Annotated in this window: 60 protein-coding genes and 1 rRNA gene (1 of these 61 only partly in view); 34 read left to right on the forward strand and 27 right to left on the reverse strand. The window is 63.1% G+C overall.

Features of this window, described 5'->3' with window-relative positions; genetic code table 11:
* The 7 genes from ABD884_RS24375 to ABD884_RS24405 form a co-directional block, all read left to right on the forward strand.
* A protein-coding gene (locus ABD884_RS24375; RefSeq protein ID WP_345053709.1) for an NAD(P)-dependent malic enzyme crosses the window boundary here: on the forward strand, positions 1–130 show its final stretch. Its footprint begins 1064 nt before the window's first position; only the last 130 of its 1194 coding nucleotides appear in the window; the start codon falls outside the window, past its left edge; its stop codon occupies positions 128–130.
* A gap of 90 nt (positions 131–220) precedes the next feature.
* A complete protein-coding gene (locus tag ABD884_RS24380) occupies positions 221–523 on the forward strand; it encodes a hypothetical protein (protein WP_345053716.1) in 303 nt (100 codons plus the stop codon).
* A 97-nt stretch (positions 524–620) separates the two neighbouring features.
* Positions 621–1220 carry a hypothetical protein gene (locus tag ABD884_RS24385; RefSeq protein ID WP_345053721.1) on the forward strand — a complete coding sequence of 200 codons (600 nt, stop codon included), beginning with the start codon at positions 621–623 and terminating at the stop codon, positions 1218–1220.
* Complete coding sequence (locus ABD884_RS24390) at positions 1217–2293, forward strand: efflux RND transporter periplasmic adaptor subunit (protein ID WP_345053729.1); 1077 nt, start codon at positions 1217–1219, stop codon at positions 2291–2293. The genes ABD884_RS24385 and ABD884_RS24390 overlap by 4 nt, the downstream gene beginning before the upstream one ends.
* Positions 2290–2982: an ABC transporter ATP-binding protein gene (locus ABD884_RS24395; RefSeq protein ID WP_345053734.1), complete on the forward strand. Its 693-nt coding sequence runs from the start codon at positions 2290–2292 to the stop codon at positions 2980–2982. The genes ABD884_RS24390 and ABD884_RS24395 overlap by 4 nt, the downstream gene beginning before the upstream one ends.
* Positions 2979–4190: an ABC transporter permease gene (locus tag ABD884_RS24400; RefSeq protein ID WP_345053741.1), complete on the forward strand. Its 1212-nt coding sequence runs from the start codon at positions 2979–2981 to the stop codon at positions 4188–4190. The genes ABD884_RS24395 and ABD884_RS24400 overlap by 4 nt, the downstream gene beginning before the upstream one ends.
* A gap of 55 nt (positions 4191–4245) precedes the next feature.
* Positions 4246–4614, forward strand: coding sequence for a response regulator transcription factor (locus ABD884_RS24405; RefSeq protein WP_345053746.1), 369 nt, complete (start codon positions 4246–4248; stop codon positions 4612–4614).
* A gap of 269 nt (positions 4615–4883) precedes the next feature.
* On the opposite strand, the gene ABD884_RS24410 is transcribed toward ABD884_RS24405, so the two are convergent.
* The gene (locus ABD884_RS24410; RefSeq protein WP_028267701.1) at positions 4884–5357 is read right to left on the reverse strand and encodes a DUF4383 domain-containing protein; all 474 of its coding nucleotides are present in this window, start codon (positions 5355–5357) and stop codon (positions 4884–4886) included.
* Between the two features lie 198 nt (positions 5358–5555).
* Here ABD884_RS24410 and ABD884_RS24415 point away from each other — a divergent pair, with 198 nt between their 5' ends.
* Complete coding sequence (locus ABD884_RS24415; RefSeq protein WP_345053756.1) at positions 5556–6572, forward strand: CD20-like domain-containing protein; 1017 nt, start codon at positions 5556–5558, stop codon at positions 6570–6572.
* Between the two features lie 21 nt (positions 6573–6593).
* Here ABD884_RS24415 and ABD884_RS24420 read toward each other — a convergent pair whose 3' ends face one another.
* Both ABD884_RS24420 and ABD884_RS24425 read right to left on the reverse strand, forming a co-directional pair.
* Positions 6594–6917, reverse strand: coding sequence for a hypothetical protein (locus ABD884_RS24420; protein WP_345053760.1), 324 nt, complete (start codon positions 6915–6917; stop codon positions 6594–6596).
* A gap of 106 nt (positions 6918–7023) precedes the next feature.
* A complete protein-coding gene (locus tag ABD884_RS24425) occupies positions 7024–7659 on the reverse strand; it encodes a LysE family translocator (protein WP_345053762.1) in 636 nt (211 codons plus the stop codon).
* 103 nt (positions 7660–7762) lie between these two features.
* Between ABD884_RS24425 and ABD884_RS24430 the strand changes: the two genes are divergently transcribed.
* Positions 7763–8218 (forward strand): Lrp/AsnC family transcriptional regulator, encoded by a 456-nt coding sequence (locus ABD884_RS24430; RefSeq protein WP_081736948.1) that lies wholly within the window; start codon positions 7763–7765, stop codon positions 8216–8218.
* 9 nt (positions 8219–8227) lie between these two features.
* Here ABD884_RS24430 and ABD884_RS24435 read toward each other — a convergent pair whose 3' ends face one another.
* Positions 8228–8686, reverse strand: a complete 459-nt coding sequence (locus ABD884_RS24435; RefSeq protein ID WP_345055285.1) for an Lrp/AsnC family transcriptional regulator — start codon at positions 8684–8686, stop codon at positions 8228–8230.
* Between the two features lie 412 nt (positions 8687–9098).
* Between ABD884_RS24435 and gluQRS the strand changes: the two genes are divergently transcribed.
* From gluQRS to ABD884_RS24460, 5 genes are all read left to right on the forward strand, one after another.
* Positions 9099–10007: a tRNA glutamyl-Q(34) synthetase GluQRS gene (gene gluQRS / locus ABD884_RS24440; RefSeq protein WP_345053767.1), complete on the forward strand. Its 909-nt coding sequence runs from the start codon at positions 9099–9101 to the stop codon at positions 10005–10007.
* Positions 10008–11024 (forward strand): NADP-dependent oxidoreductase, encoded by a 1017-nt coding sequence (locus ABD884_RS24445; RefSeq protein ID WP_345053770.1) that lies wholly within the window; start codon positions 10008–10010, stop codon positions 11022–11024.
* 59 nt (positions 11025–11083) lie between these two features.
* Positions 11084–12211 (forward strand): serine hydrolase domain-containing protein, encoded by a 1128-nt coding sequence (locus ABD884_RS24450; protein ID WP_345053774.1) that lies wholly within the window; start codon positions 11084–11086, stop codon positions 12209–12211.
* Between the two features lie 9 nt (positions 12212–12220).
* Positions 12221–12754, forward strand: a complete 534-nt coding sequence (locus ABD884_RS24455; RefSeq protein WP_345053777.1) for a phosphohydrolase — start codon at positions 12221–12223, stop codon at positions 12752–12754.
* Between the two features lie 160 nt (positions 12755–12914).
* Positions 12915–13046 (forward strand): hypothetical protein, encoded by a 132-nt coding sequence (locus ABD884_RS24460; RefSeq protein WP_345053782.1) that lies wholly within the window; start codon positions 12915–12917, stop codon positions 13044–13046.
* Between the two features lie 43 nt (positions 13047–13089).
* On the opposite strand, the gene ABD884_RS24465 is transcribed toward ABD884_RS24460, so the two are convergent.
* The 10 genes from ABD884_RS24465 to ABD884_RS24510 form a co-directional block, all read right to left on the reverse strand.
* On the reverse strand, positions 13090–14283 hold the full coding sequence (locus ABD884_RS24465; protein WP_345053787.1) for a type II toxin-antitoxin system HipA family toxin: 1194 nt from the start codon (positions 14281–14283) through the stop codon (positions 13090–13092).
* Complete coding sequence (locus ABD884_RS24470) at positions 14280–14519, reverse strand: helix-turn-helix transcriptional regulator (RefSeq protein WP_345053791.1); 240 nt, start codon at positions 14517–14519, stop codon at positions 14280–14282. Before ABD884_RS24470 ends, ABD884_RS24465 begins: the two co-directional genes overlap by 4 nt.
* Positions 14520–14733: 214 nt before the next feature.
* A complete protein-coding gene (locus ABD884_RS24475; protein ID WP_345053794.1) occupies positions 14734–15363 on the reverse strand; it encodes a transmembrane-type terpene cyclase in 630 nt (209 codons plus the stop codon).
* Between the two features lie 159 nt (positions 15364–15522).
* On the reverse strand, positions 15523–16845 hold the full coding sequence (locus tag ABD884_RS24480) for an ATP-binding protein (RefSeq protein WP_345053798.1): 1323 nt from the start codon (positions 16843–16845) through the stop codon (positions 15523–15525).
* Positions 16846–16931: 86 nt separating this feature from the next.
* Positions 16932–17801 carry a fumarylacetoacetate hydrolase family protein gene (locus tag ABD884_RS24485; RefSeq protein ID WP_345053801.1) on the reverse strand — a complete coding sequence of 290 codons (870 nt, stop codon included), beginning with the start codon at positions 17799–17801 and terminating at the stop codon, positions 16932–16934.
* A 153-nt stretch (positions 17802–17954) separates the two neighbouring features.
* The gene (locus tag ABD884_RS24490; protein ID WP_345053805.1) at positions 17955–19439 is read right to left on the reverse strand and encodes an amino acid permease; all 1485 of its coding nucleotides are present in this window, start codon (positions 19437–19439) and stop codon (positions 17955–17957) included.
* A 137-nt stretch (positions 19440–19576) separates the two neighbouring features.
* The gene (locus ABD884_RS24495) at positions 19577–21001 is read right to left on the reverse strand and encodes an aspartate ammonia-lyase (RefSeq protein ID WP_345053809.1); all 1425 of its coding nucleotides are present in this window, start codon (positions 20999–21001) and stop codon (positions 19577–19579) included.
* Positions 21002–21050: 49 nt separating this feature from the next.
* The gene (locus ABD884_RS24500; RefSeq protein WP_345055288.1) at positions 21051–22052 is read right to left on the reverse strand and encodes an asparaginase; all 1002 of its coding nucleotides are present in this window, start codon (positions 22050–22052) and stop codon (positions 21051–21053) included.
* A gap of 80 nt (positions 22053–22132) precedes the next feature.
* A complete protein-coding gene (locus ABD884_RS24505; RefSeq protein ID WP_345053813.1) occupies positions 22133–22939 on the reverse strand; it encodes a FadR/GntR family transcriptional regulator in 807 nt (268 codons plus the stop codon).
* Positions 22940–23028: 89 nt separating this feature from the next.
* Positions 23029–23175, reverse strand: coding sequence for a hypothetical protein (locus ABD884_RS24510; protein ID WP_345053816.1), 147 nt, complete (start codon positions 23173–23175; stop codon positions 23029–23031).
* Between ABD884_RS24510 and ABD884_RS24515 the strand changes: the two genes are divergently transcribed.
* Complete coding sequence (locus ABD884_RS24515) at positions 23174–23788, forward strand: hypothetical protein (protein ID WP_345053819.1); 615 nt, start codon at positions 23174–23176, stop codon at positions 23786–23788. The genes ABD884_RS24510 and ABD884_RS24515 overlap by 2 nt on opposite strands.
* Here ABD884_RS24515 and ABD884_RS24520 read toward each other — a convergent pair.
* Complete coding sequence (locus tag ABD884_RS24520; RefSeq protein WP_345053824.1) at positions 23774–24151, reverse strand: hypothetical protein; 378 nt, start codon at positions 24149–24151, stop codon at positions 23774–23776. The genes ABD884_RS24515 and ABD884_RS24520 overlap by 15 nt on opposite strands.
* A 107-nt stretch (positions 24152–24258) precedes the next feature.
* Here ABD884_RS24520 and ABD884_RS24525 point away from each other — a divergent pair, with 107 nt between their 5' ends.
* A complete protein-coding gene (locus ABD884_RS24525) occupies positions 24259–25299 on the forward strand; it encodes a glycosyltransferase family 4 protein (protein ID WP_345055291.1) in 1041 nt (346 codons plus the stop codon).
* Between the two features lie 33 nt (positions 25300–25332).
* Here ABD884_RS24525 and ABD884_RS24530 read toward each other — a convergent pair whose 3' ends face one another.
* The 3 genes from ABD884_RS24530 to ABD884_RS24540 all read right to left on the reverse strand — a co-directional run bounded on the left by ABD884_RS24530 (position 25333) and on the right by ABD884_RS24540 (position 27568).
* On the reverse strand, positions 25333–25950 hold the full coding sequence (locus tag ABD884_RS24530; protein ID WP_345053827.1) for a uracil-DNA glycosylase family protein: 618 nt from the start codon (positions 25948–25950) through the stop codon (positions 25333–25335).
* 133 nt (positions 25951–26083) lie between these two features.
* Positions 26084–26479, reverse strand: a complete 396-nt coding sequence (locus ABD884_RS24535; RefSeq protein ID WP_345053831.1) for an RNA-binding S4 domain-containing protein — start codon at positions 26477–26479, stop codon at positions 26084–26086.
* A 54-nt stretch (positions 26480–26533) separates the two neighbouring features.
* A complete protein-coding gene (locus tag ABD884_RS24540; protein WP_345053834.1) occupies positions 26534–27568 on the reverse strand; it encodes an aldo/keto reductase in 1035 nt (344 codons plus the stop codon).
* 243 nt (positions 27569–27811) lie between these two features.
* Here ABD884_RS24540 and ABD884_RS24545 point away from each other — a divergent pair, with 243 nt between their 5' ends.
* The gene (locus ABD884_RS24545) at positions 27812–28303 is read left to right on the forward strand and encodes a flavin reductase family protein (RefSeq protein ID WP_345053837.1); all 492 of its coding nucleotides are present in this window, start codon (positions 27812–27814) and stop codon (positions 28301–28303) included.
* An 89-nt stretch (positions 28304–28392) separates the two neighbouring features.
* Here ABD884_RS24545 and ABD884_RS24550 read toward each other — a convergent pair whose 3' ends face one another.
* The gene (locus ABD884_RS24550; protein WP_345053841.1) at positions 28393–29220 is read right to left on the reverse strand and encodes a hypothetical protein; all 828 of its coding nucleotides are present in this window, start codon (positions 29218–29220) and stop codon (positions 28393–28395) included.
* Positions 29221–29318: 98 nt separating this feature from the next.
* Here ABD884_RS24550 and ABD884_RS24555 point away from each other — a divergent pair, with 98 nt between their 5' ends.
* Complete coding sequence (locus tag ABD884_RS24555; protein ID WP_345053844.1) at positions 29319–29723, forward strand: YchJ family protein; 405 nt, start codon at positions 29319–29321, stop codon at positions 29721–29723.
* Positions 29724–29738: 15 nt separating this feature from the next.
* Here the strand turns inward: ABD884_RS24555 and ABD884_RS24560 are convergent, their stop codons facing one another.
* A complete protein-coding gene (locus ABD884_RS24560) occupies positions 29739–31691 on the reverse strand; it encodes an acyl-CoA dehydrogenase family protein (RefSeq protein WP_345053851.1) in 1953 nt (650 codons plus the stop codon).
* A gap of 64 nt (positions 31692–31755) precedes the next feature.
* Positions 31756–32058, reverse strand: coding sequence for a hypothetical protein (locus tag ABD884_RS24565; RefSeq protein WP_345053854.1), 303 nt, complete (start codon positions 32056–32058; stop codon positions 31756–31758).
* 245 nt (positions 32059–32303) lie between these two features.
* Between ABD884_RS24565 and ABD884_RS24570 the strand changes: the two genes are divergently transcribed.
* Genes ABD884_RS24570 through ABD884_RS24580 form a run of 3 tightly spaced genes read left to right on the forward strand, consistent with a single transcriptional unit; the run spans position 32304 to position 38258 of the window.
* A complete protein-coding gene (locus tag ABD884_RS24570) occupies positions 32304–33761 on the forward strand; it encodes a DUF3375 family protein (RefSeq protein WP_345053859.1) in 1458 nt (485 codons plus the stop codon).
* Positions 33754–34797: a DUF4194 domain-containing protein gene (locus ABD884_RS24575; RefSeq protein ID WP_345053862.1), complete on the forward strand. Its 1044-nt coding sequence runs from the start codon at positions 33754–33756 to the stop codon at positions 34795–34797. Before ABD884_RS24570 ends, ABD884_RS24575 begins: the two co-directional genes overlap by 8 nt.
* Positions 34794–38258: an ATP-binding protein gene (locus tag ABD884_RS24580; protein ID WP_345053866.1), complete on the forward strand. Its 3465-nt coding sequence runs from the start codon at positions 34794–34796 to the stop codon at positions 38256–38258. The genes ABD884_RS24575 and ABD884_RS24580 overlap by 4 nt, the downstream gene beginning before the upstream one ends.
* A 123-nt stretch (positions 38259–38381) precedes the next feature.
* Here the strand turns inward: ABD884_RS24580 and ABD884_RS24585 are convergent, their stop codons facing one another.
* The gene (locus ABD884_RS24585) at positions 38382–38876 is read right to left on the reverse strand and encodes an FBP domain-containing protein (protein ID WP_345053869.1); all 495 of its coding nucleotides are present in this window, start codon (positions 38874–38876) and stop codon (positions 38382–38384) included.
* A gap of 521 nt (positions 38877–39397) precedes the next feature.
* Here ABD884_RS24585 and ABD884_RS24590 point away from each other — a divergent pair.
* From ABD884_RS24590 to ABD884_RS24620, 7 genes are all read left to right on the forward strand, one after another.
* Positions 39398–40468, forward strand: coding sequence for an iron-siderophore ABC transporter substrate-binding protein (locus ABD884_RS24590; RefSeq protein WP_345053873.1), 1071 nt, complete (start codon positions 39398–39400; stop codon positions 40466–40468).
* 110 nt (positions 40469–40578) lie between these two features.
* Entirely contained in the window at positions 40579–41574 is a 996-nt protein-coding gene (locus ABD884_RS24595; protein ID WP_345055296.1) for a FecCD family ABC transporter permease, read from the forward strand.
* A gap of 68 nt (positions 41575–41642) precedes the next feature.
* Complete coding sequence (locus ABD884_RS24600; RefSeq protein WP_345053876.1) at positions 41643–42707, forward strand: FecCD family ABC transporter permease; 1065 nt, start codon at positions 41643–41645, stop codon at positions 42705–42707.
* Between the two features lies 1 nt (position 42708).
* Positions 42709–43548 (forward strand): ABC transporter ATP-binding protein, encoded by an 840-nt coding sequence (locus ABD884_RS24605; RefSeq protein WP_345053881.1) that lies wholly within the window; start codon positions 42709–42711, stop codon positions 43546–43548.
* Positions 43545–44672, forward strand: a complete 1128-nt coding sequence (locus ABD884_RS24610) for a siderophore-interacting protein (RefSeq protein ID WP_345053886.1) — start codon at positions 43545–43547, stop codon at positions 44670–44672. Before ABD884_RS24605 ends, ABD884_RS24610 begins: the two co-directional genes overlap by 4 nt.
* A gap of 174 nt (positions 44673–44846) precedes the next feature.
* Positions 44847–45755, forward strand: coding sequence for an SGNH/GDSL hydrolase family protein (locus ABD884_RS24615; RefSeq protein ID WP_345053890.1), 909 nt, complete (start codon positions 44847–44849; stop codon positions 45753–45755).
* Entirely contained in the window at positions 45752–46564 is an 813-nt protein-coding gene (locus ABD884_RS24620) for an SGNH/GDSL hydrolase family protein (RefSeq protein WP_345053893.1), read from the forward strand. Before ABD884_RS24615 ends, ABD884_RS24620 begins: the two co-directional genes overlap by 4 nt.
* A 130-nt stretch (positions 46565–46694) precedes the next feature.
* On the opposite strand, the gene ABD884_RS24625 is transcribed toward ABD884_RS24620, so the two are convergent.
* Both ABD884_RS24625 and ABD884_RS24630 read right to left on the reverse strand, forming a co-directional pair.
* Positions 46695–46979: a YciI family protein gene (locus ABD884_RS24625; protein ID WP_028267664.1), complete on the reverse strand. Its 285-nt coding sequence runs from the start codon at positions 46977–46979 to the stop codon at positions 46695–46697.
* Between the two features lie 59 nt (positions 46980–47038).
* Positions 47039–47671, reverse strand: a complete 633-nt coding sequence (locus ABD884_RS24630; protein ID WP_345053899.1) for an NADPH-dependent F420 reductase — start codon at positions 47669–47671, stop codon at positions 47039–47041.
* A 130-nt stretch (positions 47672–47801) separates the two neighbouring features.
* Here ABD884_RS24630 and ABD884_RS24635 point away from each other — a divergent pair, with 130 nt between their 5' ends.
* Together ABD884_RS24635 and ABD884_RS24640 are read left to right on the forward strand one after the other, a co-directional pair.
* Positions 47802–48281, forward strand: a complete 480-nt coding sequence (locus tag ABD884_RS24635; RefSeq protein WP_345053903.1) for a MarR family winged helix-turn-helix transcriptional regulator — start codon at positions 47802–47804, stop codon at positions 48279–48281.
* A gap of 105 nt (positions 48282–48386) precedes the next feature.
* A complete protein-coding gene (locus ABD884_RS24640; protein WP_345053908.1) occupies positions 48387–49148 on the forward strand; it encodes an SGNH/GDSL hydrolase family protein in 762 nt (253 codons plus the stop codon).
* On the opposite strand, the gene ABD884_RS24645 is transcribed toward ABD884_RS24640, so the two are convergent.
* From ABD884_RS24645 to ABD884_RS24655, 3 genes are all read right to left on the reverse strand, one after another.
* Positions 49145–49918 (reverse strand): FAD:protein FMN transferase, encoded by a 774-nt coding sequence (locus ABD884_RS24645; RefSeq protein WP_376955033.1) that lies wholly within the window; start codon positions 49916–49918, stop codon positions 49145–49147. The two genes, ABD884_RS24640 and ABD884_RS24645, sit on opposite strands and share 4 nt — an antisense overlap.
* A 61-nt stretch (positions 49919–49979) precedes the next feature.
* The gene (locus tag ABD884_RS24650) at positions 49980–50504 is read right to left on the reverse strand and encodes an FMN-binding protein (RefSeq protein WP_345053919.1); all 525 of its coding nucleotides are present in this window, start codon (positions 50502–50504) and stop codon (positions 49980–49982) included.
* On the reverse strand, positions 50501–51982 hold the full coding sequence (locus ABD884_RS24655; RefSeq protein ID WP_345053924.1) for a ferredoxin reductase family protein: 1482 nt from the start codon (positions 51980–51982) through the stop codon (positions 50501–50503). Before ABD884_RS24655 ends, ABD884_RS24650 begins: the two co-directional genes overlap by 4 nt.
* Positions 51983–52419: 437 nt before the next feature.
* On the opposite strand from ABD884_RS24655, the gene rpmB reads away from it, so the two are divergent.
* The 4 genes from rpmB (at position 52420) to ABD884_RS24675 (ending at position 55285) form a co-directional block, all read left to right on the forward strand.
* Entirely contained in the window at positions 52420–52656 is a 237-nt protein-coding gene (rpmB, locus tag ABD884_RS24660) for a 50S ribosomal protein L28 (protein ID WP_028267657.1), read from the forward strand.
* A complete protein-coding gene (gene rpmG, locus ABD884_RS24665) occupies positions 52656–52823 on the forward strand; it encodes a 50S ribosomal protein L33 (RefSeq protein WP_003798558.1) in 168 nt (55 codons plus the stop codon). The genes rpmB and rpmG overlap by 1 nt, the downstream gene beginning before the upstream one ends.
* A gap of 2 nt (positions 52824–52825) precedes the next feature.
* Positions 52826–53131 (forward strand): 30S ribosomal protein S14, encoded by a 306-nt coding sequence (rpsN, locus tag ABD884_RS24670; protein WP_028267656.1) that lies wholly within the window; start codon positions 52826–52828, stop codon positions 53129–53131.
* A gap of 629 nt (positions 53132–53760) precedes the next feature.
* Positions 53761–55285 (forward strand): 16S ribosomal RNA (locus ABD884_RS24675).
* Positions 55286–55448 lie beyond the last annotated feature (163 nt).

Genomic DNA, 55448 nt, shown 5'->3' on the forward strand with positions numbered 1-55448 from the left:
GATTGCCGCGGCCCGCGCCATTGCCGGGCTGGCCGAGGAAGGGCTTTCGGCCGACTACATCGTGCCTAGCCCGCTGGATTCGAGAGTTGCCCCGGCGGTCACCGCGGCGGTTGCCGCAGCGGCTGAATAGCTCCAGCGCTCAGCCCATAGCCGACGACGTGGGAAATGCAGCCCACCGACGCGGTTGCCTACTTCGGCAAGGTCCTCCGCGAGGGGCGGGATGCTCGATCTTGACGATGTGCGGTGGGAGCCGGGCCGGTTCGGGAAGCTGTATGTCTGTCGTGGCAAAGGCTCTCCCCGCAAGGGGCCGAAGCTGCACCGGATGAATACGATAGCTTGCACGATCTTGGACTGCAACGCCAACGTCCGTGAGCCCTTCGGTCGCCGCGACCAGCGCTACAGCTGGGCGCGCCCGTCATCGGCCAGCACCAGGTTCGGCTTCGGCTGCCCCGCATGTGGGCGCTCCACTAGCCCGTCCAGACGCGGACGCGTGATCTCGAAGCTCTTCCGCACAGTTATGTAACAGAACCCTTGTTTTCTGGGATTCCGTTCCTGTGCTGGACGTAGCCTTTTGGTCATGTGCAGCCGCCCGGAGCGGCCAATCCAGCCAAGGAGCGTCCATGAATTCCTCCAAGATCCAGACTGTCCTCAAATCTGTCATTGTCTTGGGCATGCTTGCCGGAATACTGTCCGCCTGCTCGGCCCCGGAGGAGAAGACTGGTGTCCTTTCGTTGCAGACCGACTCGGCAGCGACCACGCCTACGGGCACAGGCACCGCGGAGTCCAAGCCGGTTTCGGGCGGGCAGGTGAAGATCATGCGTGGCGACAGCCCGGAAAAAGTCGACAACTATTACGCCACCTACATCGCTTGCATTGGCCAGCACGGCGTTCCCCTTACGGCAAAGGGCGGGAGTACCTTCGAAGGCATGAGGAACGGCGCGTCCGATCCGCCGCTTGAGGTGGAACCCGGCGCGGACCCGCATTTGAAAGATGCCCTCGCCGCCTGCGCCTCGCTCTATCCGGTGCAAATGTGGGAGCGGAACGCGAACAATCCGGAACGCGAACAGTTCGTACACAAGATGATCCTCTGTCTTCAACGCGAGGGCATCCGGGTGGAGGAAGGTGGTCCGAAGATGGCTTACAAATTCTCTCCGGATCAGGTCCAGGACGAGGCTTTCCGTGCGGGGACGGATAAATGCGAAACCGAGGTTTACGGATGAGCCGGTACCGATGGATCTTGCTGGTCTCGGCCGTTGTGGTGATTGCAGCGGCCACCGCCGGGATTTTCTGGGTCAACAAACCAATCCAAGCAGCCAGTGAACCAAAGCCTTTGGCCACCGGGAAGGTAGAGCGGAAGGACCTGACGGACAGGCAAGAGCTGAACGGTGAAATCGACTTCGGTGATGCGAAAACTCTCAAGGGGAAGAAGTCCGGAACGCTGACCTGGCTACCGGAGAAGGGCGCCGCGGTGAAGCAAGGGGAGGCGCTCTACAGGGTTGATGACCATCCCGTTCCGCTCTTCATCGGTGACACTCCCTTGTACCGTGCCATCGACAAGGCCGGTTTGATCGGTCCCGATGTGAAAGTCCTTAAATCAAACCTGCAGGCTCTTGGATTCTTGGGCGATGACGGGCGGCCGGACATCACAACGGCTGCTACGCTGCGCGCCATCACCACTTGGCAAAAGACCAACAATCTCGACCTGACAGGTAAGATCGCGGACGGCGACTATCTGGTGTTGCCCGGTCCTGTCAAAGTGTCGGGCCACAAAGCGAACTTGGGTGACGCCGCCGCCGCGGATTTAGTGGAAACCACGGCCCTAGTACCTCGCGTGAAATTGACGCTTTCTGACAGCACTCCCGCACCCAAAGTGGGCGTTGCCGTGAGCATCCTCGATGATTCCGGCACCCCGAAGCCTGGCAAGATCACCGGAATCGCCGCGCAAGGCACGACAGAGTCAGGAGCCGCGGCGGCACCGGCGCCTGGTCAGCCCGCCGGGAAGCAGCTCATTGCGGACTTTGATTCCACTGATGGACTCGATTACGCGACCGGAGCGCAGATCCGCGTCCAAATCACCACGGTGGATGTGAAGAATGTGTTGGCCGTTCCCGTCGTATCGCTCAATGCGCTTCTGGAGGGCGGCTACGCGGTGCGGGTCCCCGACAGCGCGGGCAACAAGGACAGCAAACCCGGTTACAGACTGGTCCCGGTCAAGGTGGGAAAAATCGTCAAAGGTCTTGCGGAAGTTTCTGGTGACCTCACCGCGGGACAAGACGTGGTGACGGCCTCATGAGTGCGCCTGTTCTGGAACTGCGCGGGGTGTCGAAAAGCTACACCGGTGGTGTGAAGGCCCTGGACTCGGTGGATTTGGAACTGGGCGAAGGGGAAATGCTCGGCATCGTCGGCCCGTCCGGCTCCGGGAAATCGACCTTGCTCAATGTCATGGGCACCCTTGACCGGGCATCAGAGGGTGAAGTGCTGGTTGGCGGAATGGATGTTTCCACGTTCAGTGACCGGCTGCTTTCCACTGTCAGGGCACAAGCAATCGGCTTCGTCTTTCAGCAGTTCCACCTCAACGACACCTACAACGCACTGCAAAACGTGGCCGTAGGGCTGCAATACGCTAAAGTGCCGCGGCGAGACCGACAGGCGATTGCTACGGCCGCATTGGAGACCGTCCGGATGGGGCATCGACTGGACCACCAGCCGCATCAACTCTCCGGTGGCGAAAAACAACGGGTGGCCATCGCGAGAGCCCTGGTCAATAAGCCCAAATACTTGCTCGCCGACGAGCCTACTGGGGCACTGGACTCTGAAAACGGTGCCGCCGTGATGGAACTGTTCGGCGAACTCAATCAGCAGGGTATGACCGTGGTGATCATCACCCACGATCTGGAAATTGCGGATTCTCTACCGAGAAGAGTAGAGATCCGCGACGGCGTCCTGCGAGCGGGAGCCACCCGGAAAGCAAGTGCGCGTTGAGCAAGAAGCAGCATATTCAGACGAAATTCCGTTGGTTCGAACTGGCCGACGTCTTGGAATTGGGCATCCACCGAGTAAGGGCCAGGCCCCTGCGCGCGATACTTTCCGCGCTGGGAATTTCGATTGGCATCGCAACCATGATCGCCGTCGTCGGAATCCCGGCGTCGAGCCAACAGGCCTTGGACAGCCAACTTGAGAACTTGGGCACCAACATCCTCAAGGTCACCAGCGCTGAACGTGGAAACAGCAAAGTTCCCTTGCCGACGACAGCAGCCGACATGATCGCACAAATCGGCCCGGTAACCGAAGTGGCGGCTCTGGGCGAAGTCGGCCAGTCTGCCCAGCTCAACGATCGGATTCAGCCGGGACTAGGCATCAAGAGCAGTGTCTACGCGGCAGGCCCCGAACTGCTTCCAGCGATCAACGGCAAATTTGCCCAAGGTCGGCTGGCTACCGAAGGCAGCCCGTCCTTGCCCGAGCTCGTGCTCGGAGCAACCGCGGCACAACGGTTGGGAATCGACTCCATCAGTGGCGATCCGCAACAACTCTGGCTCGGCCAACAATGGTTCTCCGTAGTCGGGATCCTCGAGCCCACCCCGTTGTCACCGGAAGTCGACTCGTCAGCACTGCTCAGCACGGCATACGCCCGGGACCACTTCGGATATCAAGGCAACCCCGCCATGATATTCGTCCGAGCGCCCACCACTTCAATTGACGACGTGCGCAAAGTTCTGCCCCGGACCGCGAACCCGGGCGCACCCAGTGCTGTCGACATCGGTAATCCCTCCCAAGCACTCGCAGCCCGAAACGTGGCACAGGCCACCTTTTCCCTGCTCTTCCTGGGCCTGGCCGGAATTGCGCTGCTTGTGGGCGGCATCGGAGTTGCGAACACCATGATCATTTCAGTCCTGGAACGGCGAAAGGAAATCGGCCTGCGCCGGGCCCTCGGGGCAACCAAAACCGGAATCCTCCTCCAGTTCTTCACCGAGTCGTTGGTACTGTGCCTGTTCGGAGGAATCGCCGGCATCCTTTTAGGTATAGCTGGCACTGCCTTGTACTCACTAAGCCAGGGCTGGCCGTTGGTAGTACCGCCATTCGTCATGGTCGGAGGAATCCTTTCGGCGGTGGCAATCGGTGTCCTCAGCGGAGTCTATCCGGCCACACGGGCGGCGAAATTGCCACCTACCGAAGCCCTCGCGGCATTGTAGAGTCGGGGCTAGGAAACGGCTGGCCAGCTCGGGGTAGACGCAGAAGGGCGAAGAAATGATCAACATCCTGATTGTGGAAGATGACCCGAATGCGCGAATGGGCCTGGTAATGGGCTTGCGGCATCACGACGGCTACCAAGTCCAAGCGGTGCCGACAGGAGAAGCCGCCCTGGAGATGCTGCGAGCCCAGGGCGAGGACGTCGACTTGCTCATTTTGGACTACATGCTGCCGGGAATAGACGGGATTGAGACTTGCAGCCACATCAGGCAGTTCTCCAAAGTGCCGATCATCTTCTTGTCAGCAAGCGGAGAAGACGACACAGTGATTTCCGCGCTGGAGCGTGGCGCTGACGATTACTTGGTTAAACCGGTCCGGATTGTGACTGAACGAGCGCAGGGGCGGTTTCGTCACAATCAGTGCTGACGCGCATATTAATCGGTGCGACGACTCTCCCGGTGAGCCGGCCCGCCCAGCAGATTGTTTTGGTCGGCTCGTCGGTTGTGCGACGTCACCGTTGGATGGCTGGAGGCTACTAGTTGCTGTTCGTGCTCAAACGATATGTCCGGAGAAGTGCGTTGGGGGCATTTCTGCCCTCGCCTCGTTTGCAGCAATGGAGCGCATAACGGCGGCCGACCCGAGTGGGAGCGGCCGCCGTCGTGCAACTGCAGTTCGTGCTGCAGAATCAGGGTGCGCTACATGGCGCGGCCCTTTGTCTCCTCTCGTGCGTCGCGTCCAAGCCACAGGCCAAGGGCAACCATGACAACGCCAAGAACGAGATGCAGCCAGTCGTCCGCGGAGTTCATGGGCACGAAGTCGGCGCTCATGTTCGACATGGTGATAAGGCCGTAGATCCACAGGACGAGGTAGACGGCGCCGCCACCGATGAGGTAACCGCGTGCCATCCTTCCAGTCCTCGCGAAGTACAGGCCTGCCGCGCCGAACAGCAGATGGACAATGTTGTGCAGGATGGATACTTGGAACACTCCAAGAAGCATGGCGCCGGAATCATGTCCCGCAAAGGTCATGGCGCCGTAATTGCTGGTGATGCCCGGGATAAATCCCAGTACGCCAACAGCCAGGAAAACCCAGCCTAAACCTAGTGCTGTGTTGTGCAGCGTCAGCCCCATCGCGTGGTGATGCTGAGCTGGGTGCGAAGCAGTGGTCATAGCTCCTCCCGATCACGATTTCCAGCGGCCCTTCAAATGGAGGGCCGTATCGCGGCAAGGAGTCGGAATCCTGCCGACGAAGTTATCTTACTCCCGAAAACCCGGGAAATAGAGGGCAGGGACTCAGACAATGCACGGCTAGCATGGTTCTGTGATGCCCAATTCTGCGATGCATTATCCCGCGACGGCGGGGCAACCGTGAGTGAGCCGTCGGTTCCCGGCACAAGACGATCGATTTTCGGCGACACGAGGGACATCACGCCGTTCCGGGAGGGACATGTCCGCACTTCGGTGAGTGGACTGGCCGAGGGCCTAGGCGGCGTGATTGCGGGTGTCCTGAAAGGGAGGGCCGCTGGCCGGATTGATGTCGCCGGGGACGTTCCGAGGCTCAAGCGGCTGGCCGGCAAGACCGCCAAGTCGGTGTACGACGCCATCTTCACCAGCACGGAACCGGACCGACTCATCACCTTGGCCCGCGGCTATCCAGGGTGGGCAGGCTTGTGCTACGTGATTGCCGGGCTGCTCGCATACAAGCATGGTGGCTATCTGCGGGCTTCGGAACTGCTGCAGCGGGGCTTGTCCATACGGATCGACGACGCCGCCAGCCAGTTCTCTGCCAGTTACCTTGGCCGGTTGGTTACCCGGGTCGAGGTCGCCGAACGGATTGACGTTCCCGTCCTGTTCAGCGAAGAGTCGGTGTTCCTCGCTCTCTCGCATTGCTTTCGGGAGACGGGCCAGACCGTGGAGGCCCTGGACATCCTGGCCAGCCTGCCGCCGTCGTTGCCCTCCGCCCTGGCCCGCTGTACCGCAGCCGCCGCACTCGAGCGGCACGCCGACGTCGTCGCCTGGACTGAGGGACTCCGTAATCGGGACGACCTCTGTGCGGCGCTGCTGCTGATCAGGGCGCAGTCACTCAGGGTGCTGGGGGAACGGGAGGAAGCCCAGGCGGCACTCGCGGAGGTGTTGAGGAGGAAGAAGACCAGCCTTGCCTTGCGCAACGACGCGCTCACGGACCGGGCTCTGTCGATGCTCGAGCTCGGGCGGAGGCCAGGAAACGCGCGCCGTCCCATTCCGCGCGTGGTGGTGCGCTGGAAGCGCGGCAAGGAAGAGCGCGGCAAGGAAGAGGGGGCCGAGTTTGAGGCCGTCGACGGGATCCGGAAGGACGTCGAAGTGCGCCGGCTGTGGAACAAGGACTTCGGGGAACCCGGCGGTTAGGGCCGGCCGGCTGGGGCGTGTCTAGGGCCGGAGCGCACGAAGTACCCCGCGAAGGGCCACCCCAGCCGCGCCGATGAGGGGGAGCAGCATGGCCATGATGACGACCGTGTTTGGCTGGAATGTCACCTGGCCCCTGGGGTTGCGGCCATAAACTCCGACGGGGAGCACGAAACCGCCGCCGCCACCGCCCGCGGCATTGTTACCGTCGCCGCCCCCTCCGAATCCAAAGGACACCAAGGCGACCGGGATCAGTTCTTCGCCGCCGATCTGCAGGGGAGGGCCGTACGCCCTTGAGACGCCGAGCTGCTTGAAGGTCTCCAGGAGCGCTGAAAAGTCGTTGGACATAACGCTGACGATAGGGCGCCCGGACGATGAACGCCAGAGCGATCTTGCTTGGCGTCCGCGTCACTTCCTAGCGTCCCTGCCTAGCGTTACTGCCCAAGGTCATGCGTCAATGTAGGAGCCGAAGCGCCTGTTCGCCGAGCAAGACGGCCCCGAGCCCCACCATGATGATGCCGCTGCTGAGGGTTACGACGCGTGCGGCGGCAGGCCGGGATTGCAGCAGCTTTCGCGAGGTCAGCGCAACCGCCGTGTAGATGATGCCCGCGAACAACACGAACGTCAGGCCCAATACGCCTGATTGCACGGGCACGGGCAATGACGCTTCCGGGCTCACGAACTGCGGCACCAGCGCCAGGAAGAACAGCAAGCCCTTGGGGTTGATGCCGCTCGTGCCCATGCCTTGCAGGAAGGTGCGGAATTGGTTTCGGGATTGCCCGACGGCGTCATCCGTACTGAAGCTTGCGCCTCGCCATGAGCGCATGGTGCTCACGCCGAGCCAGAGCAAATAAGCTGCGCCCGCGATTGTCAGCCAGCCGAGAAGCCCCGGAACGCCCGCCAAAAGGGCTGTGAGTCCGGCAGTCAGGAGGGCTGTGTGCAGCACGTATCCGCTGCACAGGCCGGCCACGGCCGGGACGAAGCTTCGCTGACGCAGTCCCGCGGCGATTGAATAAGCCCAGTCGACGCCGGGGGTGCACGCCAAGGTGACGGCGACGATGACGAAGGCGAGGAAAAGCTGGGGATTCATGGTGGCTCCTGGCTGGTTGGTACACCATGAACCTTATGAAAAATCGGCCCAAAAGTGTTCCCATATTTAGCCGGATTTGCCGCGAAATTGGTAAGATGCTTGCGTGGTTGATGGAATTGACAGAACTATTTTGCGCTACCTCAAAGAGGATGGCCGAATGACTGCCACCGCGCTGGCTGCCAAGGTGGGATTGACCGTGGCTCCATGCCACCGGCGGTTGCGGGATCTCGAGGCTTCCGGAGTGATCAGGGGGTACCGGGCGGACATCGATCCGGCCGCCATTGGCTTGGGATTTGAGGCGATCGTCTTCGTTACCCTGCGCCAAGTGGACCGCGCAACGATGTCGGATTTCGAAGACCGGGTGGCCGCTATCCCCAACATCGTTGAAGCGCAGCGGCTCTTCGGCTCCCCGGATTACCTCCTGCGCGTCATTGCCGCCGATCTCCCGGCTTATCAACGCTTCTACGACGACCAGCTCACGTCACTTCCCGCGGTCGAGCGCCTCACCTCAACTTTGGTGATGAAGAACCTGAAGTCGAATGCCGGGCCGCCGGTGTAGGCTCCCGCCCTATTCCCACAGCAGCCCCGTGGTCCGGTACGGAATCACCTCGCGCAAAAACATGCTGGTGGAGGTTCGCACGATTCCCGGGCAGAGGCGGATCTCCTCCGACACCCGGTAAAGATCGTCAGGGCTCGTGGCGACCACGCGGATGATGAGATCGGTGTCTCCTGCCGGCGCGTGGCATTCAAGTACCTCAGGGATGTTGCGCAGAGCCGCGATCGCCTCGTTCAGGTGGCTCTGATCCAGTTCCGCACTTACCGCTGCCGCGACGCCCCGGCCCAACGCCGAGGGCAGCACGCGGCTGCTGTTCGGACGCAGGGCGCCCGACGCCGTCATGCGCTCCAAGCGGGACTGGACTGTCCCGCGCGCCAAGCCCAAGCGCTGGGCGAGGACCATGGTCGGCATCCGGGGGTCGTCGTCGAGCGCGGCAAGGATGCGCTTGTCCGTTGAGTCCAATTCCTGCATAGCTGCGCTTTCTGCCTCGTTCTGGCGGTCGTGGTCACTTCGCCGAGAGTCGGCAAAATGACCATCGCTTGTTCGATTCACCCCAAGAAATTGGCCAGATTGACCAATGGTGATTGAGTCTGTTGCCCCAACTGTAGTGTTCCTGTTGAAATAGTGGCAAGAAAGGGAAAGGCTACCGCCGGACCCCCAGGCTAAGGATCCCCCGGTACACCACCCGGCCCCCGGAACACCGTCCCGCAAAGACGCAGCCGCTGATTGACTCTTGTTCACGCATCGTCTTTCTGCACGTCGGCCCTCGTGCTGGCACCACCATAAGAGCCCCTGAGCCACCGAACCCGTTGCGGTCGCTGAGGGGCTCTTATGCTGCCGCGGGATCCTGCACGGAACGCGCAGCGACGCATAGTCTTGTGCCATGACTTCCGCTGGCCGCTTCGCCCCGAGCCCTTCCGGCGAGTTGCATGTGGGCAACCTGCGCACCGCCATGCTCGCGTGGCTCTTCGCCCGCTCGACGGGCCGCGATTTCCTGCTGCGAGTAGAAGATCTCGACCGTGCGCGGGCCGGTGCCGAGGAAGTCCAGCTCCGCGACTTGGAGGCCGTCGGCGTGACATGGGACGGCGCCGTCGTTCGCCAGACTGACCGCGCCGGGCTCTACGACGACGTGATTCAGCGGCTCACCGACGCCGGACTGACGTATGAATGCTTCTGTACCCGGCGCGAGATCCAGGAAGCTCCGTCCGCGCCACATGCTCCACAGGGCGCCTATCCGGGAACGTGCAGGAACCTCTCGACGGCGGAGCTCGAGATCCGCCGGGCCTCCCGCCCGGCTGCCATCAGGCTCCGCTCCGAAACGCATGAATGGACTGTGGCGGACGAGTTGCACGGGCCCTACACGGGCATAGTGGATGACTTTGTGCTTCGGCGGAACGACGGCGTCACTGCCTACAACTTGGCCGTGGTGGTGGACGACGCCGAGCAAGGCGTAGACCAAGTGGTCCGCGGAGATGACCTCCTGTCCTCCACACCCCGCCAAGCGTATTTGGCCTCCTTGCTCGGCTTGCCCGTTCCGGAATACGCGCATGTTCCCTTGGTGCTAAACCACGACGGCGCCCGGTTGGCCAAGCGCGACGGCGCCGTGACGCTTGGCGACCTTGCCGCCGTCGGGCTGTCTGCCGGGGAGGTACGGGACATGATCCTGGAATCGCTCGGGTTGCCGGCCGGACCCCTTGACGACGCTTTGGATACTTTCGATCCGGCCGGATTGCCGCGCCGGCCGTGGGTGTGGAACGGCCACCAGCAAACAACCCTTCGGAAAGGGGCCTAAGTGCTCGCTTATGTGCTGACCCGCTACGGTGACGCCGACTCAATGGAGCTGCAAGATGTTCCCAAGCCGATCGCCGGTCCCGGCGAGGTCCTGGTCAAAGTGTTTGCCGCGGGCCTCAATCCCGTTGACTACAAGCAACGCGAAGGTGCCGTGCGGGTGATCACCAGGCCAAGGCTGCCTTTGGTGGCCGGCAGCGAGCTTGCCGGGATCGTGGAAGCCATTGGCCCGGAGGTCACCCGCTTCGCCACGGGAGACCGCGTGTTTGCCCGGGTGGACAAGACCAGGCTGGGCGCCTTTGCCGAGCACGCCGCCGTCCACGAGGACCTGGCGGCGCTCATGCCGAAGTCGCTCGGCTACCTCGAGGCTGCGAGCCTCCCGCTCGCAGGCCTCACCGCGCTCCAGGCACTGCGAGACGAGCTCAAGGTCAGCCCCGGGACCAAGCTGTTCATCTCCGGAGGCGCGGGCGGGGTGGGAACCCTCGCCATCCAGCTGGCCAAGTACTTCGGCGCCGAGGTGACCACCACGGCGTCTCCCCGCGGAGAAGCCCTGGTGCGGCGGCTCGGTGCGGACGCCGTCGTCGACTACACGAAGGAAAATCCGGCCGAAGTGCTCAGCGGCTTCGACGCCGCGCTGGACCTTATCGGTGGGGAAACCCTGGAGCATACGTTCAAGATCCTCAAGCCCGGTTCGACGGTCGTTAGCATCGCCGGCATGCCCGAACCGCAAACAGCCGTGAAGGATCTTGATGCCCCGGCTTGGATGACAGCGCTTTTCTGGGCGGCCAGCCTTGGAATCCGGCGCCGCGCCCGCGAAGCAAACGTCCGGTACCGCTACCTCTTCATGCACCCCAGCGGCGAGGACCTGAAATTCCTGGCGAAGCTGGTGTCCGAGGGAAAGCTGGAAGCCGTGGTGGACAGCAGCTATCCCCTCGAAAAGATCGCCGACGCTTTCGCCGCACTGGAACGCGGACGCGCCAAAGGCAAGATCGTAGTCACCATGGACAGTCGCGGCAGCTAGGCTGCCGGGTTCTCTGGCCGAGCGTAGCGAGGTTAGGGGGCGGGGACTAGGCTGTCCGGGTGGATACACAGACGATTGCCCCTGGATTCGAACCAGTCGCCGAACTCTTTGGCCGATTCCTCAGCGAAGACCCGGAATATTCAGCCCAGCTCGCGGCCTACCACCGTGGCGTCAAGGTACTGGACGTCAGCGGTGGACCGCACCGCCGTCAGGACTCTGTCACCGGTGTTTTCTCCTGCTCCAAGGGGGTGTCCGGGCTCGTCATGGCATTGCTCGTCCAGGACGGCTTCCTGGACCTCGACGCCGAGGTGGTCAAGTACTGGCCGGAATTCGGTGTCGAAGGAAAGGCCACCATCACGGTGGCGCAGTTGCTGTCCCACCAGGCCGGGCTTCTCGGCGTTGAAGGCGGCCTGTCCTTGGAGGAATACAACAACTCCGAACTCGCTGCAGCCAAACTCGCGCAGATGCGGCCACTCTGGAAGCCCGGGACCGCTTTTGGGTACCATGCCCTGACCCTCGGCGTCTTCATGGAAGAGCTCTGCCGGCGGATCACCGGATCCACGCTCCAGGAAATCTACGAACAACGGATCCGCTCGGTCACGGGCGCCCACTTCTTCCTGGGACTCCCCGAATCCGAGGAACCCCGTTATGCCACCCTCCGTTGGGACGCCGACCCGGCCCAGCCATGGATTGACCCCGCCAGCCATTTCGGCCTCTCAGCGAACTCTGCCGTGGGAGACATCCTTGACCTGCCCAACATCCGTGAGGTCCGGGCCGCCGGCCTGAGTTCGGCCGCCGGCGTCGCCAGCGCAGAAGGCATGGCCCGCGTCTACGCTGCGGCACTCACCGGGCTCGCCCCCGACGGCGACCGTCCCGCCGTCGCGCCCCTCCTCAGCGAACAGACCATCCAAGCAGTCACGGCCGAACAAGTCTTCGGCATCGACCGCGTATTTGGCGAGACGAGTTGCTTCGGGACCGTCTTCATGAAGTCGCATGCGCGCTCGCCGTACGGCAGCTACCGGGCATTCGGGCACGACGGCGCCAGCGCGTCTTTGGGATTCGCGGACCCCGTGTATGAACTCGCTTTCGGATACGTCCCGCAGCGGGCCGAGCCGGGGGGAGCCGGCTGCCGCAACCTCGAACTCAGCGCCGCCGTGCGGAAAGCAATCACCGAGTTGGCTCAGTAGGATGAAGTCATGACCGAACCGACGTTTACCGTTGAAACAGCCATGGTCCTTGCCGAGGTGGCGCACAACCGCCAGAAGGACAAGTTGAAGCGGCCACACAAAGAGCACGTGCTGGCGGTGGGCGATGCGCTGGCGGATTTCGATGACGACGTGCGGATTGCCGGCTATTTGCATGACATCGCCAAGGACACCCCGGTCACCAAGCAGGCGCTGCTTGATATGGGTGTCTCCGAGCGGGCTGTGGGCATCATCGAAAGGGTGACGCGCCGTTTCCAGGATGATCCGGACAGTGACGAGGCCGTGATCCTTCACATCGCGCAGGATCACGACGCCACTTTGGTCAAGATCGCCTGCAACGCCCATAACTCCGTGCCGGAGCGGGTACGCGCCCTCGCCGAGAAGTGGCCTGACAAGGGACCCACCACTCGCTACGCGGACGCCCGGAAAGTGCTCTACAAAGCCGTGCCACGGGGAGAAATCCACCTGATCCTGAACCGGATCAACCCGGACCTGCTGTCTGAGATGGACCAATTGGCGGACTAATCGAGTGGATCCGGGCGCCCCGAGAGGTAGCTGTACACGCGACGTCGCGGATGCGACACTGCGTTGATTCGAGTGGTGGCCTCGGGTCGGCGCAGAAACCCGCGAGTGGCTTATTGAGCACAACGGCGAACCACTGCCGCAGCATGCCCTTGCCGACATCATGGCGGTTACGGGCGGCACAGCTGATGCTCCGTGGTGGGGCGGCGAACCAGCTGAAGGTGCCCAGCTATCCGATGAGGCTGTGGATTGGATCGAGGCCGTCGCCAACAACGAAGAGCCGACTGCCTGGTGAAGTGGACGGACTTCAAGCCCGATCAGCTTCGAGTGGATCCGAGCTAGCCGCCCATCAGCCTTCGGCGATGCTTCAGCTCCTTGTCCCAGTCCCTGGTCTGTATGGACCCGAACGGTGAAGCACCGGCGTCGAGGTCTGCGATGAGCGGACCCGACGCCTTGAGGGCGAGCTCCAGGACCCCCTCGGCCGCGCGCTCTGTCAGCCCGAGTCTCCCCGCCCACGCGAGGAAGTGCTTGCGGGAGATCCCGCTCTTCTTCCCGCCGATCCCCAAGGCGAGGGTCTTGTCCCCGTAGACCACTGTGGAGGGAATGTCATAGACCGGGGCGATGGTGTACTCGCCTTGCCGTGACTGAACCATGGAGACGTTCTTGGCGTGCAGGTCGCCGTTGCCGCTCAGCCAGGCAAAAGCCAACTGGATGGCGAGGTTGCGCAGGGCTGGCAGGGGTGCGGAGCAGTGCGCCGCCAAAGCCGCGCACACTTCGCCGAACGGCACGCTGTACTTGTCCGCCGGATAGAGTCCCAGCACTTGGGCTCCGTCCTCGACGGCGAGGCGCACCGGAGTGCCATCGGCTCCGGTGAGGCGATCGAAACGCTCCACCAACAGCCCCGCCCGCCCACCGACGTCGTGCACCAGTTGGACAGTACTCACGGGGACCCGCAGTTTGCGCGCATAACGGAACATGAGGAATTCGTTTTCCACCACGAAGGGGAATTCGGGCGCATTGAGTTTGAGGATGTAACGCTTGCCCGCTTGCGCTACCGGAAGGGAGATCATCCCGGCTGACAACTTGTCCTGCACACCCGCCAGGGCCACCGGATCGATGAGCCCCGAGTCGCCGAGAAGGGCGTCGAAGTCGAGCGGCAGCTTCGAATCGAGCACGACGGCGGAGCCCCCTTCCGTGGGCGGCTCACCGTGCGGAACGGTCTGGACATCGCCCACGGCATCCCCGCCCGCGCCCATGAGGAGCGCGAGCTCGTCGTCGGCGCTGGCCTTGACCGCCCGACGCAGGGAATTCAGGCGGCGGCCTTCCGGGAGGAGCCCCGTGAAGTAGGCAGGGACAGCTCCGCTCGGTGTGAATACCGCTTGCTCGGTCAGCGGCAGTGTAGTGGCGACGGCAGGGCCGCCTGATTCGAGGTACCGCGGCAAGTAGCTGAACTTGGTGCCGCCTTCATGCCGCTCGATGCGGGCCGCCAGGACGCCCTGCTTGTAGACGTCGGCGATGCGATGGAATGTCATAGCTGGCCATATACAGTCTGGCTGCTCGCGGGTTGCACCGCGAGCTCAAGGCCCAGCGTTCCGAGGACAGCGAGGAGTGGTTCCAATTGGACCGTGGTCTTGCCCTGTTCCACGAAACGGACGAACCGTTCCGAGACGCCTGCGAGGTCCGCGAGGTCGGACTGGCTCAGGCTCAGGGCGGCACGCCGGGCCCGGACCTTGGTGCCGAGGGCCTTGGTGAATTCCTGGGGGGACATGTCCACCCTTCCTCGTTCTTTGCGGGCATGCGCCTCCGCGCGTCCGGTACGTTCGTACCGATATCACCATATTGCGCCTGTGCGGGCCATCAATCAAGGGTCGGCGGCCTCGAATCGGTACGTTCATGCCGGTAAGCCGCAGGGGCACGTCGTGGGTGCAGGCCGTGCGCTGCGTTCCGGTACAGCGGTTTAGAGCCCACACTCACGAAATCGCCTAGCTTAGGGAGAGGGCCAACGGGTTCCTTTTAGCCCACAACAGCAGCCCGATGTATGTCAGGTCGAAAACGCTGCAGAGGATGCCAATGCCCAGAATGAACGGTGAATTCTCTAGCACACCGAAGGTGATGGTTGGTGCGAGGGTACCGATCCACTTCGCTACCGCGATCAGCATCGATTGGCCCCGCAGTCCGCGACGGGCAGCGAACATGGCGATGAACAGGCCGGACATCAGGAGATTCTGCAGGAAAGCGGCGTACCGGGATGCCGGGTCCCAATCGAACTCGACGATGAACAACCACTGCACGGCGAACGATGCAAGAAGCAGCAGCACGGCCCATCCAATGAACAGGGGTCGCGTGATAAATCCGGGCAGCTCCCGCCTGCCGAACCGAAGGAAGGTGCAAACAATCACGACGTCGGCTAGCGCCCAGGCGATGTTGATGATCCCCTGCACCGAGATCCTCGTGCTCAGCGAATGGATGGCGTAGATGGACTCCCATGCGATGTTCAGGCCCAGGGCCGCTGCGGGAATGGCGTAGCTTTTGTCGCGAAATCCGACCAGAATCGCGCAAATGTAGACCGCCGTCCATGCCACACCGCTCAGGATGGTCAGAAACAGCGCCATGGTTCCTCCTCGTCCTCAGGCGCCCGCCCATTTCGCCGGAAGCCCTCCCGTTCGCCGGAATCTTCCGGCGAGTCCGCACACTTCCGGCGAGTCCGCACACTTCCGGCGAGTCCGCACACTTCCGGCGAATTGGCGGGCGGGCGACCGAAACGGGACCTGCTACACGCGGCCCAGTACGTCAATGTCCTCAAGGAATTCCTCATAGACCGCATCGCTGACCGTCGTGCGGGTATCGGCGATCGCGTCGAGGTAGTCCTGCGTGACCGGTCCCTTGCGAGCGTTCGACGCCGGTGCTGCGCCCGAATCAGCGGACGCCCCGGGAGCGCCGCCTGTGTAGACTGCTTTTTCCAGGGCACGCTGGGAGGCGCTGCGCGCCGCGTACTCAATGTCCGCCGGGGAGAAGCCTTCGGTCCGTGATACCAGCAACGCCACGTCCACGGAATCCACCACCGAGGCCGGGATGAAGCGCTGCCACATGGCCTCGCGCGCGTGGACGTCCGGCAGGCCGATGGGGATCACGTAGTCGAAGCGGCCGTGGCGCAGGAAGGCGGTGTCCAGTGCGCGGATGAAGTTGGTGGCGCACACCAGCAGGCGGCCGGGCTGTTCGCGGAAGGCCGGGATGATCTTGAGGAGCTCGTTGGTCACGCCCTGCAACGGCGACGGCGGTTCCCCGGACCGTTGGGACGCGATCTCTTCCACCTCGTCGATGAACACCACGGCGTGTTCCAACTCGGCGATCTCCAGGAACGTCTCGCGCAACGCGCCCGCCAGGCCCTTTGGGTCAGAGGCCAGCCGAGAGGGGAAGACCTCCACGAACGGCCACTCGAGCCTGGAGGCAATTGCCTTGGCGAAGGTCGTCTTGCCGGTACCCGGAGGGCCGAAGAGCACGACGGCGCGCGGCGGCACCACACCGTATTCGTCCGCGAGGTCGGCCTCGGCCAGCGGCAACACCAAACGCCGTTCCAGCAGTTCCTTCTCGCGGCGCATGCCTGCCACGTTTTCCCACAGATCGCGGGCCAGGATGCGGCCGCCGAGCTGGCTCAACGGTTCGAGTTCCTGACGCTGCACCGGGATGGTCCGCTCGAAGTAGTGCAGGTTCTGCTTGAGCAGGAAGCCGCGGCCCAGGAAGGCTTCGACCCGGGTCTCGGACTCCGGCATGAGCGCCGAGAGCTTGTTGAGGCCGTGCGGAGTCATCCGGTTCTCGACGGCGGCCAGGAGCGAAGTGCCGATCCCCCGGCCGCGGAACTCGGGCAGCGTGGCCAGGAAGACGATCCAGCCCTGGTCATGGGCTGCACGTCCGACGGCGGCGCCCACTATCTGCTCGCCTTGCACTGCCACGACCGCGTGGTCCTTCTCGCACGATGCCAGCACCTCCGAGAGCGCATAGATCGGCTCGACGTTGTCCGCTTTCAGCGATTCCCAAAGGTGCAGGATGCCATCCATATCCGACGAGTGGAAGTCCCTGATGCGCCAATTGCTCATGCCCTGCTCCTTGGTGGATCGCCATCGATTGCCTGGTGTTGAGCATAGGCGAACCAGGGGCGGAGCGGGGTTGCGCGGGAGTTGCGTTACGTTGCCTGGTGGAACGCCTTGCGCTGGCGCCCGAGTCCTTCTATTTCAATCTCGACAACGTCCCCCGGCTGGATATACGGGAAGCGGCCGGACAATGCCACGCCTTCGGGCGTACCCGTGATGATGACGTCCCCGGGCTCAAGCACCATGTGCTGGCTCAGGTGGTGGACAAGGGTGGCAGGATCGAAAATCAGGTCAGCTGTGGTGGAGTCTTGGCGGGCCTCGCCATTCACCCAGGTGCGCAGGCGGAGCGCGGCTGCGTCTATCTCGCCAGCAGGAACCAGCCACGGCCCCAGGGGAGTGGATTGCGGGAGCGTCTTGCCCTTGGTCCATTGCCCGGCGGCGCCCGGGAGCTGGAGTTCGCGTTCTGACAAGTCGTTGGCAAGGACGTAGCCGGCGATGCACGCCGTGGCTTCGTCCGTGCTGGAGAGGTATGAGGCTTCCCGTCCGATGACGATGCCGAGTTCCACTTCCCAGTCGTACTTCTTCGACGACGGCGGGATGGGGGCGGCGTCGAACGGACCCGTCACGGTGTTCGAGGGTTTCAGGAAGACAACCGGTACTTCCGGCGGTGTGGCTCCAGACTCCGCGGCGTGTGCTGCGTAGTTCAGTCCAATCCCGACGACGGCGCCTGGCCGGGCAACCGGGGCGCCGACACGCAGCCCTTCAGCTTGAATCGGGGGCAACGTTCCGGCGTCGAGCGCTTCTTGCGTCCTGGCGATGCCGCCGTCGGCGAGGAACGCGCCGTCGACGTCTGCCGTGAGCGGACGCAGATCGAAGTACTGCTCGGTGTCCTCGGCATCGGTGGCGATGACCACCGGCTGCTCGTGGCCGGCCGGTCCTAAACGGGCGAATTTCACGTGCATTCTCTCCTTCGAGCTGCGGGTTGTCCTTCTTCCATGGTGCCACTGGGCAACAAGCTGGCCCGGTCACAATTCGCGGGAAGAAGGTGCGCCCGCAGACCCAACTAACTCGCATTTGTTGTCGTTTTGGGGCCTCATAACGACAACGAATGCGAGTCAGTTGGGTGGGGGAACGCTCGTGGAGGCATCGGCGCGGGCCGCGGCGAGCTCATGGATTTGCTTGCGGCACGCATACCAGCCAACCACCATGAGGGCGCAAGCAATCGCCGTGACCAACATGGTGAGCGGGGAGTCTATAAACACCATCACCAACACACCCGCAAGGAACAGCAGCGAGAGGTAACCGGTATACGGGGCGCCGAACATCCGGAAGGACGGACGTTTCAGCCAGCCCTTGTCCGCCCAGCGCTTGAGCTGCATCTGGCACAGGACGATCGTGGCCCACGTGACGACGATGCCCACGGAAGCGACGTTGAGCACGATCTCGAACGCCTGCGCCGGAACGAGGTAGTTCAGGGGAACACCGAGCAAGGAGACACCGGCGGTGATCGCGATGCCACCGTAGGGGACACCCGCCTTGTTCATGCGCTGGGCGAACTTCGGAGCCGATCCAGCCACGGACATGGAGCGCAGGATGCGACCGGTGGAGTACAGCCCGGCGTTCAGCGAGGACAGCGCAGCCGTGAGGACCACAAGGTTCATAATCACGTCCACGCCCTGGATGCCGATGTGGCCGAAGAACGTCACGAACGGACTGACGCCCTTCTCGTACGAGGTGTACGGCAGGAGCAAGGCCAGAAGGATGACGGAACCGACGTAGAAGACCGCGATACGGAAGACTACGGAGTTGATGGCCTTGGGCATGATCTTCTCGGGGTTTTCGGTCTCGCCGGCCGCGGTGCCCACAAGCTCGATCGAAGCGTAGGCAAAGAGCACACCCTGCATCAGGATGATCATCGGCAGGATGCCGTTGGGGAAAATGCCGCCGTGGTCCGTGAGGAGGCTGAAGCCGACCTCCTGGCCCGGTACCGGCGTACCGAAGATGACGAAGAAGGTGCCGACCAACAGGAAAGCCACCAGCGCGGCTACCTTGATGAGCGCGAAGTAGAACTCCATTTCGCCGAATACCTTGACGGAAACCAGATTCAGGCTCAGGACTACAAGCAAGGCAATCAAGGCCCAGGTCCACTGCGGAACGACGCCCATCCACGGGACGTATTTGCCGAAGAAGTTCATGTAGAGGGCCGCGGCGGTGATGTCCACGATGGTGGTAGTGGCCCAGTTGATCCAGTAGAACCAGCCGGACACAAACGCAGCCTTCTCGCCGAAGAACTCCCGGGCGTAGGAGACGAAGGAGCCCGACGACGGGCGGTGCAGTACGAGCTCGCCGAGCGCACGCAGGATCAGGAAGGCAAAAAAGCCGCAGACCGCGTAAGCGATGACGAGCGAGGGACCCGCAGCGTTGAGCCGGCCGCCGGCGCCCAGGAAAAGACCAGTGCCGATAGCACCACCGATCGCGATCATCTGGATCTGGCGCGGCTTCAGGCTCTTGTGGTAGCCCTTGTCCTCGGCGTGAAGCAGTTTTTCACTAGCGTGCGCCTGTTGCGGGACCGTGTGGTCCGTGATGGGTGCATTAGTCATGGGAATCCTTTGGGGGTGTCCTATTGGAATGTCCTGTTGGGGGTCCGGATCTCGCCGTCCGGCCTGTTTGTTCGAGCGCTCAGGCCCGACGGCGGCCGGTGCGCGCCGCCGTCGTCGGATGATCTGTTCGGCTCAAGTTATTTACTGAGGTTGGCGAGACGTTCGGGACGAAGCAGTTCGTCGAGCTGCTTCGAGGTCAGCAATCCGTGCTCAAGAACGAGCTCGGCCACACCCTTGCCGCTTGCCAGTGCTTCCTGGGCGATGGCAGTTGCGGAGGAATAGCCGATGTGTGGATTGAGGGCCGTGACGAGTCCGATCGACTGCTCTACGGTGAGACGCAGGTGTTCGGTGTTCGCGGTGATGCCCCGGATGCAGCGTGACGTGAGTGTGCGGCACGCGGCTTCCAGATGGGAGATGCTCTTGTGGAGGCTGTGGACAATGATTGGTTCGAAGGCGTTCAGTTGGAGCTGGCCTGCTTCTGCGGCCATGGTGACTGTGACGTCGTTGCCGATGACCTCATAGGCCACCTGGCTGACCACTTCCGGGATCACCGGATTGATCTTGCCTGGCATGATGGACGATCCCGACTGCACAGCCGGGAGGTTGATCTCGCCCAGTCCCGCTCGCGGTCCGGAGGACAGCAAGCGGAGGTCGTTGCAAATCTTGGAAAGCTTGACGGCGACACGCTTGAGCACGCCGGAGAGGTGGACGAAGGCGCCTACATCCTGGGTCGCCTCGATGAGGTCGACGGCGGTCACCAGCGGCAGTCCCGTGATCTGGCCCAAGTGCCGGCACGCTGTCGCCGCGTATCCAACAGGGGCGTTCAACCCGGTGCCGATGGCGGTGGCGCCCAGGTTGATTTCGTGGATCAGCAGTTGGGACTCCGCGAGTCGTGCCCGGTCCTCGCCAACCGTCACGGCGTAGCCGCCGAACTCCTGGCCGAGGGTCATGGGGACGGCGTCCTGGAGCTGGGTGCGGCCCATCTTGACCACTGTGCGGAATTCCTGACCCTTTTCCGCAAAAGCCACTTCGAGTTCTTGGAGCGCGGCGAGGAGGCCCTGGACCGAAAAAATAGTGGCCAGGTTGACGGCCGTGGGATAGACGTCGTTGGTGGACTGGCTGAGGTTGACGTGATCGTTCGGGTGCAGCCTGGCGTAGTCGCCTTTGGGGTGTCCCAGGATTTCGAGGGCCCGGTTGGCGATGACCTCATTGGCGTTCATGTTGGAACTGGTGCCGGCCCCGCCCTGAATGACGTCCACCATGAATTGCTCATGGAGCTTGCCGCCGAGGATGTCCTGGCAGGCTTGCTCGATGGCGTCTGCCCGCTCTGCGTCGAGGAGGCCGAGTTCGCGGTTGGTCCGTGCGGCGGCAAGCTTGACTGCCGCGAGGCCCTTGACGAGGTTGGCGTTGCTGGCCAGTGGTTGGCCGGTGATGGGGAAGTTCTCGATGGCACGCAGCGTGTGTACGCCCCAGTAGGCATCCGCGGGGACGTCTCGGTCGCCGAGGAGATCGTGTTCCGAGCGGAACGCCGGAGTTGTGGTGGTTTGCACGGCGGTTGTCATTGCTGTCCTTTGCTCGTCTGTGCTTCTTTGACTGCGTCGGTTGGATGCGTCAGTTGGATGCGAGGAAGTTCGCGGCGCGCAACACGCCCACCGGGCGGCCGCCGCCCAACACAGGTGGGCTGGCAAGCGTGGCGAGCTGGCCGCCGTCGAGCCCCAAGGCCTCGAGGACGCGCACGGTGACGGGCATTCGGGCGCGGTCCCCGCCGTCGGAGATCTTGATGGCGACGCCGGTGCCGTTCCGCAAGCCGATCAGCTGAAGGCCTTCGAACCCGTCCTTGGCGAGCAAGCCCGGAACCGCGCGCATGATCGCCGTGACGTCGCGGCCCTCTCCGGCCACCATCTGGGGGAAGGCGCGCATCGCGTGGGCGACTTGGCCTTCCGCGCCCTTGTTGTCCGCCGCAGCCATGCGGCCATAGGCGCGGGCCATTCCGCGCAGGCTGTGGGCGAAGAGCGGCGTGCCGCAACCGTCCGTGCTGACGGCGGCCGCGTCTTCACCCGTGAGCTCGGTGATGGTGTCCCTCACGAGGACCTGGAGGGGATGCCCGGGGTGCAGATAGCCCTGGACAGGCCAGTCGTTGATCACGCAGGTAGCGGCCATGGCCGCGTGCTTTCCTGAACAGTTCTGCGCGAGCTGCGTGGGCTTGCCGCCGGCGCGGAGCCACTCTTCGCGCTCGGCTGTGCCATAGGGGAGGTCTGTGCTGTTTTCCAAGGCGCTCACGTCCAAGCCGTGCATTTCGAGGATGCGGGCGGCGCCTTCGAGGTGCATCGTGGCGCCTGAGTGGCTTGCCGCGGTGAGGGCGAGGAGGTTCTCCGGAAGCCTGAGTCCGGCGCGGACCATCGCGACCGCCTGCAGCGGTTTGAGGGAGGACCGTGGGTAGAACGCGGCGTCGGGCTCGCCTGCTTCGATGAGGGTCTCACCGTCTGGCCCGACGGCGATGAGGGATCCGTAGTGAACGCTCTCCACGAGGCCGTCGCGGGTTTGTTCCGCGAGCGGCACGTGGCGCGGAGTTGCCTGGAGAGTGGTGTTTCCGGGCTCGATGGTTTCCGGCATTGTGGTTTCCGGCAGTGTCGTTTTCGGCGCGGCCGTGTGCGTTGCATGCGGGGTGGGCATGGCTTCCTTCAGTTGGTGGATCACGTGCTGAGGATGGTGTCCAACGCAACGCCCACGGCGCTGAGATGGTCGGCCATCGCGGCTTCTGCGGCTGTGGCGTCGCCGGATTCGATGGCTTCGAGGATGCGGAGGTGCTCGTTGTCTGAAGCGTGCTGGCGGTCGGCCACCATGTTCAGGGTTTCGGATTGGTGGGCCAGTGCCTCGCGGATATCCGCGACGACGCTTTCGAAGACCTTGTTGCCACTGGCGCGGGCGATGGCCGAATGGAAGGTGGCGTCGAGGCCTACCCAGGTCTCGGGATCTGTCTCGCCGAGCATGGACTCGACGATTTCCTTGAGGTGTTCAAGGTCTTCGGGGGTGCGGCGTTTTGCGGCCAGGCCGGCTGCGGGAACTTCGATATGTGGGCGGGCCTCGTTGAGGTCCCGGGCTGAATACTGGCCGAGTGCGAGGTCATTGGCTACCCGGTCTGCGACGACGAACGTGCCTTTGCCGGTCTTGGTGACCGTCAGTCCGAGCGCATTGCAGGAGCGCAATGCTTCGCGGATGACCGAGCGGCTTACCCCGTACTGCGTGGCCAGGGTGGCTTCGGAGTTGAGCTTGGCTCCGACTTCCACGGTTCCGTCTTCGATGTCCTGCCGGATGGCACTGAAGACCGATTCCGCAGCACTGAAGCGGGCGAGGGGCCGGGGGTTTGATTGCCTCGCCGCCTGGGCCGCTCGGGGGACGGCGCCGCTTGTGGCGGTGCGCTGACCAGTCGCAGCTTTCTGGCTGACGGCTGGCTGTCCGGTGGCGGCCTGTCCGGCTGTCCGGCTGTCTGACAGGTTCACACCTAAAATATGGCACAGCTCACAGGGCGGTGTCAATGCTGGCCGGCTTGCTGGCTAAACCTCGACTTAAATGCTGAATGTCCCCAGATCTAATTGTGCGTAGCCAGAACATCCGGAAGCTCCTTGATCGAGGCGTCATCGAGCCGATTGGCGACGGTAGGAAGGACGTACCGCCTCCGCCTGGAACCGGCACTAGTGAGGCGAACTAACTCCTGCCGGAGCATACTTGCATCCATGGCCAACCGTCCGCGCGGGGGATGGGATTCAACGACACTGACAGCACCGCCCATCACCGTGGAGGTGCCGGTGCTCAGTGTTGGGGCGGGACCTTCCGACTATGAGGAGTTGGCTCGCTACGTCTGGGCCCTGCGCAGGCCGCGGGGACTGCACATGACGCTGCTGCACCTGGGGGTCGCAGAGGACTTTTGCCGGGACGTAACCCAGTGGACCAAAGGCATCACCAGCGCCGAGTCGGCCATGGTTGGGACTGTTTCCTGGCTTGAGGCACTACCTGTGTTGGAAGCCTTTTCCGGCAGCTCCGAAAGTCTGATCGCGCTAGGCCGCGGTGGAGTATGTGGACTGGAGATTGCCGTGCCCGCCTTCGTGCGTGACTACCAGCTCGCCCTGGTCCGCGGCCTTCACGAACTCCTGGATGAGCTGCTTGTCGACAATATCGACGACTTCATCCTCAGCTCTCCAGCCCTCGGATTCCGCTCGCCCCGTTGGGTACCCCACGTGGCCGTGGGCAGGCCAAAGTACAGAGGCCGTGGGCCGTGGGAGATTGGACGCGTGGGGGTCGAATTCGGCGAATCGCGGATCAGGAACCGTCAATTCCTACCTGGCTTCTGAGCCGGATTGTCCGTGCTTGATGGACCGGAGCAGGTACGCGGTGGCAGCCGCACCCGTCGTCGAACTGGCTGCAGCGACCATGAGCCAACGCCGGCTGCGGGCATGATTCCAACCTGTCGCGAGGGCGGCGATGGCGGCAGGCGCGCTGATCGGGGCGACGGGCGCGTAATAGCGGCCGGGGCTTCCGGCTCCAAAGGGAGACCGGGGGAGTCCAGGAGTTGTTTCCGAGGCCGCGACCCGGTCCGGAATTTTCACGAGGGCTTCATAGAGATTGCCGAAGGACCAGTGCGCGTGGCTGAACTCCGCGATGTCCAAGAGCCGATCAGCGATCACGTCTCGACGGTCTGCGGAAATCTGTGCCATGCCCACAATCTACCGCCGATGCCCGGCGCCTTCCACGCCAGCCGTGGGGGCGCTAAGGTCGACTCCATGGCCCGAATGCTTGAGTCTCGATCCGGAGGGCCGGCGTGATGGAGGAACAGCCCTTGGTCAAGATCCGCCTGATTTTGCCCGCAAATGTGCACCATCGTTCCGGGGGAAACATCTACAACGCGAGGCTGGCTCAATCTCTTCGCTCCCTAGGCGCGGAAGTTTTGATCCACGAGCTCGACGGCGGGTGGCCGTCCGGATCCTCCGCAGACAGGCGTCTTCTTGCTGACGCGCTCGCCGGGGACGAGGTGCACGTTCGTATTATCGACGGCCTGATTGCGGCAGGCGGCCCAGCGGAAATCGAGGCCGCAACCGCTGCAGGGCACCGCGTGTGGGTTTTGCTCCACATGGCACCTACGGAGGAGCAGCCACAGGGGTCAGGTGGACTCGGCGCAGCGACGGGCATTCTCTGCACCGCCTCCGGAACCGCCGAGGCCGTCAGGCAGCGGGGCCGGAGCAACGTGCACGTGGCGAGCCCCGGTGTAGACCGCGTGGAGGAGCTGCGGGCGTTGCCGAGCGCGCGACGGGCTTCGGCGGCACCGCATTTCATCGTTGTGGGTGCGCTGCTCCCCAATAAGGACCAGATCCTTTTTGTCGAAGCGCTCGCCCGGATCAAGGAGCTGCCATGGACCGCGGCGCTTGTGGGCTCAACGGAAGCGGACCGCTCCTACGCCGAAGCCGTGCAAGACCGCATTTCCCACCACGGACTCGAAAAGCGGGTGGAAATAACCGGCGAACTTTTCGGATCGGCTTTGGACGGACAGTGGCGCTGCGCGGACCTCAGCCTGTTGATTTCACGCTCGGAGTCCTTCGGCATGGTCGTTCTGGAATCCCTGGCCCACGGGATACCAGTAGTGGTCCGCAAAGGAACCGGCGCAGTGGAGGCGCTCGGGGCCTACGGGGCAGGCGAAGCCATCGACCTCACGGCAGGACTCGACCCCTTGGAACAGTTTCTTCGGACATGGCTCAGCGATGCGACCCTGCGGCGGAAGTGGTGGGACGCGGCCGCGTCGGCTAGCCATGCGCTGCCGCGATGGGAAGACACAGCACGGCGGGTCCTTGGCGTCGTCACGGGGCCGTAACCCTCCCCCGAAGCCGGGCCTGGCTAGATTCGCCTATAGGTGCTGGATACCCGCCCGCTGCATGGCGTCCCGGTAGGTTTCGATGTTCTTGGCCAGGAGCTCCTGCTGCTTCGCCTCGGACAGGGCAAAGGCCCGTCCGCCGAGCGCGCTCGCTTTGTACACCTTGATCCCGTGTTGCCGGAGCGGCGAATGGTAGGTCTTCTCGAAGAGCGCCAGAAAAGCCGCAGTCTCTGCGCCATGCGCCACGACGGCGGACACCCTCTTGTTGATTTTGAGGAACTGGCGGAACGGGCGGAGCCCATCGGTCTTTTCCTGTGCGCTGAGGGCCGGCGGCAGTTCGACGTCACGGACCCATGGATAACAGTTCCACGGCATGACATAGCGGACGTCCAATTCCGCCGAGTCATAGATGAGTTGCGCACGCCGGGCGGCGTCGTCGTCGTTGAGGTGCGAAACGAAACCCGAGGTAGGGGTCCGGCCCGGGCTGGTCTGCAGGGTGACAATCCGGCATTCGTCCTCGTCATGCACCGGATCGATGTAAGGCACGGAAGAACCAGGTCTTTTGGCCATGAGTTCGTCGCACAGCTGCGTCACGGCAGCAATATTGGGCTCCTGTAGCAAGGCCCTTTTTTCGTCCCAGTCAATGGTCACGTTCTCTCCTTCGGCAGCGCGGCGTCCAGAATCGGCGTCCCTTGCCACTTTACGCGTCGCTCGCGCTCCTGCAGAGCCGAGGTTCAAAACTGCCCGACGCCGGCCCGGCACCCCCACGCTTTGGTGGGCGGGGCTACTGCCCCTTCAGCCTCTCCATTTCGCGCCGGTCCTTCTTGGTGGGCCGTCCCGCGCCGCGATCGCGCTGCGGAAGTCCGAGGGCCGGGGCCGCGGGCCTCTCCGGGGTGTGGTCGGTGAAGCAGTGGGACGCTGCCTCGGCACCTACCCTTTTGGCAATGAGACGGCGAACCTCGAGGATGCGTTCGAAGCCGGACTGGCGGACCCGGATGGTGTCGCCGATAATCACCGACTGCGAGGCTTTGACCGGGTTCCCGTTGATTCGTACGTGTCCTGCCCGGCAGGCGGTGGTGGCCGCGGAACGGGTCTTGTAGGCGCGGATGGCCCAAAGCCAGGCGTCGATGCGCACATTGCCGGTTTTTGATGCTTGGGCGGAAGTCGGAAGGCTAGTCATGATTGCGAATGAGTATAGTCGGCGCGCAGCCTGGACCGTTGTACGCGACGCTGGCTAACGGCGTCGGAGTTCCGCGAATTCAAGGTGGGGGACGACGGTTCCCGCGTCCCGCTCCAGGAAATTCGTGCCAGGGGCCACGATGTCATCAATGGCATCCAGGACGGCTTCGGTGAGGGCAACGTCTGCGGCCTTGAGGTAGTCGGTCAAGTGCTCCTCCGTCCGTGGACCGATCACCACGCTGCTCACGGCAGGATGGTTGAGGGCGAAGCCGACGGCCAATTGGATGAGGGTGAGTCCGTGCCGTTCGGCGACGCGGGCCAGAGCATCGGCCGCCAGGAGCTTGTTCCTGTTGAAAGGTGCCGAGACGTCGAAGCGCCCGGGAACTGCCAACGCCCGGGAGCTTGCTGGCTGTGGAACGCCCACCCGGTAGTTCCCGGAGAGCCAGCCGCCGTCGAGCGGTCCGTAGCTGAGCACGCCAAGGTTGTACTGCTGGGTGATCGGAAAGACATCCCGCTCGTTGGCGCGCACCAGCAAGGAATAGGGCACTTGGTCGACTACCGGCGGCACGAGGTGGTTCGTCGTCGCGATCCATTGTGCCTCGACAAGTTGCGCAGGCGTGAACACCGACGTTCCGTAATAGAGGATCTTGCCCTGCCGGATGAGGTCGTTGAGGGCCATGATGGTTTCCAGGACGTCTGTGTTGTAGTCCGGGCGATGCGCTTGGTAGAGGTCGATCCTGTCTGACTGCAGGCGGTTGAGGCTGCCCTCCACGGCTTTCATGATCCAGCGCCGGGAATTCCCCGCGTGCGCAGGATTCGGCCCCATTTGTCCGTGGAACTTGGTGGAAAGGAAAACATCGTCACGCCGCCCATGGAGGGCCCGGCCCACAATGGCTTCCGCCTCGCCTTGCGAATAGATGTCCGCGGTGTCGACGCTGGTGATTCCGGCGTCGAGGGCAGCATGGATAATGCGGATGCTTTCTTCGACGCCCGTGGGTGCAGAACCGGTCCCAAGGTTCAGGGTGCCCAAGGTAAGGGGGCTGATCAGGGCGCCTGTGCGTCCCAGGGTTCGAAGCTCGTTGAGGCTCATCTCCGGCTTCCTCCGTGAAGAATCAAGGCTGTGCAATGGATTGACACGACGCTACACATGTCGTGGCCGGGACACTCGAAAAGCGTACAAATTCTTCGTTTTTCGTATTGCGGGGTAATGAAAACAGCACATGTCGAATGATGAATTGACGTGAATCGACACGCGAATACACAAATATTGCCGTTATCGGCATCCAGTGAATTAGTAGGAAGGCAGGCACGAAACTACAGAGAAAGGGACCCCATGACCCAGGCAACGGTGGATGGAGCCGCTTCGATCAAACAGGCGTTCGCGCAATTTCCCTCAGGCGTGGCGGCGTTCAGCGCCATGGTTGGCTTCGCGCCGGAGGCCCTGGTGGCATCCAGCTTCACAGTGGGAGTCTCGCTCGAACCGCCGCTGGTCATGTTCGCGGTGAACAACTCCTCCACCACGTGGCCCAAACTCCGGAGCGCTCCTCGCCTAGGGGTTTCCATCCTGGCCCAGGGCCAGGAAGCCGTGTGCCTGCAGCTCTCCTCGCGGACGGAGGAGCGATTCGCGGGCCTTGCGACCTCCACGAGCGACGCCGGTGCGGTGTTGATCGACGGCGCGGCACTGGCGCTTGAATGCCAAGTGGTCTCCGAGACCCCTGCGGGCGACCACGCAATTGTGGTCCTCGAAGTGAAGTCCGTGGAAATCAACCACGACGCCGAGCCCCTCATCTACCACGGGGCCGGGTTCAGGCAACTGGCCGCCTGAGCGGACCCCTCCCCAACTAGCTCGCAGTTGTTGTCGTTTTCGAGCGTCAAAACGACAACAACTGCGAGCTAGTTGGGCGGGCGGGCTAGTCAGTTGGGCGGGCGGGCTCCGGCGGAGGCTGTGACGCGGCCGGACGAGGCAGCCTTGCCGCCATGCGGGTCTCCCACGCGGCCGCGGATTGGCGGGGCAGTCTCTGGTGGCGGGGCAGCCTCTGGCTGGGTCGCTGACCCCGTCTGGGTTGCTGCTTCCTCGGCACGCGCTGCGGCCCGGGCATCAGCCTCGGCAACAGCAGCAGCCCATTCGCTGTTCATGACCGGAGGATCCTGCTTTACCGTAACCACAAACGGATGTTCCTTCGCCTGGGTGGTGGCGACAGCCGTGGCGGTGGCTGCGATTCCGGCCTTGACCTGGGCGGGCTTGGGCCACTTACGTGGGTTCACCAGTGACTTCCACGAGAAGTTCCGGATAGCAGACCACGCAGTGGACCACACCAGCTTGACGGTCGTCAGGATTCCAGGACGCGGCTCTCCGGGAACAAGCAGAGCCGGTTCAGGGGTGCCGGGCTCCGCCGTCGTCGACTCTTCGAAAACCGCCTTCAGGGCGGGGGCGCGCCGAGGCCGTGGGGGCAAGTGTACAACCGGGCCGACATCGCGTTTCGGGAAGATCCCCACCATGGCAAGCAAGATGATTGAAACCAGCTTCGCGACGCCGACCAGGACCAAAGTGATCGCGACCAAGATCCCCAAAGAAAGGAACATGAGCAAAGCCAGTCCGAGCGTGCCGAAAAAGGTCAGATTGAGGCCAAGTGTTGTTGGATCCTCCACGTAGCCTCCCGAGTCAGAGTTGTGTGGTGGGCGCCGCAACCGTCGGTCCGCGGGCATGTCTTCAAGCGTACGGTCGAAATCCGAAGGAATCACCCGCCGAACTGCGCGTCGCCGAGGTTGTATCGAAGCTGTTACATGTTGTGACAATATTTGTTAGCTAGCTCTCACCTTCTCCTCGAGATAGGGCTCCAATGCCATTCGATCCGGCCCGCCTACGCAACGGCGCCTGCCCTTGCCTGTCCGGCGAGCAGTACATAGAGTGCTGCGGACGCTTCCACAGCGGAGAGACCGATGCTCCGACGGCGGAGCAGCTCATGCGCTCCCGCTACTCGGCCTTCGCGGTCCTTGATAGCGACTACCTGCTGCGCACGTGGCACCCCGATACCAGACCTGCAGTACTGGAGCTGGATCCCGATATCGAATGGCGGCGACTGGACATCGTGGCAACGCGCGACGGCGGTCCCTTGGATGGTGAAGGATCCGTCGAGTTCACGGCGCACTACCGTTCCGACGGCGAACGCGGCGTCCAGCGTGAAGTCAGCCGCTTCCTGCGGATCGACCGGCGCTGGTACTACCTCGACGGCGAGGTCGGCTAGCCGCCTCCGTTGGGATCAGCGGTACTTTCGGTGCAGGTCTTCCTTCAAGGAGGCACCGGGAGAGGCATCGGCGATCCACGGCCCTGTTCCTTCGGAGGGGTCCAGGATTCCGGCCTCGAGCCAGGTGTAGTCTCCAGCGAGCACGTTGGAGGACAATTCGTGATCGACGTCGTCGGTGTTCTTCCACAGTTGCTCGAAGTATCCGTCCACCCGGATTCTTGCCTGCTCGCAGTAGGCCTCGGCGAGCTCGTAGGCCGCCGCGCCTTGCTCCGGCACGGTCCGCAGCAGCATTTCGGCCCGCGAGCAGCATGCCGCCATGGCAAACAATTCCGCCCCGATATCCACGATCCTGCCGAGGAAGGCCTGTTTGTACTCGAGCCTCGCCTGCCAGCGGCTCATCCCATAGAACGTCTGCCGGGCGAGCCGACGCGAAGCCCGCTCCACATATCTCAATTGCTTGGCCAAGCGCCCAAACTCGCCGTAAGACCTGGGGTCCATGCCGGCTCCGGCCACAAGCTTGGGGAGCCATTTGGCGTAAAAACCTGAGGCGCCGACGGCGGCACGCGCCTTCTCCTGCAGTGTTGCGTCCGCGGAAGCCAGCTCGCCTGCCGCCGAAAGGTGGGCGTCGACGGCTTCGCGGGCGATGAGCAGGCGCATGATCTCGGACGAACCCTCGAAGATCCGGTTGATGCGCATGTCCCGCAGAAGTTGTTCCGCCGCCACCGCGCGTTCTCCGCGTGCCTCCAAGGAATCCGCGGTCTCGAACCCACGACCACCACGGATCTGCACCAGCTCATCGGCCACCAGGTAACTCAGCTCGGTGGACCAAAGCTTGGCCAAGGCCGCCTCGATCCGCACGTCCTTCTGACCGGCGTCGGCCATTTCGGCGGAGAGCTCAAACACGGCTTCAAGCGCAAAAGTGGTGGCGGCAATGAACGCGATCTTCTTCCCGACCGCCTCATGCTTACCGACCGGGCGCCCCCATTGCGTCCGGGCGTTGGACCATTCGCGGGCGATCTTCAACGACCACTTGCCCGCGGCGACGCACAGCCCGGGGATGGAGAGCCGGCCAGTGTTCAGCGTCGTGAGGGCGATCTTGAGCCCTTGGCCCTCGCGTCCCAGCCGGTTCGCTGCGGGCACACGGACTTGATGGAAGCGCGTCACGCCGTTCTCGATGCCCCGCAAACCCATGAACGCGTTGCGGTTCTCGACGGTGATGCCGGGGGAGTCCATCTCCACTACGAACGCCGTGATCCCGCCCTGGTGCGCCGTCCCATCGGGGCCCGTGCGGGCGGGGACGACGGCCATGACCACGACCAGTTCGGCAATCACGCCGTTGGTGGTCCAAAGTTTCACTCCGTCCAAAAGGTAGGACCCGCCGTCGTCCGCTGGAACTGCGGTGCAGCCCATCCGGGCGGGATCGCTTCCGACGTCGGGCTCTGTCAGGAGGAACGCCGTGATGGCGCCGGCGGCGCAACGGGGCAGGTACTCCCGCTTTTGTTCGGACGTGCCGAAGACCTTGACCGGCTCAGGGACGCCGATGGACTGGTGGGCCGAAATCAGGGCGCCGAGGCTCGGATGGACCGACCCCAGGAGCGCCAGGGCCCTTCCGTAGTAGACCAGTGACAGACCCAGCCCGCCGTACTCACGCGGAATTTTCATGCCGAAGACGCCTAGCTCGTTGAGGCCGGCGAGGTATTCGTCCGGGATTTTGGCATCGCGCTCGATCATGCGCCCGGACATCGTGCCGCAGAATTCCGCCAACTTGGCCATGAACTCTTCGCCACGCTCGATGTCTTCGGCCCTGGCCTGTGGCCAAGGATGGATCAGTCCAAGATCGAAATCCCCCAGGTACAGTCCCTTCGCAAAACTTGGGCGGTTCCATTCCGTCTCGCGGGCGGCCTCGGCGACGGCGCGGGCTTCTGCGGCCGTGACATCGGTGCTCTTGTTTTCAGTGGCGGAGGTCATGGGAGGACTCCTCTTGCCGGTTGTGCCGGTTCGAGCCCAGGATCCGCCTCGGGTGGGGGACCCTTCAGCTGTCCCTCAATGCTACTCGCGGGTAGGTACCTGTGCTAGGGGAGGTTTGCGATGGGAATTCCACCGGCAGTTCCACTTTTCCGGTCTGGTGAACCAGCAGATCCCAGGCAAAATTGATGCCGCGGACCAGCCCACCCAACACATTCTTAACGGTGTACCAGGCGAGGCTCCCCGCTCCGACCAACGCAAGCGTGGCCATGGCGGCGGCCGCGATGAAGGCTGCCAGAACCAAGCCAAGGACGAGTGTTCCCACGAAGACGTAGGTGCTGGTGTCTAAAGTCGTAAAGTCGAACTGCATTGGGTCCCCTCCGCAACGCTGCCAAAGCCGACGTAGGATTCTCGACGACGTTGGTGTCGACACTAGGTGCGGCATCGGCGGTTCAGCTAGCGCCAACACGGGCCTTTCGCCGGTTGATATGGGATCGAAACCCTACGGGCAGGTAGATCACGAAAGGGTTGCGGCGCACCCTGCGTTAACCTTGTACGGGGCAGTTTTCGGGATTTCCGCTGCCATCAGGTTCCGAGGTAGCTGAAGGAGAGTACGTGTCCCGCTCAGCAATGTCCTCTGCCGACGCCATCAGTGCGCGGCTCAGAGACCTCGAACTTCTCACCAAAGGCCCCGCGTGGGCCCTCACACGCTCGGCCCCATGGGTCATCGCTGTGCTCCAAGCATCCTTCACGCGAACAAAACCGCAGCTTCCGCTCGAAGAGTTCCATGCCGACGTCGACGCTTTCCTTGAGCAGCTCCGCACGCAGGATCCCGGACTGGGCGGCCAGACGAGCGGCAAGGCGTTTGCGGACGAATGGACCCGCAAGCAGTTCCTGACACGCCGCAGCCAATCGGGCCAGATCGTCTACGAAGTCACCGAAGCCGCCGCACGCGTCCTGGCTTTCCTCGACAGCCTCTCCAGCGAACGTTCCACCCTCAACGGTTCCCGGCTCGGAACGCTGCTGGGCGACGTCGAAAAGCTCGCCAACGAGACGAACCCGGACCAAAGCGCCCGTTTGGAATCCCTTGAAGAGGAGATCCAAGAGCGCCAGCAGCTGATCGAAGACATCAGCTCGGGCGATTTCGACGGTCTCTTGGACGACGAAGAAGCGGTCGAAGCAGCCGGGAACATCCTGGACCTGGCGGCCAGCCTGCCTGCCGACTACAAGAAGATGCGCGACCGAATAGAAGAATTAGTGGGCGAACTCCGCAACCAGATCATCGAGGAATCGCTCAGTAAGGGCGCCACCATGGCGCAGGTCCTGGAAGCGGACAAGCGCTTGCGGCAGAGCCCCGAGGGCCGGACCTTCCGCTCCTTCACGGCATTCCTTGAGGACCCGCAGCAGCAGTTGCGCTTCCGTTCGGCGATCGGTGACGTGCTAAGCCGTCAGTTCGCGGATGATCTCAGCCATGAGGACCGAGAAACGCTCAAGAACCTCGTGGCGGAACTGCGCACGCAACACAGCCAGATCCAGCGCATCTATGGCCGCCTGTCCGAAAGCCTCAACAACTACATTCAGAGCGACGACATCCGCCAGTCCGTCCGCCTCCGGCAGGTCCTGCGCGAAGCCGAACAGGCTATCCGCTCCATGCCCTACGAACGCGACCGCCCCGGCCTGATCTGCGGCCCGGTGTTGTTCAATGCGGGATTCGAATCACTCGCCATGGTCAAGCTCTTCGATCCCGACGAGTTCGCGGCACCTCCAAAGCTCGCCGATCCCATCGCCTTCAGTGACGCGGACCGGGTCCGTTCGCTGCGCTCCGCGAAAGCAAGGCCCGACGTCGTCCGCTCTGCCATGGCGGGCGCCTCCACCCTGGCGGGGGCATGGCAGAACCTGCCCGAGGAAGAACGGCACATCAACACTGTCCGGGCCCTCCTGTCCGAGGCGCTGCACAGTGGTGCGGCGTTCGACCGGGCCGCCTGGGAAAACATCGACTTCGAACAAATCGATGGAAGCACACGCACCGCGTACCTGCCCCTCGTGACGCTGACTAAGGATTCCGATGACTGACGCCCTCCACCCCACTGAGCATGCTCCCTCTTCGGAGCAAGGACTGGACATAACGCAGCATGTCCAGTCCGAGGCTTCGCAGAACGGACATGCGCATTCTTCGACGGCGGCTCCGGCGGCTCCGGCGGCTCCGGCGGATGGGCATGTCCAGTCGGATCCGTTCCGCGTCACGCCCCGCGACACGTTCGTCGACGGCGCTGCGCTGTTCCCGGGAGATACCGGCGTTCTGCCCATGAAGGTCCGCCAAGCCCTCGTACGGCTGCTCAAGGGCCCATATATTGACGGCGGCCGTGACGAAAAGCTTTGGACTACCCTTCTGGACAACCAAGTGATTCTCCGCAGCAGGCTCTCGGAACTCTTCCTGAACTTGCAACTGGACCACGAACGGAAGATCGCGGTGCTCCGGCCGGTCGATCCGGAAGCCATCGGAGGCAGCGCCCGTTCAAGCATCCTGCGCCAACAACGCGCCTTGAGCCGGGTGGAAACCATCGTGCTTCTGCGCCTGCGGCTCCTCCTGGACCGCCACGTCACAGCCCAGACCGAGCCCGTCATCACCCGCGAAGAAATCGCCGAACTCGTCGCCCACTACCAGCCTTCCGGCCAACAAGACGCCCTCCGCGATACCGACGTCGTCAACCGCACGGTCACCAAACTCCTGGCCCGCCAACTCCTCCTGGCCACTGGCATCGAAGACACCTTTGCGATCTCCAAGGCCCTCCCACTAGCCCTCCCCTTCGAAAACATCGGCGACATCCCAGCCCAAATCGAAGCACTGATCGCAGTAGCAGCCGACGAATCAGGCACGGAGCCATTGATCGAACTAACGGAAACGGACGACCCCAACTCCAACGACGACGCTGACTCCGACACTGAGGAAGACAACGACCCGGTGACTGTCAGCAGCGGCGGCGACGGGGACATGCGGCAGCATGCGTCTAAGCGAGGAACGAGTGAGCATGCCGAGCATGTGTCCGGTGGCGTCCCGACTGGGGACCACAGCTCCGACGGAATCTCGCTCGAGGAGGCAGCCAAGTGACTATCGCGACCATGCTTCCTATCGGTGAACTCATCAACCCGGGCCAGATGCGCCTTGCCTTGGTCCAGGTGGTCAACTGGGGCACGTTCCATGGCGCCCACACGATGCATGTGGACCGCAACGGCACTCTGCTGACCGGTAATTCGGGCGTCGGCAAGTCGACGTTGTTCGATGCCATGCTCCGTGTCTTCGATGCCCGTCCGCGTTCAAATGAGGCTGCCGCGCAACGGGCCGGCGGAGCTGTGGAGGACAAGCGGACCACGTTCACTTATATGCGCGGAAAAGTGGGCGACAAAGCTGTGGGCGAAGGCTCGGCGAGTGCTTTCCAGCGCCCGGGCGCAACGTGGTCCGCCGTCGCACTGACGTTCGACAATGCGGCCGGGACCAAGATCACCATCTCGGCCCTGTTTGACCTGCCCAAGAACGGCACCGAGTCCAGCGTCGGCCGGTTCTACGTGATTGACAGCAAGCCCCTGGACCTCGGAGCGATCGAGGGCGTCGCCGAGAAGCGATTCACCAAGGGCGCGCTGGAAACCATCTTCCCGGACGCCCAGATCTTCGATGTTCACAAGGCTTTTGCGGAGCGTTTCCGCCGGCTTTTGGGCATCAACTCCGATCAGGCCCTCCCGCTATTGCGGGTGATCCAGGCGGGCAAGGGGCTCGGCGGTAGCGTCAACACATTCTTCCGCGACCAGGTGCTCGATGCTCCTGCGACGCTGACTGCTGCGGACGACGTCGTCGAGGAATTCAGCAACCTCATGTCCATCAGGCAGCGCTTGGAGGACGTTCGTCAGCAGCGCGATCAGCTCGCCCCCGTTCCCGGCATGAACAGGGAGTATGCCCAGTCGTTACTGGAGGCCAACCGGCTCCGGGAGCTCACCGGCGAGGAATTCGACGCCTACAAACAGCAGCTCTCGGTCACGGTCCATGCCAAGACTTTGGCCAGTTTCAAGGACCTTGCCCAGGCGAAAGCCAAGGAGCTCAGCGCTGAGCGAGGCGTCCGCGACGCGCTGGCGAAGGAGCTGCGCCAGCTCGAATCGGATTACAACAACCAGGGCGGCAACGCGATTTCGGCGATCGAGCAGTCGCTGGAAAACGCCCGGATCGGACTCAAGCTCCGCCAGCAGGTGGAGGAGGCAGCCCGCCAAGCACTGGGTGACGCCGGACTCAACCTTGAATGGACCGCTGAGGGTTGGGAGCAGGCCCACGAGCAGGCCGCGACCCGTTCCGCCGAGCTCAAGGACCATTCCGAAGCGCTGAGGGAGCTCCGGTTCGAAGCCTTCGACTGCCACGCCACCAAGAAACGTGAGCTTGCCGCAGCCCAGCAGGAGCTCGTGTCGTTGAAGACGCGCAAGTCTCTGCTGCCGCCGTCGAGCATTGAGAACCGCGCCGCGATCGCTGCAGCCACCGGCGTTCCCGAGGAGCGCATGCCGTTCGGCGGCGAGCTGATCGACCTCGCGGAGGACGAGGAACAATGGCGGCCCGCGGCCGAGCGCGCCCTGCGGAACCTCGCCACGACGCTGCTGGTTCCAGGCGAGCACTTTGCCGCCGTCACGCGCTACCTGAACGACAACATGGTCCGCGGAGCGCTGCGCGCGGTGGACGTCTCCAAGCCGCTCGTCGGCGGCGCTTTGGCTGTGGAGGACGTGTCCGACGGCGACCTGTTGACGAAGCTGAACATCCTCACCTTTGGTGCCAATGAGGACGCCGGGCAGTGGATCCGCGAGCGGATCGCCATCGATTTCGCCTACCCGTGCGTGGAAGACCCGGACGAGCTCGCGAAACTGGACAAGGGCCTGAGCTTGGGCGGAGTGGTCAAGCGCAACAGGCACACCGTCGAGAAGGACGACCGCTTCACCAGCCGCCAGGACTACGTTCTCGGTTTCGACAACGCTTCCAAACTGGAACTCGTGGCCGCGAAAGTCGGCGAGCTCGAAAACGAGCTTGCGAAGGCCGCCGAACTCGCCCAAAGCCGCGAGGACTCCCACCAGGGCATGACGCGCCAGCTCGAGGCGTTGCGTCGCATTGCCGACGACGAGCGTGGCTGGGAACAGGTTTCTGCCGTGGTGGCTGCAGAGGAACTCGCGAAGATCGAACAGCGGCTCAAGGATGCCTTGGCAGCGCAGGCCGATCTGGAACCCCTCCGCTCAAACATCGAGGCCGTGCGCGAAAGGCACCAGTCCTCCACAGGGTCGGCGGCGGTTTTACAGAGCGAATACAAGACGCTCGACCAACAGATGACCACGGCTGACGCCCTCCTGGATGCCGCACGCAACCGCCTTGGCCAGGCGCCGCCGTCGGACACCACCGTGACTGCCTTGGAGCCGTACTTCAGCTCATTCGGCGAAGTGCGCGAACTCCACGAACTCGACACTTTAGCTGCGGAAGTCCGGAGCAAGCTCTTGGCGGAGCTGCACGCTGCAGAGTCCCGGGGGCAAGCGTTGGCCGAGCGACTGACGCGCATGTTCGAAGGCTTCGTACGCGAATGGGGCACCGCCATTTCCGCGGACCACGGCACCTCGATCGGCGCCGCGGGGGAATTCGAGTCCCGCTATCACCAGATCGTGAGCGAAGGGTTGCCCGCCCAGGAAGCCGAATTCCGGCAATTCTTCAACCAGCGCACGCACGAATCGTTCAGCACGTTACTGCACTTGCTCGATGAGGAACGCCGCGCCATCACCAGCCGCATCCTGCCCCTCAACGGCATCCTGTCCGAGGTCAATTTCCACGAGGGAAGCTTCCTGGAACTCGACATCAAGCAGACGCTGCCCGCCACCGCGAAGCAGTTCAAGGACGCCATCCACAACGCGTTGAAGACGCGTCACACGCGCCCTTCTCGTGCTGCTGGTGCCGCTTCGGGTGCCGTCACCTCGCCCGAGGCGGACGACGACGTCGAACTCACCAACCGCTACAAGTCGCTCGAAACGCTGGTCAAGCGTCTCGGTTCGCAAACCCCCGAGGACCGGCGCTGGCGAGCCGAGGTCCTCGATGTCCGAGGGCATCTCTTCATCCAGTGCAAAGAGCACCGCTCCGTCCAAGGCCCGCGGGGTGGCAAGAAGACCGAGGTGTACATGCACGCTGACACCGGCTCAATGTCCGGTGGCGAACGGCAGCGCTTCACCGCGTTCATCATGGCCGCCGCGCTGAGCTACCAGCTGGGGATCGCCGAACAGGGTTTCACGACCTATGGCACGGTGATGATGGACGAGGCGTTCGTCCTGGCCTCCGAGGAGTTCGCCGGCGCGGGCATCAAGGCGCTGCACGAGTTCGGTTTCCAATTGTTGCTGGCGGCCCCCGAAAACGTGATCGACCTTTCCCGGCACCTTGGCTCCGTCACGGAAATCCTGCGCGACAAACGCACCAACCGCTCCGGCGTGCTCACCGCTCCTGTGATTGGTGGCCCGGGAGTGCCGGGCGGATGGCGTTCCGAGGCCAACCCGGTGGACATCGTGCTCCGTTAACCCCCATTGCGGGCGGACGCTCACTCACGTATGTGGCACTTACGGCGGACGCTCGCTCACTAGAGGTGAGCGAGCGCCGGGGGTTTTGCCGCCAAACGTGAGCGTGCGTCGTCCCTGGGCTGACTACCTGCCTTGGACCCGGTCCAGGAACTGGGCGGTCCGGGACTGCAGTCCCGCTATGTGGCGAACGACGACGGCGGCAGGGTCCGGAATGATTTCACTGACGGGTGGCTCCTTGCGGACGTTGGTACAGCATCGGAAGTCAGCGCAGATCAAGGTGCCCACTGTGTTGCCATCGCGACCCGATTGGCCTGCGCGTTTGGCCACCCAGAGATAGACATCGTCTTTGGAAAACACGTCGCGGCAAAGCTCGCAAAGGACCGAGCGTTTCTTGCCCGACCCTCCCTCGGGAGCGCGGAGCATGATGCCAATGAGGTTCCCATCATGTGGAACGACCAGATAGCCGCGCATCGGCATTTTTTTTTCGCGCCAGCCGAGGAATTCGAGGTTGTCCCAGTCGAGGGAACCAAAGTCTTTCGGAAGGTTGAGCTTGGCGGCCTCGGAGCGGCTCGCATTGATGAATGATGAACGGATTTGTTGAGCTGTGATTTTGCGCATGGCGAAGTTCTTTCGAATCGTTTGGACCCGCGAAGGGCAAAGGACGCTGGCGTTTGGCGATCCGCGTCTCGCATAGGCAGTGGGGCTAGAGTCCCTGGCCACTGAACGGGATGGCCGACGCAAGAGGAGTTGCCAAGCAGGCCAGTACGGCCACCTCGCCCACCATGGCAGTGCCAATGTGTGCAGTGCGCATGCTCATCCTCTCGATCCTTCGTGTTTTCGGGTCCGGCACGGTTCGGTGCATGAACCGGCTCTGTCATCTTTGCAAATGCCGTTCTCGCTGTCCAAAAACCCCTATGCATTGCAGCCCCCGCAGACCTGGACGCTCGTTCACGTATGCGGCACTTACGGGGGACGCTCGCTCACTAGAGGTGAGCGAGCGTCCGGCTTTGGGCCCCGATAGGTGAGCGAGCGTCCGGGATTTGAGGGGTGCGGGCCAATTAAGTGACGCTAATGTTTCGTAATTATCCAAAGGGTAGGCTAGCCTTACTTAGGTTTGCATCACTTACCTAAGGAGTCCCGTGGCTTCCGTCCACCCTCGCCGTGCCCTGCTGAAGACCGCAGGAGCAGCGACCGCCGCCTTGGCCGTCGTCGCCCTTTCCCTGACCGGCTGCTCGCCCGGTTTGGCCACCAGTAATTCCGCACCGATTCAGGGCTCTAGCGGCCAGTTTCCCGTCACCATCAAAAACGTCTTCGGAGAGACCACCATCAAGGCACAGCCCCAACGCGTGGTGACCGTCTCGTGGGTCAACGACGATGTCGCCCTGGCGCTCGGCGTCGTGCCCGTCGGTGTTCCGAAAAACGCCTGGGGCAACAACGGCAAGGGCTCCACCCCCTGGAAAGACGCCGCGCTTGAGAAGCTGGGCGCCGGATTCGGCACCCCGAAAGCGCCGGCCCAGTTCTCCGAGGCCGACGGTATCAACTTCACCGAAATCGCCAAGTTGGCTCCGGACGTCATCCTTGCCGCCTACTCAGGCCTCACCGAAGCCGACTACAAGAAGCTCTCCGAAATTGCCCCCGTGGTGGCGCAACCCGAACTCCCGTACGGCACCCCTTGGCAAGAGGCCACGACGATCATCGGCAAGGCCCTCGGCAAGAATTCGGAAGCGGTCAAGCTCGTCTCGGACACAGAGGCCACCATCAAGAACAAGGTCTCCGCTTTTCCGCAGCTCGCCGGCAAAACGTTCATTTACGGCAACCTCGAGCCGGCGAAGGGCGATGGTGTCAACGTGTACACCACGAACGACAACCGTCCACGGTTCTTGTCCGAAATCGGCATGAAACCTGCTCCCGTGGTGGAGAACGCCAGCAAGGGTTCCAAGGAATTCTTCGTTCCGTGGTCCGCTGAAAAGGCCAACGAGCTCTCCTCGGACGTCTTCGTGACGTGGGTGCCGGACTCCAAAACCACGGACCAGATCAAGACAGACCCCCTGCTCGGCCAGATCCCTGCCATCAAAAAGGGCGCCCTTGTTGCCGACTCCGACAACACTCTCACACTGGCGATTTCCGCGTCCTCACCGTTGAGCCTGCCGTGGGCACTGGACATGTTCCTGCCCCAGCTGGCAAAGGGTGCCGACGCGGCCGCCAAGTAAGCGAAGCGCCCGACATGACACAAAGTACGACGCTCGGAACCTTGCGCGAGTTGGCAGCACATGACCCTAAAAGCGCATCGAACGGGCATCAAGTGCCAGTTCGCGCGAAGATGCCGGGCAACCGTGCCGCCTGGCTGTTGGTCGCCGTCGTCGTGCTCGCTGTTGCCTGTGCCGCCTCGCTCGCGATCGGCGCAAGGGACATGTCCATTGCGACTGTCTGGCAAGCCCTCACGCAGTTCAACCCCGACGACGGTAACCACGCCGTGGTCCACACCCGCATTCCGCGCACTGTGCTCGGGCTGGTGGCGGGGGCTGCCCTGGGGCTCGCCGGGGCCGCGATGCAGGGTGTGTCCCGCAACCCCTTGGCAGACCCCGGCATTATGGGCGTCAACGCAGGAGCTGCACTGGCCGTGGTCATGGGAATCTACCTCTTTGGTATCTCCGGGGCGAGTGGCTACATCTGGTTCGCATTCGTCGGCGCCGCCGCAGCCGCCGTCGTCGTCTATCTGATTGCGTCCATGGGTCGTGAGGGTGCGACGCCGGTGAAGCTCGCTTTGGCGGGGGCGGCACTGAGCGCGGGACTCTATTCCGTCATGAACGTCCTTCTGGTGTCGAGCCAGGACACGCTGGACCGCTTCCGATTCTGGCAGGTCGGAGGAATCGCGGGCAGCGACTGGTCCGTGATCCTGGCGGGATTGCCGTTCCTGTTGCTTGGAGCGTCGATCGTGCTGGGCAGCGGCCGGGTCCTCAATAGTCTCGCCCTCGGCGACGATATTGCCCGAGGACTCGGGCGGAACGTGACGCTGGCGAGGGGCATCACCTCGCTGGGAATCGTGACCCTGTGTGGCGCGGCCACGGCGCTGGCTGGTCCCATCGGCTTTGTCGGGCTGGTGGTTCCACACGCCGTGCGTTTCTTTACCGGGCCGGACTACCGCTGGATCCTGCCGTTCTCCATGGTGCTCGCACCAGCCCTCCTGTTGGCTTCGGACGTGCTTGGCAGGGTGGTGCTGCTGCCAAGCGAAGTCCCGGCGGGCATCATGACAGCCATCGTCGGCGCTCCCGTCTTCGTGTGGCTCGTCCGATGCGGCAAGGGGGCCTCCTTGTGAGCAGCCTGAACACGTATGCGTCCCAACTGGCAGATAACACCCCCAAAAACGCTCTGAGAGGGCATGACGTGCCAACTCGCGCCGCCTCGAAGAGACTGAACCGGACCGCGCTCCTGGGTGCCGGCGTCGTGGTCCTCTTTGCGGTGACCGTGCTCCTGGGCAGCTACACGGTCACCGTTCCCGACTTTTTCAGGATCCTCACTGCCCACCTGACAGGCGGCGAGAAGATCCCCGGCGCAAGCTTCATCGTCATGGAAAACAAACTTCCCCGAGCGGTGCTGGCCATCCTGATCGGCGTGGCGTTCGGGCTCTCCGGCGGACTTTTCCAAACCATGCTTCGCAACCCGCTCGCGAGCCCGGACGTCATCGGCATTAGTTACGGCGCGAGTGCCGCGGCAGTCCTGGCCATCGTGGTGTTCGGGGCTTCCGGGGCCGCCGTGTCCGCTGCCGCTCTAGCCGGCGCAATCGGCGTCGCGCTTGTCATCTACGCTATTTCGCAGGGACCGAGCAGCGGGGGTCCAGGTGGCCGCGGCTCAGGAGGCCGGCACGGAAACGCGGCAGGCAACCGCCTTATCCTCGCCGGCATTGGTATCGCCGCCGCACTGGGGGCTGTGGTGAATTTCCTCATGACCCGGGCGGATATCCGGACAGCTTCCGAAGCCCTCATTTGGCTCAACGGTTCCTTGAATTCGGCCAATTGGGAGCGTGCGGGCGTCCTTCTCGCCTCGCTCGCGGTGCTCATTCCCGCGTTGGCCTTCCTCGCCGGGCCACTGCGCATGCTTGAACTCGGCGACGACGCTGCGACCGCACTGGGAATTCGGGTGAACGCCGTGCGTTTCGGGCTGGTGATCACCGCCGTCGCACTCGCAGCAGTGGCGACGGCGGCTGCCGGGCCGGTTGCCTTCGTCGCCTTCCTCGCCGGTCCGATCGCGCGCCGGATCATCGGACGGCCCAGCCTTCCGGCGTCGGCGTTCACGGGCGCCCTCATTGTCCTGGCGGCCGACTACTTCGCATACAACGTGGCGCCCCTTGTCCTGGCCGGCACGGTACTGCCGGTCGGCGTAATTACTGGCGCACTCGGTGCTCCATTCCTGTTGTGGCTGCTGGTCACGTCCCATCGAAAGGAAGCCTGATATGGCACAACTGAGCGCGCGCGGCTTGACGCTCCAATACGGGCAGCGACGGGTGGTCGAAGGGCTCTCGACAGAGATTCCCGAGGGGATGGTGACTATGATCGTGGGTGCCAACGCTTGCGGAAAGTCCACGCTGCTCCGGGGGCTGTCGAGGCTCCTGAAGCCCAGTGGCGGCGTCGTCACCTTGGACGGAAAGGATATCCACTCCCGTCCGGCCCGCGAACTCGCCCGCACCTTGGGTCTTCTTCCGCAGCATCCCCTTGCCCCGGATGGCATCACTGTCCGCGAACTTGTGGGCCGCGGGCGTTATCCGCACCAAGGATTCTTCCGTAGCTGGGGGACTGGTGACCTGTCGGTGCATGATCTCGCCGTCGAACGCGCGCTCGAAAGCACTGCGACGGTGGAGTTGGCTGAGCGGAACGTCGACGAACTGTCCGGCGGCCAACGCCAACGGGCGTGGATCGCCATGGCCCTTGCGCAGGAAACGGAGGTCCTGCTCCTCGACGAGCCCACCACCTATCTTGACCTGGCACACCAGGTGGAGGTTCTGGATTTGGTAACCGACCTCAACCGCAACCGCGGAACCACGGTGGCCATTGTGCTGCACGACCTCAATCTGGCGGCGCGATACGCGGACCACGTCATCGCCATGAAGGCGGGTGCGATTGTTGCCGAGGGGCCCGCTGCCGATGTGCTCACCGAAGACCTGGTCCGCGACGTTTTCGGACTGGAATCCCGGGTGGTTCCCGATCCGCTGTCTGGCACCCCGCTCATCCTCCCGATCGGCCGACACCATACAGCCACGTCCCCAACCCCTCTCGAACTGGAGTTCGCCTCATGAGCGCAGACACAGGAGCCGCTGTGCGGAATACAGCCACGGAGCCGATGACCCTGGCCTTCGACGTCACAGTCACGGCTGTGGAGGATATCGGCCCCAATTTTCGCCGCATCACTTTCGGCGGATACTGCCTTCGCGATTTCGGTGTTTCGGGAAACACCATGGACCTGCGGATCAAGCTCATGATTCCCTCGCTCGACGCCGGCGGCCACCGGCTGCCGCTCCCCGCCTTCAACACGAGCGATGCCGGCTGGTACAAGGAGTGGCTAGGCATGGATCCCGCGGTGCGTGGTTCGATGCGGACCTACACTGTGCGGAACGAGAGGCTCGACGCCGTCTACCCGGAGATCGACGTCGACTTCGTGATGCACTTCGACGACGACGACGGCGGCGCGGCCCACCGGACGGGCGCGGCCCACCGGACGGGCGCGGCCCACCGGACGGTTGGGCCTCACCGGACGGGCGGGCCGGCGGCCTACTGGGCGCGCGCAGCGAAACCGGGGGATGCCATCACCATCATCGGCCCCAACAATCGGGCGGCACACTGCATCACAGCGGAAACCTACTCCGGTATCGAATGGCGTCCCGGCTTGGCACAGCGCGTTCTCCTTGCCGGAGACGAGACTGCCGTGCCGGCCATCAGCGCCATCCTGGAATCATTGCCGGAAGACTTAAAGGGGCATGCCTTCCTCGAAGTGCCTGAGGCGGCCGATTTCCAAGACCTCGCCACAGACGCCGACGTCGAAATCACCTGGCTCGCGCGCGGCGCGCTCGGCAGCCGCTCCAGGCCTCGTGGCGAGCTGCTGCGGGAAGCCGTCCGCGGAGCTGTTCCCGTCCCCGGCTGGGTAGGCATCATCTCGCTCGACGGGCCCGCCGGTCCCGAACCGGAAGACGTCAACATCGACCAGGACATCCTGTGGGATACCCCGCTGCGCATGGACACAGCCGCCATCCAAGCGAGCCGGAATCCAGGCCTTCCCGCCGGTGCGTTGCCGTTCTACGCCTGGATCGCGGGCGAGGCCGGGGTGGTCAAGGAGCTCCGGCGGTACCTCGTCCGGGACGCGGGGATCGACCGTAAGCAAGTGGCGTTCATGGGGTACTGGCGCAAGGGGAAAGCCGAACTCTAGCCAGCCTTCCCCGACCCTCGCTTCCCGGACCCTCGCTCACGTATGCCCCCAAATTCCGGAACCCTCGTTCACATCTGGTGAGTGAGCGTCCCGGGAAACGGCGGCATACGTGAGTGAGCGTCGAATTAACCTGGGCTTTGCCCGCGGGCAACCGGGCGGGGCTACGCTGGCGTCGTGGCTGGGAACGTGCGGCATGCTGACCAGAACGGACGACGGCGGTTTGTTGCCTTGGGCGATTCCTTCACTGAAGGTGTGGGGGACCGGAACGAGACGTTGCCGAATGGCGTCCGGGGCTGGGCCGACCGCGTCGCGGAGAAACTGGCCAAGGCCGAACCTGGCTGGGAATATGCCAATCTTGCGGTCCGAAGCAAGCGTCTCCGTCATGTCGTTGAGGAGCAGATGGACCGGGCCGTTGCGATGGGTCCCACGCTCATCACGCTTTATGCCGGCGGCAACGACATCCTGGACTTCGGTACGGACATGGACCAACTCATGGCCGAATACGAAAGACTCGTGGCACGTCTTGCGGCCACGGGAGCCACGTTGGTCTTGTTCACCGGGTACGACGTCAAGGTGTCGGCCGTGCTGGAACCCTTCAAGAAGCGCAACACCCTCTACAACGAGCGCGTCCGCGAACTGGCCGCAAAGTACGGGGCCGTGCTGGTGGACTATTGGTGCCTTGACGCCTACCACGACCGACGGATGTGGGCCTCTGACCGTCTCCATATGTCCAAAGCCGGACACAAATACATGGCGGCGCAGGTCTTGGACCACCTCGGCGTAGCCCACAAGTTCTCGCCTAAGGATTGGGAACCGCCGCAACGCCTCAAACTGCGTGATTGGGAACGTCGCCAGCGGCGCTGGGTGAACGATTGGGTCCTGCCGCTGTTCGGCCGTAAGCTCCGCGGCGTCACGTTGGGGGACACGTTGCGCCCACGCTGGCCGGAGCCAGTGAAGGTTCCGCGGAAGGCCGGCTTGCGTAAGCTCGCGGAGCGCCAAGCCGCCGCGGCTGGTTCGGCAGCATCCGGCGACGCCGACTCGGCCGAAAGCAACGCTCGAACTAACGGGGGGACACAACCATGACCACGCACACGCCGCTGCGATTCGTCGCCGTCGGGGATTCCTTTACGGAAGGCGTCGGTGACCGTGACCTTCGCCTTCCGAACGATTGCCGCGGTTGGGCAGATCGTGTCGCCGAGGAACTGGCCCGGCATGAGGCGCACACCCGCTACGCCAACTTGGCCCTCCGCGGCCGTCGGCTCAAGCAGATCATCGCTGAACAGCTTGAGCCGGCGCTTGATATGGCTCCCACACTTGTCAGTTTCCACGCCGGCGGCAACGATCTCCTCGGCGCACGGCTGGACATGCGCACCTTGGTCGCCGGATTCGAGGAGGCCGTTGCCCGGATTGCGCAAAGCGGTGCCCGGATCCTGCTGTTCACCGAGTACAACGTTCCGCTCTCGCCAGTGTTGGAACCCCTCAAGCTACGCACAGCCGTTTTCAACAAGCACATCCGGCGTATTTCCGCGGCGTACCGAACGCTTCTCGTGGACCACTGGTGCTTCGAAAAGTACCAGGACCGCCGCATGTGGGCGCCGGACCGGCTGCACATGTCCGGCGTCGGGCACGAATATATGGCGAAGAGGGTCTTGGAAGTGTTGGGCGCCGCGCACTCGTTGGGTTCACCTGTGCTGGGGACTTTGCCGCCGCGGAGCCGTGCGGAGATTCTGGCCGACGACGCCGCGTGGTTCAGTCGCGATGTGGCGCCGTGGCTTTCGCGTCGTCTCAGGGGAGTTTCGAGCGGGGACCACTTGAGCGCCCGCTGGCCGGACCTTATGCCGGTTGTGTTGCCGGAGCAGTTGGGGACGTCCCGTGAACTGGCCCGGCTTTGAGAACCCGAACCAGCGTCACGCCTAACAACTTTTTGGCGGCCGGCGGGCATCGAAGCCGCGAATTTCCGGGGTTCTCGTCGAGGGAGGGGCTAAAAATGTGCTCTGCGTGACGCCCCGGACGCGCAACGGGTCAGTCCAGCAGGTTTTCGTACCCTTTGGACGCCGTGGTGACTGTGAATTCGATGATCTCGAAGTCTGCCACCCCGTTGACGAAGAACGGATCCGTTGCCAGGGAAGCATCCAGGGTTGCACGGTCAACGTTGGACAAAAGCACCCCTCCGATGGCCGGAACGCGACGTCCGGACGCAAGGAAAGTGCCGGCGTCGAACGCGTCCTTGACCCAATCCATATGCGCGGGGCGGTGGAAATCGACGATCTCCTCGGGAACTTTGTATGTCAGCGAAACGACGAACATGCCGCCAGCCTACAGCCCGGAGGGCGGCCAAAAGGGCCACCCTCCGTAACCGCAATGCTTTACGGCAGGAGTTTGACAGCTGAGTTCCAGTTGTAGTCGGGGTGGGCTTCGCTGATCTGCAGGGTCATGACGAGCAGCTGGAATGCTTCGAGTTCACGTGAGCGGCGCAGCGGCCCGACGTTCACGGGGCGCAGCCCGGCACCCTTGACGAAGTCGACGACGGCGGCAGTCGCCTCGGTGTCGTCGCCCGCCACCAGTACGTCCAGGGTCTGTCCGGCTACCTCACCATCGGCGAGAGTGGCTGCGAAGACGGTGTTGAACGCCTTCACTACCGATGCGCCGGGGACCAGAGCCTGGAGTTCTTCAGCTGCCGAGGTTCCGGCGGGGACGGTGAGCGAATCGAAGGTCTCGAAGTTCACGGGGTTGGAGATGTCCACGATCGTCTTGCCGTTGAGCGCGGAGCCATAGGAAGAAAGCACTTCCTTGGAGGCATCGAATGGAGTTGCGAGCACCACGATGCTGCCTTCGACGGGGGATCCGGTGATTCCGGAGGTCCCGTGGACCTTGTCCGCAAGTGCAGCAGCGGAGTCGGAGTTGCGGCTAAGGATCTGGACGCTCTTGCCAGCGGTAGCGGCGCGGGCCGCAATGCCGGACGCCATGTTGCCGGTACCGATGATGGTGATGTCAGCCATTGTTGTTTCCTTTGCTCGGGTGCTCTTGGTTCCGCGGATTGCTCCGCATCTATTTACTTGAAGCTTCAACTAAGACAATAATGACCCTAAGTTGAACTGTCAAGTACTAATTTCCTTCTAAGATGAATCCATGACCGAACCGCGCTGGCTCAATGCCGACGAACGCCGTGCCTGGCTGGCCCTCTTGAGCATCAACACCCTCCTACCCGCCGCCCTCGACACCCAGTTGCAAGCGGCCGGCAAATTGTCCCTGTTCGACTACAACGTGCTCGCCATGCTGTCCGAAGCGGATGGTCGTTTCCTGCCGATGAGCGAGCTTGCCGCCCGCACGAGCGCTTCCTTGTCGAGGTTGTCGCACGTTGTCACCAAGCTGCAGAGGCGCGGCTGGGTTGAGCGAGAGGCGCACCCAGGCGATGCCCGCGTCACCGTTGCGCACCTGACTGACGCCGGCTTGGACACCATCGTGTCCCTCGCTCCGGGGCACGTGGATGCCGTCCGCACCTTGATGTTGGATGCCATGACCGACGACGACGTTGCGGACCTCGCACGGATCGGCGAGAAGATCGTGGCGCGCTTGGACGACGGCCACTGGATCCTGCGCGAACACTGAGCCTCGAACACTGAGCCTTGAACACTGGGCCTCGGATACTGGGCCTCGAATACTGGGGTGCGGGCGGGCGTGACGCCCGCACCCCAGTGATGAAAGACTGGCGCCATGGATTTTTCTGCCCGGTATGTGGCATTGGGAGACTCGTTCACCGAAGGACTGGGGGACGCCGACCCCTCGCGCCCTAACGGAGTCAGGGGATGGGCGGACCTGGTTGCCCATCAATTGGCCCGAAGCAATGACGATTTCGGCTACGCCAATCTGGCCATCCGCGGCAAGAAGCTCCGGCAAGTCATGGCAGAGCAGGTGGACGCCGCCGTCGCACTCCAACCGACGCTGGTGACCCTTTATGCGGGCGCGAACGACATCTTCCGCCCCAAAGTCGACATCGACAGGCTCATGGAAGACTACGCAGCCGGCATCGAGAAGCTCAGCGTCACTGGCGCTACGTTGCTTCTTTTCACGGGTTTCGATGCCCGCAGTTCCAAGGTGTTCGGCGCCATGCGCGGACGCACCGCTATCTATAACGAGCTAGTGCGGGAAATCGCCGAAAACCACGGCGCGCTCCTGGTGGACTATTGGCGATTCAGCGAATACCACGACTGGCACATGTGGGGCCAGGACCGTATGCACATGTCCACTGCTGGTCACATCAACATGGCCAACCGGGTCCTGGCCGTCCTGGAACACGAAGGTCCCCTCGACGCACCGCCGCCCGTGCCGCAACCCCAGCTTGCCAGGGTGGAAGCCTTGAGGGCCAACGCGCGCTGGGCCCGTGAACATGCCGCCCCGTGGGTCATCCGCCGGGTTACGGGAAAGTCGTCCGGCGACGGGCTCAGCCCGAAGTATCCGCAGCTCACCCGACCCTAACCGGACTGCGCAGGGGGGCTCCGGAACCCGGGCGTGGCGAGCAGACCGCCGTCGTTCTTCACTACGAGCACGTCCACGTCCCAGCGCGCCGTAGCCAGCGTGAGGGTCCGGGCGCCGCCGGCCATGATGGCGGTGGCCAGGACATCGGCCGTGATGATGTCGGCGGCGGCAACCGATACCTGCCGGTATCCGGCCGTCCGCTCGCTTTGCAGGCCTACGGTCCAGATGTGGTGGCCGCGTTCGCTCGTTCCTGAGGTCGCTAGGGCCCGTTCGCCTGCGTTACCGAGCGGAAACGCGGTCAGGAGCGACGTCCGATCATCGGGGTCAACGATCCCCGCCAACCACGAACGCTCGCTCCCCGGGATCGGCGATCCGTGCACCAGCACATCCCCTCCCGCATTGAGGCACCAGTCCTTCAACCCCAGAGCGAGAAGCGACGTTCCGGCTTCCCGAATCGCATGCGCCTTGACGATCCCCGCCAAGTCCACGACGCCGTCCGGCCGTTCGGCCGTGAACGCCCCCTCCGTCAGGGTTCGCCACTCGGAGGCCTCGACATACAACCGGCGCATGTCCGCCGAAGCATCCGCCAGGGCCAGCTCGCGCCGGGCCATCGCGCTCGCCTCCGAATCGGGCCGGTACAGACTGAACGTCCGGTCCAGCCCGTTGAACAACCGCTCGACGACGGCGGTGGCCGCCTCGAGCTCATCCCCCACGGGTTGGGCTGCCGCCTCTGGAGGGGCCGGGACGGCGAGGCTCACCACTGTGCCCATGCTGGTGAACGTGCGGGAGCGAAGGCGCGGTTCCGTATTGTCCCGAGCAGGCTCGCTGGGCCTAGAAATGGGCTGCATCGAGGGCTGCCTGGAGAGACGTCAGATACGCATCGCTGGTAATGGTGGCGCCGCCAATGGTCTGGACGTTCGCCGATTGCGCACTCAGGACCTCGGAACGGAGCAGCGGTGCTGCCCTGGCGCTGATCTGAACCGATCGTTGTTCCTGGTCGGTCAGGTGCAGGGCCGTGATGTCGGTGATCGCTCCGGCTTTGACGGTCACTTGGACCTGTACTATTCCGAAGCGCGTCTGCACAGCTTCGCCGGCATAGGTGCCGCTCGCCTTGGCTGAGGCTCCCAGGCTGGAGCTGGTCCCGTTTCCCGAGGACGATCCGGGAGCGCTGCTCCCGGTGGTTCCGGCCGCCGTCGAGCCCGTGGCCGCCGTCGAGCCCGTCCCGCCTGTGGTTCCTGTTGAGGAGGTAGTGACCGCAGACGCGTTGGAGGTCGCCACGTGCGCGCCTGCCTGCCAACCGGCGAGGAGGATCGCCGCCGAAGCAAATGCCGCTGATATTCCTGCCCTGAATCTCACCAGTCGAACCTTTCGTAGTGGAGCTGTTCTTCCCGCACGCCGGAGCTTTTCGCCTCGGCCAGTACCTGCCCTGCCCATGCGGTCGGACCGCAAACATAAACATCAGCATCTGCTATGTCCGGCACAAAGTCCCGCAGCCGTGAGGAGTCCGCGGAGGCCGGTAGCCATGTGTTGCGGCCATGTGCAGCCCGTGGACCTGTCAAGTGGAAGAGGGTGGCACCACGTTTCCGGCACAATTCCAGGATTTCCTGGCCAAGGAACAGTTCCTCCGGGCTGCTGCCGCGCAGCAGGACCGTTGCCTGGCCCGGCGCGAAGGGGGTGGATTCCAGGAGTGCCCGGAGCGGAGTGATCCCGATTCCTGCCCCGATCATCACAACCCGGTCCCGGCTCCGGGCCGCCGTGCTGAAGACCCCGTATGGTCCTTCGATAGCTACTTTCGTCCCGGGCTTGAGCGAGGCGAGCCGGGCCGAACCCGCGCCGAGATTCCGGACGGTGATCCGCAAGCTCGGCTGCCGCGATGATCTGTTCGACGTCGGCCCAACCTGCGGTTCCGCCGACAAACTGAACGGATGCGCCTGCCACCACATGCCTGGGGCGAGGAAGCGCCAGACGAAGAACCGGCCGCCGTTGCCGGACAATTCATTCAATCGCAACCCGGTCATTTCGATACTCACGACGTCAGGGGACACTCGCACCACACGTCGCACGGTCAGCTGGTGCCGGTAGGTTGCTATCACCGGCTTCGCAATGCGGTACCAAGCCAACGCCGAACCCGTTCCTATGCAAAGCAGCAGCCAGTACCAGCGCTGCCAGGTGCCTTCAGCGAACAGACCGCCCACGCTGAACTGGTGGGGCAAAGCGGTTGCAACCGCCAGATACGTGAGCAGATGAACGAAGTACCAGAATTCGTAGGGAAAACGGCGCCGTACGGCCACCAGCGAGGTGACCACGACGGCAATGAACAACGCCATGGAGACGAAGGCCAGCCACATATCGGGTACCAATACCCAGAGCGCGACGGCCTCGCTGACGGGATTCAGCCCTTCGGCCATGCCGTAGCCGGTAGCCAGAAGAAGTCCGTGCGCCAATAAGAGGTAGAGCGCCGGTTTTCCCAGTTTGCGATGGAATTCCAGCGCCCTGTCATGCCCGACGGCACCGTCAACGAAAGGCAAACGCGCCGCGAGCAGAAGCATCAGGATGACGAGATCCATGCCGGCAAGCCCCGCGAGGATCCCGACGGCGGTAACCGCTTGGGTGGCGTTCCCGACGGACGACACACCGCCGTCGGCGAGCCACAAAGCCAGCGCCGCCGCGAGGGATGCCCAGAGCGCGACCGTGAGCAGGTCCGCTCGGAACATGCGTCGGCGATGCTGAGCGGCGAACTTTCCTTTGGTGGGGTTGTGTCGCGTGTCCCCTCGGTGAGGGGATGGCGGGGTCCCTGCACGTTGGCCCGGGGAGGCGAGGAGTTGTGAGTTCATGACTCAAGATTGAACTCTCAAACTTTCGTTCTGCTGTGAGGGGCCTAGCCCGCGCTTATGATTCGAGGCGCGTAGTGGTGAGGTTCTTATACACCCGATTGGCGATAATTTGCCCCAGCCCCTAGACTTATTAGGCGCTAGGTGGCGCGGAGCGTGTGCAATTGCTCCGGTTGGTGGTGACTGTTGGCAACAACGGGAAATCCGCGGGCCGGTAGTTAGGGGCTCAAGTTGCGTGCATTCCAGTATTCGCCCAGTATCCGGCCTCTTGTCCGGACCCACTACCTTCGCCGCAGCGGTGATCATTGGCTGATTTCAGTCGAGTAATCCAGCCCTGCGGAAACTACCGAAAATGGTGTGGGTTGGTTGCGGACGTCGCCTGTCGCACGGCAAGCAGGAACTCTGCTGACCGTTTCATTTTAATCTTTAGGAGAGTCGTCATGGCAGCAAACTGCCAGGTGACCGGAGCCGAGCCGGGCTTTGGACACAGCATTTCGCACTCGCACCGCCGCAACAAGCGTCGGTTCGATCCCAACATCCAGAAGAAGCGCTACTGGGTTCCGTCCCTGCGCCGTAATGTCACGCTGACCCTGTCGGCCAAGGGCATCAAGACCATCGACGTTCGCGGCATCGACGTAGTCGTCGCCGAAGTTCTGGCTCGTGGGGTGAAGCTCTAGTGGCAAAGGACAAGGACGTACGTCCGATCATCAAGCTGAAGTCGACTGCGGGAACGGGTTACACCTACGTAACCCGCAAGAACCGTCGTAACGACCCGGACCGTCTGGTCCTGAAGAAGTACGACCCCAAGATCCGCCAGCACGTCGAATTCCGAGAGGAGCGCTAAACATGGCAAAGAAGTCCAAGATTGCTCGCAACGAGCAGCGCAAGGTCATCGTTGAGCGTTACGCTGCCAAGCGTCTCGAACTGAAGAAGACCCTGGTTGACGCAAACGCGACTGACGAAGCACGCGAAGAGGCTCGCCTCGGCTTGCAGAAGCTGCCCCGCAACGCGTCCCCGATCCGTCTGCGTAACCGCGACATCATCGACGGCCGCCCGCGCGGTACCTTCCAGAAGTTCGGTATCTCCCGTGTTCGCTTCCGCGACATGGCTCACCGTGGTGAGCTCCCGGGCATCACCAAGTCTTCCTGGTAATCCAGAAGCACTAGAAGGGTCGGTAACCATTTGGTTGCCGGCCCTTCTTGCATTTAACCGTCAATTCGGTTCAAGTGGTGCAGCACACATTATTGAATAACGACGGCGCTGGCTTCATTTTGCGCGACACCGGCTGTTTTGCCCCGGATTGCCGGGGTTGTTGCTCGCCTGGGGTGCGATTTGCGTGGGGTGTTTGGGGTGTGTAAAGTTATTCGAGTCGCCGCCGCTGGTGCGGAAAGTTTGCGACCGACTCCCTTCCAAATGGAAATCATTTTCTGGTTCGTTTTTTGTGTTCCGGTGTGGTTTTGGGGTGTCCTGGATGGTGTTTTGTCTGGTGTGGTTCCCGGGTTCGGGAGTTGCGCGGGGCTGGCGGGTCTGGTAAGTTTGGGAAGTTGCTCCGGAGCGATCTTGGACCGTGTGGTTTGGGTGGTGTCGGGTGTGTCTGTTGTTTGAGAACTCAATAGTGTGCCAAGTTTGTTGATACCGATTTTTTATTGAATTGGTTGTTTTGGCTGGTCTTGTGTCACTTTTTGTGGTGTGGGGCTGGTTTTTACGGCTGGTTTCAAATTTTGTGCAGCCCTGTCGCCGTTATTTCCGGTGGTGGTGGTTGTGTCTGTTTTTGTTTTACTTCAACGGAGAGTTTGATCCTGGCTCAGGATGAACGCTGGCGGCGTGCTTAACACATGCAAGTCGAACGATGATCCTCAGCTTGCTGGGGGGATTAGTGGCGAACGGGTGAGTAACACGTGAGTAACCTGCCCTTGACTCTGGGATAAGCCTGGGAAACTGGGTCTAATACCGGATATGACCGATCGCCGCATGGTGTGTTGGTGGAAAGCTTTTGCGGTTTTGGATGGACTCGCGGCCTATCAGCTTGTTGGTGGGGTAATGGCCTACCAAGGCGACGACGGGTAGCCGGCCTGAGAGGGTGACCGGCCACACTGGGACTGAGACACGGCCCAGACTCCTACGGGAGGCAGCAGTGGGGAATATTGCACAATGGGCGAAAGCCTGATGCAGCGACGCCGCGTGAGGGATGACGGCCTTCGGGTTGTAAACCTCTTTCAGTAGGGAAGAAGCGAAAGTGACGGTACCTGCAGAAGAAGCGCCGGCTAACTACGTGCCAGCAGCCGCGGTAATACGTAGGGCGCAAGCGTTATCCGGAATTATTGGGCGTAAAGAGCTCGTAGGCGGTTTGTCGCGTCTGCTGTGAAAGACCGGGGCTCAACTCCGGTTCTGCAGTGGGTACGGGCAGACTAGAGTGATGTAGGGGAGACTGGAATTCCTGGTGTAGCGGTGAAATGCGCAGATATCAGGAGGAACACCGATGGCGAAGGCAGGTCTCTGGGCATTAACTGACGCTGAGGAGCGAAAGCATGGGGAGCGAACAGGATTAGATACCCTGGTAGTCCATGCCGTAAACGTTGGGCACTAGGTGTGGGGGACATTCCACGTTTTCCGCGCCGTAGCTAACGCATTAAGTGCCCCGCCTGGGGAGTACGGCCGCAAGGCTAAAACTCAAAGGAATTGACGGGGGCCCGCACAAGCGGCGGAGCATGCGGATTAATTCGATGCAACGCGAAGAACCTTACCAAGGCTTGACATGGACTAGTAAAGCGCAGAGATGCGTTCCCCTCTTGAGGCTGGTTCACAGGTGGTGCATGGTTGTCGTCAGCTCGTGTCGTGAGATGTTGGGTTAAGTCCCGCAACGAGCGCAACCCTCGTTCTATGTTGCCAGCGCGTGATGGCGGGGACTCATAGGAGACTGCCGGGGTCAACTCGGAGGAAGGTGGGGACGACGTCAAATCATCATGCCCCTTATGTCTTGGGCTTCACGCATGCTACAATGGCCGGTACAAAGGGTTGCGATACTGTGAGGTGGAGCTAATCCCAAAAAGCCGGTCTCAGTTCGGATTGGGGTCTGCAACTCGACCCCATGAAGTCGGAGTCGCTAGTAATCGCAGATCAGCAACGCTGCGGTGAATACGTTCCCGGGCCTTGTACACACCGCCCGTCAAGTCACGAAAGTTGGTAACACCCGAAGCCGGTGGCCTAACCCCTTGTGGGAGGGAGCTGTCGAAGGTGGGACCGGCGATTGGGACTAAGTCGTAACAAGGTAGCCGTACCGGAAGGTGCGGCTGGATCACCTCCTTTCTAAGGAGCACCATTATTGCCCCTGTGCTGTCTGCATGGATGGTTCGGGGGTGTGTGGAAGCAAAGCCCATTGCGCAGGCGTTCGTTCTGCGGTGGGTGCTCATGGGTGGAATTTCAGCAGATAGCGGCCGGTGTTTTTTCTGTGCTTAGTACGGTTGTCTCT

Source organism: Arthrobacter methylotrophus, assembly GCF_039539965.1.
GTDB classification, from domain to species: domain Bacteria; phylum Actinomycetota; class Actinomycetes; order Actinomycetales; family Micrococcaceae; genus Arthrobacter; species Arthrobacter methylotrophus.

Excerpts from the sequence above, each read along its gene's own strand:
- ABD884_RS24620 (WP_345053893.1), top strand. The coding sequence starts at position 45,752 with ATGACCACGCACACGCCGCTGCGATTCGTCGCCGTCGGGGATTCCTTT.
- ABD884_RS24555 (WP_345053844.1), top strand. The coding sequence starts at position 29,319 with ATGCCATTCGATCCGGCCCGCCTACGCAACGGCGCCTGCCCTTGCCTG.
- ABD884_RS24470 (WP_345053791.1), bottom strand. The coding sequence starts at position 14,519 with ATGTCCCCCCAGGAATTCACCAAGGCCCTCGGCACCAAGGTCCGGGCC.
- ABD884_RS24635 (WP_345053903.1), top strand. The coding sequence starts at position 47,802 with ATGACCGAACCGCGCTGGCTCAATGCCGACGAACGCCGTGCCTGGCTG.
- ABD884_RS24655 (WP_345053924.1), bottom strand. The coding sequence starts at position 51,982 with ATGAACTCACAACTCCTCGCCTCCCCGGGCCAACGTGCAGGGACCCCG.
- ABD884_RS24520 (WP_345053824.1), bottom strand. The coding sequence starts at position 24,151 with ATGGCACAGATTTCCGCAGACCGTCGAGACGTGATCGCTGATCGGCTC.
- ABD884_RS24485 (WP_345053801.1), bottom strand. The coding sequence starts at position 17,801 with ATGCACGTGAAATTCGCCCGTTTAGGACCGGCCGGCCACGAGCAGCCG.
- ABD884_RS24575 (WP_345053862.1), top strand. The coding sequence starts at position 33,754 with ATGACTGACGCCCTCCACCCCACTGAGCATGCTCCCTCTTCGGAGCAA.
- ABD884_RS24595 (WP_345055296.1), top strand. The coding sequence starts at position 40,579 with ATGCCGGGCAACCGTGCCGCCTGGCTGTTGGTCGCCGTCGTCGTGCTC.
- ABD884_RS24490 (WP_345053805.1), bottom strand. The coding sequence starts at position 19,439 with ATGACTAATGCACCCATCACGGACCACACGGTCCCGCAACAGGCGCAC.
- ABD884_RS24380 (WP_345053716.1), top strand. The coding sequence starts at position 221 with ATGCTCGATCTTGACGATGTGCGGTGGGAGCCGGGCCGGTTCGGGAAG.
- ABD884_RS24625 (WP_028267664.1), bottom strand. The coding sequence starts at position 46,979 with ATGTTCGTCGTTTCGCTGACATACAAAGTTCCCGAGGAGATCGTCGAT.
- ABD884_RS24545 (WP_345053837.1), top strand. The coding sequence starts at position 27,812 with ATGACCCAGGCAACGGTGGATGGAGCCGCTTCGATCAAACAGGCGTTC.
- ABD884_RS24435 (WP_345055285.1), bottom strand. The coding sequence starts at position 8,686 with ATGCAGGAATTGGACTCAACGGACAAGCGCATCCTTGCCGCGCTCGAC.
- ABD884_RS24390 (WP_345053729.1), top strand. The coding sequence starts at position 1,217 with ATGAGCCGGTACCGATGGATCTTGCTGGTCTCGGCCGTTGTGGTGATT.
- rpsN (WP_028267656.1), top strand. The coding sequence starts at position 52,826 with ATGGCAAAGAAGTCCAAGATTGCTCGCAACGAGCAGCGCAAGGTCATC.
- ABD884_RS24565 (WP_345053854.1), bottom strand. The coding sequence starts at position 32,058 with ATGCAGTTCGACTTTACGACTTTAGACACCAGCACCTACGTCTTCGTG.
- ABD884_RS24410 (WP_028267701.1), bottom strand. The coding sequence starts at position 5,357 with ATGACCACTGCTTCGCACCCAGCTCAGCATCACCACGCGATGGGGCTG.
- ABD884_RS24640 (WP_345053908.1), top strand. The coding sequence starts at position 48,387 with ATGGATTTTTCTGCCCGGTATGTGGCATTGGGAGACTCGTTCACCGAA.
- ABD884_RS24475 (WP_345053794.1), bottom strand. The coding sequence starts at position 15,363 with ATGGCGCTGTTTCTGACCATCCTGAGCGGTGTGGCATGGACGGCGGTC.
- ABD884_RS24465 (WP_345053787.1), bottom strand. The coding sequence starts at position 14,283 with ATGACATTCCATCGCATCGCCGACGTCTACAAGCAGGGCGTCCTGGCG.
- ABD884_RS24515 (WP_345053819.1), top strand. The coding sequence starts at position 23,174 with ATGGCCAACCGTCCGCGCGGGGGATGGGATTCAACGACACTGACAGCA.
- ABD884_RS24560 (WP_345053851.1), bottom strand. The coding sequence starts at position 31,691 with ATGACCTCCGCCACTGAAAACAAGAGCACCGATGTCACGGCCGCAGAA.
- ABD884_RS24605 (WP_345053881.1), top strand. The coding sequence starts at position 42,709 with ATGGCACAACTGAGCGCGCGCGGCTTGACGCTCCAATACGGGCAGCGA.
- rpmB (WP_028267657.1), top strand. The coding sequence starts at position 52,420 with ATGGCAGCAAACTGCCAGGTGACCGGAGCCGAGCCGGGCTTTGGACAC.
- ABD884_RS24425 (WP_345053762.1), bottom strand. The coding sequence starts at position 7,659 with ATGAATCCCCAGCTTTTCCTCGCCTTCGTCATCGTCGCCGTCACCTTG.
- ABD884_RS24460 (WP_345053782.1), top strand. The coding sequence starts at position 12,915 with ATGGCGGTTACGGGCGGCACAGCTGATGCTCCGTGGTGGGGCGGCGAA.
- ABD884_RS24585 (WP_345053869.1), bottom strand. The coding sequence starts at position 38,876 with ATGCGCAAAATCACAGCTCAACAAATCCGTTCATCATTCATCAATGCG.
- ABD884_RS24535 (WP_345053831.1), bottom strand. The coding sequence starts at position 26,479 with ATGACTAGCCTTCCGACTTCCGCCCAAGCATCAAAAACCGGCAATGTG.
- ABD884_RS24405 (WP_345053746.1), top strand. The coding sequence starts at position 4,246 with ATGATCAACATCCTGATTGTGGAAGATGACCCGAATGCGCGAATGGGC.
- ABD884_RS24455 (WP_345053777.1), top strand. The coding sequence starts at position 12,221 with ATGACCGAACCGACGTTTACCGTTGAAACAGCCATGGTCCTTGCCGAG.
- ABD884_RS24500 (WP_345055288.1), bottom strand. The coding sequence starts at position 22,052 with ATGCCGGAAACCATCGAGCCCGGAAACACCACTCTCCAGGCAACTCCG.
- ABD884_RS24385 (WP_345053721.1), top strand. The coding sequence starts at position 621 with ATGAATTCCTCCAAGATCCAGACTGTCCTCAAATCTGTCATTGTCTTG.
- ABD884_RS24525 (WP_345055291.1), top strand. The coding sequence starts at position 24,259 with ATGGAGGAACAGCCCTTGGTCAAGATCCGCCTGATTTTGCCCGCAAAT.
- ABD884_RS24495 (WP_345053809.1), bottom strand. The coding sequence starts at position 21,001 with ATGACAACCGCCGTGCAAACCACCACAACTCCGGCGTTCCGCTCGGAA.
- gluQRS (WP_345053767.1), top strand. The coding sequence starts at position 9,099 with ATGACTTCCGCTGGCCGCTTCGCCCCGAGCCCTTCCGGCGAGTTGCAT.
- ABD884_RS24510 (WP_345053816.1), bottom strand. The coding sequence starts at position 23,175 with ATGGATGCAAGTATGCTCCGGCAGGAGTTAGTTCGCCTCACTAGTGCC.
- ABD884_RS24630 (WP_345053899.1), bottom strand. The coding sequence starts at position 47,671 with ATGGCTGACATCACCATCATCGGTACCGGCAACATGGCGTCCGGCATT.
- ABD884_RS24540 (WP_345053834.1), bottom strand. The coding sequence starts at position 27,568 with ATGAGCCTCAACGAGCTTCGAACCCTGGGACGCACAGGCGCCCTGATC.
- ABD884_RS24420 (WP_345053760.1), bottom strand. The coding sequence starts at position 6,917 with ATGTCCAACGACTTTTCAGCGCTCCTGGAGACCTTCAAGCAGCTCGGC.
- ABD884_RS24480 (WP_345053798.1), bottom strand. The coding sequence starts at position 16,845 with ATGAGCAATTGGCGCATCAGGGACTTCCACTCGTCGGATATGGATGGC.
- ABD884_RS24610 (WP_345053886.1), top strand. The coding sequence starts at position 43,545 with ATGAGCGCAGACACAGGAGCCGCTGTGCGGAATACAGCCACGGAGCCG.
- ABD884_RS24645 (WP_376955033.1), bottom strand. The coding sequence starts at position 49,918 with ATGGGCACAGTGGTGAGCCTCGCCGTCCCGGCCCCTCCAGAGGCGGCA.
- ABD884_RS24395 (WP_345053734.1), top strand. The coding sequence starts at position 2,290 with ATGAGTGCGCCTGTTCTGGAACTGCGCGGGGTGTCGAAAAGCTACACC.